This window comes from Cryobacterium sp. W22_MBD10_FK3 (assembly GCF_052113745.1).
GTDB lineage: Bacteria > Actinomycetota > Actinomycetes > Actinomycetales > Microbacteriaceae > Cryobacterium.
Genome location: NZ_JBGQOH010000025.1, coordinates 1 through 52,809, shown reverse-complemented (window position 1 = coordinate 52,809; position 52,809 = coordinate 1). Strand labels below are relative to the sequence as shown.

General features: G+C 70.1%; 39 protein-coding genes and 2 pseudogenes. 13 read left to right on the top strand and 28 right to left on the bottom strand.

Translation table 11 applies throughout. The features are described 5' to 3' along the window. A pseudogene (locus ACEN2M_RS16965) lies at nucleotides 1-567 on the top strand (hypothetical protein); the annotation flags it as partial. Between the two features lie 683 nt (nucleotides 568-1,250). Here the strand turns inward: ACEN2M_RS16965 and narI are convergent. From narI to ACEN2M_RS16940, 5 genes are all read right to left on the bottom strand, one after another. Further along, the gene (narI, locus tag ACEN2M_RS16960; protein WP_441649318.1) at nucleotides 1,251-2,060 is read right to left on the bottom strand and encodes a respiratory nitrate reductase subunit gamma; all 810 of its coding nucleotides are present in this window, start codon (nucleotides 2,058-2,060) and stop codon (nucleotides 1,251-1,253) included. Then, complete coding sequence (narJ, locus tag ACEN2M_RS16955; protein WP_441649317.1) at nucleotides 2,057-2,749, bottom strand: nitrate reductase molybdenum cofactor assembly chaperone; 693 nt, start codon at nucleotides 2,747-2,749, stop codon at nucleotides 2,057-2,059. Before narJ ends, narI begins: the two co-directional genes overlap by 4 nt. Further along, nucleotides 2,746-4,410 (bottom strand): nitrate reductase subunit beta, encoded by a 1,665-nt coding sequence (narH, locus tag ACEN2M_RS16950; protein ID WP_441649316.1) that lies wholly within the window; start codon nucleotides 4,408-4,410, stop codon nucleotides 2,746-2,748. Before narH ends, narJ begins: the two co-directional genes overlap by 4 nt. Beyond that, complete coding sequence (locus ACEN2M_RS16945) at nucleotides 4,411-8,157, bottom strand: nitrate reductase subunit alpha (RefSeq protein WP_441649319.1); 3,747 nt, start codon at nucleotides 8,155-8,157, stop codon at nucleotides 4,411-4,413. 152 nt (nucleotides 8,158-8,309) lie between these two features. After that, entirely contained in the window at nucleotides 8,310-8,981 is a 672-nt protein-coding gene (locus tag ACEN2M_RS16940; protein ID WP_441649315.1) for a helix-turn-helix transcriptional regulator, read from the bottom strand. Nucleotides 8,982-9,249: 268 nt separating this feature from the next. Here ACEN2M_RS16940 and ACEN2M_RS16935 point away from each other — a divergent pair, with 268 nt between their 5' ends. Next, on the top strand, nucleotides 9,250-11,343 hold the full coding sequence (locus ACEN2M_RS16935) for a fructose-specific PTS transporter subunit EIIC (RefSeq protein ID WP_441649314.1): 2,094 nt from the start codon (nucleotides 9,250-9,252) through the stop codon (nucleotides 11,341-11,343). 35 nt (nucleotides 11,344-11,378) lie between these two features. On the opposite strand, the gene ACEN2M_RS16930 is transcribed toward ACEN2M_RS16935, so the two are convergent. From ACEN2M_RS16930 to ACEN2M_RS16895, 8 genes and pseudogenes are all read right to left on the bottom strand, one after another. Further along, entirely contained in the window at nucleotides 11,379-12,392 is a 1,014-nt protein-coding gene (locus ACEN2M_RS16930) for a LacI family DNA-binding transcriptional regulator (protein WP_441649313.1), read from the bottom strand. 53 nt (nucleotides 12,393-12,445) lie between these two features. Next, on the bottom strand, nucleotides 12,446-16,963 hold the full coding sequence (locus ACEN2M_RS16925; RefSeq protein ID WP_441649312.1) for an alpha-galactosidase: 4,518 nt from the start codon (nucleotides 16,961-16,963) through the stop codon (nucleotides 12,446-12,448). Nucleotides 16,964-17,003: 40 nt separating this feature from the next. Then, nucleotides 17,004-17,834, bottom strand: coding sequence for a carbohydrate ABC transporter permease (locus ACEN2M_RS16920; RefSeq protein ID WP_441649311.1), 831 nt, complete (start codon nucleotides 17,832-17,834; stop codon nucleotides 17,004-17,006). Next, nucleotides 17,831-18,820, bottom strand: a complete 990-nt coding sequence (locus ACEN2M_RS16915; protein WP_441649310.1) for a carbohydrate ABC transporter permease — start codon at nucleotides 18,818-18,820, stop codon at nucleotides 17,831-17,833. The genes ACEN2M_RS16920 and ACEN2M_RS16915 overlap by 4 nt, the downstream gene beginning before the upstream one ends. Before the next feature lie 72 nt (nucleotides 18,821-18,892). Beyond that, complete coding sequence (locus ACEN2M_RS16910) at nucleotides 18,893-20,215, bottom strand: ABC transporter substrate-binding protein (RefSeq protein WP_441649309.1); 1,323 nt, start codon at nucleotides 20,213-20,215, stop codon at nucleotides 18,893-18,895. 402 nt (nucleotides 20,216-20,617) lie between these two features. Further along, a complete protein-coding gene (locus ACEN2M_RS16905) occupies nucleotides 20,618-21,514 on the bottom strand; it encodes a hypothetical protein (RefSeq protein WP_441649308.1) in 897 nt (298 codons plus the stop codon). Between the two features lie 458 nt (nucleotides 21,515-21,972). Continuing rightward, nucleotides 21,973-22,788, bottom strand: a pseudogene (locus ACEN2M_RS16900) (coenzyme F420-0:L-glutamate ligase); the annotation flags it as partial. A gap of 8 nt (nucleotides 22,789-22,796) precedes the next feature. Then, nucleotides 22,797-23,798, bottom strand: a complete 1,002-nt coding sequence (locus tag ACEN2M_RS16895) for a TIGR03557 family F420-dependent LLM class oxidoreductase (RefSeq protein WP_088457473.1) — start codon at nucleotides 23,796-23,798, stop codon at nucleotides 22,797-22,799. 68 nt (nucleotides 23,799-23,866) lie between these two features. Between ACEN2M_RS16895 and ACEN2M_RS16890 the strand changes: the two genes are divergently transcribed. Both ACEN2M_RS16890 and ACEN2M_RS16885 read left to right on the top strand, forming a co-directional pair. Continuing rightward, a complete protein-coding gene (locus ACEN2M_RS16890) occupies nucleotides 23,867-24,703 on the top strand; it encodes an exodeoxyribonuclease III (protein WP_441649307.1) in 837 nt (278 codons plus the stop codon). A gap of 50 nt (nucleotides 24,704-24,753) precedes the next feature. Continuing rightward, nucleotides 24,754-25,371 carry an antibiotic biosynthesis monooxygenase gene (locus ACEN2M_RS16885; protein WP_441649306.1) on the top strand — a complete coding sequence of 206 codons (618 nt, stop codon included), beginning with the start codon at nucleotides 24,754-24,756 and terminating at the stop codon, nucleotides 25,369-25,371. A gap of 12 nt (nucleotides 25,372-25,383) precedes the next feature. Here the strand turns inward: ACEN2M_RS16885 and ACEN2M_RS16880 are convergent, their stop codons facing one another. From ACEN2M_RS16880 to ACEN2M_RS16870, 3 genes are all read right to left on the bottom strand, one after another. Then, entirely contained in the window at nucleotides 25,384-26,304 is a 921-nt protein-coding gene (locus ACEN2M_RS16880; protein WP_441649305.1) for an AEC family transporter, read from the bottom strand. Nucleotides 26,305-26,380: 76 nt separating this feature from the next. After that, a complete protein-coding gene (locus ACEN2M_RS16875) occupies nucleotides 26,381-27,961 on the bottom strand; it encodes an MFS transporter (protein WP_441649304.1) in 1,581 nt (526 codons plus the stop codon). Between the two features lie 112 nt (nucleotides 27,962-28,073). Further along, nucleotides 28,074-28,685, bottom strand: a complete 612-nt coding sequence (locus tag ACEN2M_RS16870) for a TetR/AcrR family transcriptional regulator (RefSeq protein ID WP_441649303.1) — start codon at nucleotides 28,683-28,685, stop codon at nucleotides 28,074-28,076. A gap of 103 nt (nucleotides 28,686-28,788) precedes the next feature. Between ACEN2M_RS16870 and ACEN2M_RS16865 the strand changes: the two genes are divergently transcribed. Genes ACEN2M_RS16865 through ACEN2M_RS16855 form a run of 3 tightly spaced genes read left to right on the top strand, consistent with a single transcriptional unit; the run spans nucleotide 28,789 to nucleotide 30,429 of the window. Next, complete coding sequence (locus tag ACEN2M_RS16865) at nucleotides 28,789-29,124, top strand: ArsR/SmtB family transcription factor (protein WP_441649302.1); 336 nt, start codon at nucleotides 28,789-28,791, stop codon at nucleotides 29,122-29,124. Then, the gene (locus tag ACEN2M_RS16860) at nucleotides 29,121-29,564 is read left to right on the top strand and encodes an SRPBCC family protein (protein WP_441649301.1); all 444 of its coding nucleotides are present in this window, start codon (nucleotides 29,121-29,123) and stop codon (nucleotides 29,562-29,564) included. Before ACEN2M_RS16865 ends, ACEN2M_RS16860 begins: the two co-directional genes overlap by 4 nt. A 49-nt stretch (nucleotides 29,565-29,613) precedes the next feature. After that, nucleotides 29,614-30,429: an alpha/beta fold hydrolase gene (locus ACEN2M_RS16855; RefSeq protein WP_441649300.1), complete on the top strand. Its 816-nt coding sequence runs from the start codon at nucleotides 29,614-29,616 to the stop codon at nucleotides 30,427-30,429. A 95-nt stretch (nucleotides 30,430-30,524) separates the two neighbouring features. On the opposite strand, the gene ACEN2M_RS16850 is transcribed toward ACEN2M_RS16855, so the two are convergent. Together ACEN2M_RS16850 and ACEN2M_RS16845 are read right to left on the bottom strand one after the other, a co-directional pair. Further along, a complete protein-coding gene (locus ACEN2M_RS16850) occupies nucleotides 30,525-31,499 on the bottom strand; it encodes a DUF5692 family protein (protein ID WP_441649299.1) in 975 nt (324 codons plus the stop codon). Between the two features lie 78 nt (nucleotides 31,500-31,577). After that, nucleotides 31,578-32,189, bottom strand: a complete 612-nt coding sequence (locus ACEN2M_RS16845; RefSeq protein ID WP_441649298.1) for a TetR/AcrR family transcriptional regulator — start codon at nucleotides 32,187-32,189, stop codon at nucleotides 31,578-31,580. Nucleotides 32,190-32,335: 146 nt separating this feature from the next. Between ACEN2M_RS16845 and ACEN2M_RS16840 the strand changes: the two genes are divergently transcribed. After that, the gene (locus ACEN2M_RS16840) at nucleotides 32,336-38,722 is read left to right on the top strand and encodes an SCO7613 C-terminal domain-containing membrane protein (protein WP_441649297.1); all 6,387 of its coding nucleotides are present in this window, start codon (nucleotides 32,336-32,338) and stop codon (nucleotides 38,720-38,722) included. Between the two features lie 38 nt (nucleotides 38,723-38,760). Continuing rightward, on the top strand, nucleotides 38,761-39,402 hold the full coding sequence (locus tag ACEN2M_RS16835) for a GNAT family N-acetyltransferase (protein WP_441649296.1): 642 nt from the start codon (nucleotides 38,761-38,763) through the stop codon (nucleotides 39,400-39,402). A 12-nt stretch (nucleotides 39,403-39,414) separates the two neighbouring features. On the opposite strand, the gene ACEN2M_RS16830 is transcribed toward ACEN2M_RS16835, so the two are convergent. After that, nucleotides 39,415-39,633, bottom strand: a complete 219-nt coding sequence (locus ACEN2M_RS16830; protein ID WP_441649295.1) for an SHOCT domain-containing protein — start codon at nucleotides 39,631-39,633, stop codon at nucleotides 39,415-39,417. Nucleotides 39,634-39,755: 122 nt separating this feature from the next. Between ACEN2M_RS16830 and ACEN2M_RS16825 the strand changes: the two genes are divergently transcribed. Next, nucleotides 39,756-41,948 (top strand): heavy metal translocating P-type ATPase, encoded by a 2,193-nt coding sequence (locus tag ACEN2M_RS16825; protein WP_441649294.1) that lies wholly within the window; start codon nucleotides 39,756-39,758, stop codon nucleotides 41,946-41,948. Further along, entirely contained in the window at nucleotides 41,945-42,313 is a 369-nt protein-coding gene (locus ACEN2M_RS16820) for a DUF488 domain-containing protein (protein WP_441649293.1), read from the top strand. Before ACEN2M_RS16825 ends, ACEN2M_RS16820 begins: the two co-directional genes overlap by 4 nt. Here ACEN2M_RS16820 and ACEN2M_RS16815 read toward each other — a convergent pair. Then, nucleotides 42,302-43,189 carry a hypothetical protein gene (locus ACEN2M_RS16815; RefSeq protein WP_441649292.1) on the bottom strand — a complete coding sequence of 296 codons (888 nt, stop codon included), beginning with the start codon at nucleotides 43,187-43,189 and terminating at the stop codon, nucleotides 42,302-42,304. The two genes, ACEN2M_RS16820 and ACEN2M_RS16815, sit on opposite strands and share 12 nt — an antisense overlap. Before the next feature lie 97 nt (nucleotides 43,190-43,286). Between ACEN2M_RS16815 and ACEN2M_RS16810 the strand changes: the two genes are divergently transcribed. Beyond that, nucleotides 43,287-43,865, top strand: coding sequence for a GNAT family N-acetyltransferase (locus tag ACEN2M_RS16810; RefSeq protein WP_441649291.1), 579 nt, complete (start codon nucleotides 43,287-43,289; stop codon nucleotides 43,863-43,865). A gap of 1 nt (nucleotide 43,866) precedes the next feature. Beyond that, nucleotides 43,867-44,574, top strand: coding sequence for a M50 family metallopeptidase (locus tag ACEN2M_RS16805; RefSeq protein WP_441649290.1), 708 nt, complete (start codon nucleotides 43,867-43,869; stop codon nucleotides 44,572-44,574). 197 nt (nucleotides 44,575-44,771) lie between these two features. On the opposite strand, the gene ACEN2M_RS16800 is transcribed toward ACEN2M_RS16805, so the two are convergent. The 8 genes from ACEN2M_RS16800 to ACEN2M_RS16765 all read right to left on the bottom strand — a co-directional run bounded on the left by ACEN2M_RS16800 (nucleotide 44,772) and on the right by ACEN2M_RS16765 (nucleotide 52,560). Further along, a complete protein-coding gene (locus tag ACEN2M_RS16800; RefSeq protein ID WP_441649289.1) occupies nucleotides 44,772-45,542 on the bottom strand; it encodes a VIT1/CCC1 transporter family protein in 771 nt (256 codons plus the stop codon). A 105-nt stretch (nucleotides 45,543-45,647) separates the two neighbouring features. After that, nucleotides 45,648-46,031, bottom strand: coding sequence for a D-ribose pyranase (gene rbsD, locus ACEN2M_RS16795; RefSeq protein WP_441649288.1), 384 nt, complete (start codon nucleotides 46,029-46,031; stop codon nucleotides 45,648-45,650). After that, nucleotides 46,028-47,038, bottom strand: a complete 1,011-nt coding sequence (locus ACEN2M_RS16790; protein WP_441649287.1) for a ribokinase — start codon at nucleotides 47,036-47,038, stop codon at nucleotides 46,028-46,030. Before ACEN2M_RS16790 ends, rbsD begins: the two co-directional genes overlap by 4 nt. After that, on the bottom strand, nucleotides 47,035-47,979 hold the full coding sequence (locus ACEN2M_RS16785) for a substrate-binding domain-containing protein (protein ID WP_441649286.1): 945 nt from the start codon (nucleotides 47,977-47,979) through the stop codon (nucleotides 47,035-47,037). The genes ACEN2M_RS16790 and ACEN2M_RS16785 overlap by 4 nt, the downstream gene beginning before the upstream one ends. 46 nt (nucleotides 47,980-48,025) lie before the next feature. After that, a complete protein-coding gene (locus ACEN2M_RS16780) occupies nucleotides 48,026-49,012 on the bottom strand; it encodes an ABC transporter permease (RefSeq protein WP_441649285.1) in 987 nt (328 codons plus the stop codon). 20 nt (nucleotides 49,013-49,032) lie between these two features. Beyond that, on the bottom strand, nucleotides 49,033-50,538 hold the full coding sequence (locus ACEN2M_RS16775) for a sugar ABC transporter ATP-binding protein (RefSeq protein WP_441649284.1): 1,506 nt from the start codon (nucleotides 50,536-50,538) through the stop codon (nucleotides 49,033-49,035). After that, nucleotides 50,535-51,572 carry a LacI family DNA-binding transcriptional regulator gene (locus tag ACEN2M_RS16770; RefSeq protein WP_441649283.1) on the bottom strand — a complete coding sequence of 346 codons (1,038 nt, stop codon included), beginning with the start codon at nucleotides 51,570-51,572 and terminating at the stop codon, nucleotides 50,535-50,537. Before ACEN2M_RS16770 ends, ACEN2M_RS16775 begins: the two co-directional genes overlap by 4 nt. A gap of 151 nt (nucleotides 51,573-51,723) precedes the next feature. Next, on the bottom strand, nucleotides 51,724-52,560 hold the full coding sequence (locus tag ACEN2M_RS16765; RefSeq protein WP_441649282.1) for an SDR family NAD(P)-dependent oxidoreductase: 837 nt from the start codon (nucleotides 52,558-52,560) through the stop codon (nucleotides 51,724-51,726). Nucleotides 52,561-52,809: the final 249 nt, after the last annotated feature.

Below are 52,809 nucleotides of genomic sequence, written 5' to 3'. Positions count from 1 at the left end.
GCCGGATCAGCCGGATCAGCCGGATCAGCCGGATCAGCCGGATCAGCCGGATCAGCCGGATCAGCCGGATCAGCCGGGTCAGCCGGGTCAGCCGCAGACGACATTCTGATCTGCCCGAGCGGCCAGACCGGCCACGGCTACCTCGAGGGCAACACCGCCCCGGTCTCCCCCGAAACCATCGAACGCCTCATCTGCGACACCGGAACCGTCGAGATCCGAGTCGACGAGTTCGACCGGCCCCTCAACGTCGGCCGCGAACAACGCCTCTTCAGCCGGGCCCAACGCCGAGCCCTCGCCGCCCGCGACGGCGGCTGCCGATGGCCCGGCTGCGACCGACCACCCGCCTTCACCGAAGCCCACCACATCGAACACTGGCAACGAGATCACGGCCGAACCGACATCAACCAGGGCATCCTGCTCTGCCACGCCCACCACCTACTGCTACACAACCAGCACTGGCAGATCTTCGAAACCAACGGCCGGTACTGGCTCAGGCCACCCGCCACCATCGACCCCGGCCAGTCCCTGATCGACATGCCCAGCCACCACCAGCCGCGACGCACCTGAGCCCCATCCCTCGGCCGGGCCCGCCGCGGTCCCCCGAGTTCGCCGGTCTCGACAAGCTCGATCAACGAGGTGCGGAATCTCGCAGGCACCTCACCGGGTCTCGACAAGCTCGACCGACGAGGCGGGAACCGATCGCAGGCGCTTTTCGAGGTCTCGACAACGTTGGCCGACGCAGGGTCGCCGCCATTCGCTGATCGAGCCTGTCGAGATCCCGCGAGATGAGGCGCGTTCGCGACGCACCGCACCGGGTCTTAACGAGCTCGACCGACGAGGTGGGAACCTTCGCAGGCGCCTTTCGAGGTCTCGACGAGCTTGGCCGACGCAGGGGCGCCACCATCCGCTGATCGAGCCTGTCGAGATCCCGCGAGACGGTGCGCGTTCGCGACGCACCTCACCAGGTCTCGACAAGCTCGACCAACGAGGCGGGAACCCTCCCCAGGCGCCTTTCGAGGGTCTCGACAAGCTTGGCCGACGCAGGGGCGCCACCATTCGCTGATCAAGCCTGTCGAGATCCCGCGAGACGGGGCGCGTTCGCGACGCACCTCACCGGGTCTCGACAAGCTCGACCAACGAGGCGGGAACCGATCGCAGGCGCCTTTCGAGGGTCTCGACGAGCTTGGCCGACGGGAGGGGTCCCTTCGCGGGCGGGTTGCGTGGGCTTGGCCGGAGGGGGCTGCGGGGCGTTAGCGGCGGATGTTGGTGCGGGAGCGGGAGGGGCGGGCGGGCTCGTCCGCGCGCGGGGAGACCCGCACGTTGGGCAGCTCCGCCTTTTCCCAGCCGCGCTTGGGCTTGCGGGCGCCGGAGCCCTTGTGGGTATCGCGGGAGCGGTAGATCACGTAGGGGCGCCAGATGTAGCCGATCGGCGCGGAGAACACGTGCACCAGCCGGGTGAACGGCCAGAGCAGGAACAGCGCGGTGGCGGTGAGCACGTGCAGCTGGAAGAAGAACGGCACGTCGCTCATCAACGACGGGTCGGGCTGGAAGCCCCAGAGACTGCGGATCCACGGCGAGATCGAGCCGCGGTAGTCGTAGCCGGCGCCGAGCACCTGGTGCAGCACGGTGGCGACGGTGCCGAACAGGATGGTGCCGCCGAGGAAGATGTACATCACCTTGTCCATCACCGTGGTGGCCAGGTGCACCCGGGTGACCAGGCGGCGGCGGATGATCAGGATGACCAGCCCGGCGATGGTGAGCACGGCCGCGACACTGCCCATCCAGGTGGCCCCGAGGTGGTAGATGTGCTCGGTGACACCGAAGAATTCCAGCCACGGCTTGGGGATGAACAGGCCCACCACGTGGCCGCCGATCACCATCAGCATGCCGTAGTGGAACATCGGCGAGCCCCAGCGCAGCAGCCGGTTCTCGTAGGTCTGGCTGGAGCGACTCGTCCAGCCGAACTGGTCGAACCGGTACCGCAGGATGTGACCGACCACGAAGGTGGCGGCGGCGATGTAGGGGAACGCCACCCACAACAGGTAATCGAGGGGGGTCATCGGCGTACTTCCTCACTGGACGCGCCATGCGCGGAGAACGGTTTGAGATTGCCGAGGTAGGTCATGCCCACGGTCTCGGTGGGCGGCCCCTCGTTGACGAGGTCGAGATACCGCTGGCGGGTCTCCTCGTCGATCGGCGGCAGCGACAGGCAGACCGCCTCGACGAGATGCATGTAGGGGCTGTTGACCTTTTCCAGCGCGGCGCGGAGCACCTCGATGCCCTCGCGGTGCGAGGAGAGCAGCTCCCCGGCGATCCGGGAGTCACTCAGCGCCGAGAACTCGAGCACCATCGGCAGGTAGTCGGGCAACTCGTCGGCGTCGACCTCCCAGCCGGCGGCCCGGTAGGCCTCGACGAAGCGCACCAGCGCCATGCCACGGCGGCGGGTGTCGCCGGCGGCGTAGTAGCTCAGGTACGGGCAGCACTTGCGCTTGAGGTCGAAGGTGGCCGTGAAGTGCACCTCGAGCTGCTGCTGGCTCTGCTGGCCGGCGGCGTCGAGGAACGCGCCGAACGCCGCGCGCAACGCATCAGGCAGCGCCTGCACCGACGCGGCGACAACGGCGAACTTGGCCCGACGCTCCACGTCGGGGTAGTCCAGCAGCAGGGATGCCGCCATGTGCGCGATGCGGCGGTCACCGTCGTCGAGGGTGAGCGCGGTGACCCGCCGGGGCGGGAGCTTGGGCATTCTCATGCCGGCGCCCCCGGGCTCTTCTTGGGCGGGAACATGCCCGGCGGCACGTTTCCGCCGGTCCAGTTGAGCAGGTTGACCCGGCCAGGGGTGGTGGGCTTGGTCTTCTCGCCGCCCTTGCCGGTCATCTCGTTGTAGTTCGACACGGTGCCGGCCAGCGGCATGCCGGGCTCCTGGCCGAACGGTCCGGCGTTCTGGCCGGGCCCGCCCATGCCGGGTCCGCCGTCGGTCTCGAGCGAGCAAGCCAGCTCGTCGAGTTCGCGCGCGGTCTCGACGTGAGCCTTGGGAATCACGTAGCGGTCCTCGTACTTGGCGATGGCGAGCAGCCGGTACATGGCCTGCATCTTCTCGCCCGTCATGCCCACGGCGTTTGCGATTCGTTCGTCGGCCGGCTTGCCGAGGTTGATGTCGCGCATGTACGAACGCATGGCGGCGAGCTTCTTCAGCGACGCCTCCACGGGCCGCACGTCGCCGGCCGAGAACAGCCCGGCCAGGTACTCCACCGGGATGCGCAGCCGGTCGATCGCGGCGAACAGGGTGCGGGCATCCTCACTGTCGGCCTGCGTGGTGGAGACCACGTCGACGACCGGGGACAGCGGCGGGATGTACCAGACCATCGGCATGGTGCGGTACTCGGGGTGCAGGGGCAGCGCGATCTTGTACTCGGCGATGAGCTTGTAGATCGGGCTGTTCTGCGCGGCGAGGATCCAGTCGTCTTCCATGCCCTCGGCCTTGGCCGCGGCGATGACCTCGGGGTCGAACGGGTCGAGGAAGACCCCGCGCTGGGCATCCAGCAGCTCCTGGTCGTTCTCGATCGACGCTGCAGCGAGCACGGCGTCGGCGTCGTAGAGCATCAGGCCGAGGTAGCGCAGCCGCCCCACGCAGGTCTCCGAGCAGATGGTGGGCTTGCCCTGTTCGATCAACGGGTAGCAGAGCGTGCACTTCTCGGCCTTGCCGGTCTTGTGATTGAAGTACACCTTCTTGTACGGGCAGGCGGAGACGCACATGCGCCAGCCGCGGCAGCCGTCCTCGTCCACGAGCACGATGCCGTCTTCCTCGCGCTTGTACATGGCGCCGGAGGGGCACGCCGCGACGCAGGCGGGGTTGAGGCAGTGCTCGCAGATGCGCGGCAGGTAGAACATGAAGGTGTTCTCGAACTCCATCTTCACGTGCTCGCTCATGGTGGCGAGGATGGGGTCGTCAGCGGCGGTCTCCTGCGAGCCGCCGAGGTTGTCGTCCCAGTTGCCCGACCACTTGATGTCCATGTTCTTGCCGGTCAAGAGCGACTTCGGCCGCGCGACCGGGCTCTGAGTGCCGGCCGGAGCGGTGGTGAGCATGTCGTAGTCGTAGGTCCACGGCTCGTAGTAGTCGTCGATCACGGGCAGGTCGGGGTTGTCGAAGATGTGCAGCAGCTTGCTCAGCCGACCGCCGGCGCGCAGCTTCAGCCGGCCGCGCTTGGTGCGCACCCAGCCGCCCTTCCACTTCTCCTGGTCTTCGTACTGGCGCGGGTAGCCCACGCCGGGCTTGGTCTCCACGTTGTTGAACCAGGCGTACTCGACGCCGGTGCGGTTGGTCCAGACCTGCTTGCAGGTCACGGAACAGGTGTGACAGCCGATGCATTTGTCGAGATTCATGATCATCGACATTTGAGCCATAACGCGCATTTAGTACTCAACCTCCTGGCTGCGTCGACGGATCACGGTGACCTCGTCGCGTTGGTTCCCGGTCGGGCCGAGGTAGTTGAAAGCGAATGACAGTTGGGCATAGCCACCGATCAGGTGGCTGGGTTTGAGCAGGATACGGGTGAGCGAGTTGTTCGTGCCGCCGCGCAGTCCGCTGGTCTCCGCGACGGGCACATTGATGGTGCGGTCCTTCGCGTGGTACATGTACACGGTGCCCTCGGGCATCCGGTGCGAGACGATCGCCCGGGCCACGACCACGCCGTTGCGGTTGTAGGACTCGATCCACTCGTTGTCGCGCACACCGATCTTGTCGGCGTCCTGCGGGGACATCCAGATGGTGGGCCCGCCGCGGGAGAGCGAGAGCATCAGCAGGTTGTCCTGGTACTCGGAGTGGATCGACCACTTGGAGTGCGGGGTGAGGTAGCGCACGGCCACCTCGGCACGGCCCTTGGAGCCCTGCGCCCCGGTGGCCTTCGTCGACCCGACCACGGAGTCGTCGAAGAGTCGGTGCATGTCCAGCGGCGGCCGGTAGATCGGCAGCTGTTCGCCGAGCTCGATCATCCAGTCGTGGTCGAGGTAGAAGTGTTGCCGCCCGGTGAGGGTGTGCCACGGTTTGAGATGTTCGACGTTGATGGTGAAGGCGCTGTAGCGGCGGCCGCCGTGCTCACTGCCCGACCATTCCGGCGAGGTGAGCACCGGCACCGGGGCGCCCTGCACATCCTTGAAGGTGAACCGGCGGCCCTCGTTGTCGCTGGCCAGGTGCGCGAGCTTCTGCCCGGTGCGCTCCTCGAGCTGGCGGAAACCCTGGGTGCCGAGCCGGCCGTTGGTGGTGCCGGAGAACGCGAGCACCATCTCACAGGCGTGGATGTCGGTGGCGAGCTTCGGCCGCCCGGCCGTCGGCCCGGATTCGACCAGGCCGTTCTTGGTGCCGAGGTACTCGATCTCCTGATCGGGGTCGTACTTGACGCCCTTGATGGTCATGCCGAGCTTGGCCGTGAGCGGCCCGAGGGAGCCTAGCTGCGCGGCGAAGGCCGGGTAGTCACGTTCCACCACCACCAGCCGCGGCATGGTGATGCCGGGGATCAGGTCGGGGTCCTTGACCACGATGCCGTGCGGGGTGGCCATGGCGTCGGGGGTGTCGTGCATCAACGGGGTGGCGACCAGGTCGCGGCGCACACCGAGGTGGGTCTCGGAGAACTCGGAGACCTTCTTGGCCAGCAGGTGGAAGATGTCGAAATCGGTCTTGGACTGGAACGGCGGGTCGATCGCCGGGTTGAACGAGTGGATGAACGGGTGCATGTCGGTGGTCGACAGGTCGTGCTTCTCGTACCAGGTGGCCGGCGGCAGCACCACGTCGCTGTAGATGGTGGTGGAGGTCATGCGGAAGTCGCTCGTGACCATCAGGTCGAGCTTGCCCTCGGGGGCGGACTCGTGCCAGGTCATGGTCTGCGGGCGCTTCTCCTCCGGCGACTCCGGCGCGCGCACGGCGCTCTGGGCGCCGAGCAGGTGCTTGAGGAAGTACTCGTTGCCCTTGCCCGAGGAGCCGAGGATGTTGGCCCGCCAGACCACGAGCACCCGGGGGAAGTTCTCCGGCGCATCCGGGTCTTCGCAGGCGTAGGCCAGGCTGCCGTCCTTGAGTGAATCGACCACGTACTGCGCCGGCGCGACCCCGGCCTTGTCGGCGTCGTCGACGATGTCGAGCGAGTTGCGGTTGAAGGTGGGGTAGCTGGGCATCCAGCCGCGCTTGGCCGATTCGACCAGGCAGTCGGCCGTGGTGCGGCCGGTGAAGGTGCCGGTGGCCAGCGGGCTGGCCAGGGTGTCGGCACTGAGACCGTCGTAGCGCCACTGGTCGGTGGCGAGGTACCAGAACGCGGTGCCGATCATGGCGCGGGGCGGCCGCACCCAGTCCAGCGCGAACGCGTACTGCGCCTGCCCGGTGATCGGGCGCACCTTCTCCTGGCCCACGTAGTGCGCCCAGCCGCCGCCGTTCACGCCCTGGCAGCCGGTCATGGTGGTCAGCGCGAGGAACGCGCGGTAGATGGTGTCGGAGTGGAACCAGTGGTTGGTGCCAGCACCCATCAGGATCATCGAGCGGCCGCCGGAGTCCTCAGCGTTCTGCGCGAATTCCCGGCCGATCCGGGCCGCGGCCGAGGCGGGCACCGAGGTGATCTCCTCCTGCCAGGCGGGGGTGCCCGGCGACGAGGCGTCGTCGTAGCCGGTGGGCCAGACGCCGGGCAGGTTGAGGTCGGCCCGGCTGACCCCGTACTGGGCCAGCAGCAGGTCGAAGACGGTGGTGACCAGCTGGCCGGCCACCGTGCGCACGGGCACACCGCGACGGATGACGCCGGCGCCGCCGGTGTGTTCCTCGCCCTCTTCGCCGGTGAGGGCGGAGACGTCGAAGCGGGGCATGTCGATGGCGGCGCTCCGGCCGTCGTGGTCGGGGGCATCCGCGATGGAGAGCAGCGGGTCGACGCCCTCGAGGTCGAGGTTCCACTTGCCGGCGTCGGTTTCGCTGAACCGGTGGCCGAGTGAGCCGTTGGGCACGACGGCAACGCCGTTCTGGTCGAGCAGCACCGGCTTGAAGGTGGCGCTGGCCACCGTGGACGCGGTGTCGGGCAGGGCATCCGCGGTGAGGAACTTGCCGGGCACGTAGGCGTCGCCGCGCGGAGTGAGGGTGATCAGGTAGGCGGAGTCGCTGAACTTCTTCATGTAGTCCACGAACTGCGGGGTGCGCCGGTCGACGAGGAATTCGGTGAGCACGACGTGCCCCATCGCCAGGGCGAGGGCGCCGTCGGTGCCGGGGTGCACGGCCAGCCATTCGTCGGCGAACTTGGAGTTGTCGGCGTAGTCGGGCGAGACCGTGATGACCTTCTGACCGCGGTAGCGGGCCTCGACCATGAAGTGCGCGTCGGGGGTGCGGGTGACGGGAACGTTCGAGCCCCACATGATCAGGTAGCTGGAGTTCCACCAGTCGGCGGACTCCGGCACATCCGTCTGGTCGCCGAAGACCTGCGGGCTGGCGACGGGCAGGTCGGCGTACCAGTCGTAGAACGAGAGCATGGTGCCGCCGAGCATGGTGATGAACCGGTTGCCCACCCCGTGCGAGACGATCGACATGGCGGGAATCGGCGAGAAACCGGCGATGCGGTCCGGCCCGTATTCCTTGATGGTGTGCACCTGGGCGGCGGCCACGATCTCGGCGGCCTCGTCCCAGCTGGCGCGCACCAGGCCACCCTGACCGCGGGCGCTCTTGTACGCCTTGGCGCTCTCGGGGTTGCCGGTCACCTCGGCCCAGGCGAGCACCGGGTCATTGGTGCGGGCCTTGGCCGCGCGGTACAGCTCGAGCAGCACACCGCGCACGTAGGGGTAGCGCACCCGGTTGGGCGAGTAGGTGTACCAGCTGAACGCGGCGCCGCGGGGGCAGCCGCGGGGTTCGTACTCGGGCGAGTCCGGGCCCACGGAGGGGTAGTCGGTCTGCTGGGTCTCCCAGGTGATGATGCCGTCTTTGACGTACACCTTCCAGGAGCAGGAGCCCGTGCAGTTCACCCCGTGGGTGGAGCGAACTTCTTTGTCGTGGGTCCAGCGGTCGCGGTAGAACGAGTCGGCGTCGCGGCCGCCCTCCAGGAACAGCGAGCGCAGGTCGGGCGAGGTTTCACCACGGCGGAGGAACCGGCCGAGGTTGAGGATCGAGTCGGTGAGGGGACCGTCGCTGCCGGCCTTGGCCGGCACCCCGGTGCCCCGGGCGGCGCCCGGCCTCGCGAAGATGGAATTCTTGAGCGATTTCACATCGGACTCCTAGCGCTGCCGGCGTCGCCATGGTCAGCGATGCCCTGTGCGCAAGTCTCCCGAGTCCGGAAAATCGCTACAACCGCGAAACACCGTTAATAATCGCTGGGCGCGTAAATCACTGCGGGGGCCTCGTCGGCCGCGTCGAGCGCCGGCTCCAGAACGCGCACCAGCAGGTCGAGAGTGCAGGTGTCCGGGCCGGCCAACGGATGCATCTGCTCGGCGCGGAGCGGGCCATCCGTCTGTTCGAGCAGGGTCTTGATCAGGCCGAAGTGCACAGTGCACACCTCGGGGTGCTGCTTCACCATCTCGCTGTATGGGCAGTCGTGCAGGTGCACGTGGGTGCCGTCCGGGTCGTGGTCAGAGTCGAATCCGCTCGCGTCGAGGTGGTCGTCGAGGGCGTCGATCTGGCGTTGCCGCGGTGTCGATTCGGCAGCCACGAGGGGCAGGAGCTTGCGCACAAGGTCGCCGCGGCGCTCTGCGGCCGCGGCCTTCTCGGCCCGCACCGAGCCGGGTTCGGTGTGGCCGGCCGCCGCGCTGTAGAGCATGCGGGGGCGGCCCTTGGTCTCGCGGGTCTCCGGCTGGCAGGTGATGAACCCGTCGTCCACCAGACGCTGCAGGTGCTCCCTGGCGGTATTGGTGTGCAACCCTGCCGCCTCGGCGAGGTCGCCCACGGTCATGGTTCCGCGGCGCTGCAGGTGCAGGAGCAGAGTGATCCTGCTGATCGAGGCGAGCGTGCGGTAGCTCGTGGCGGCGCGGGGAACCATGCCGCCAAGTATGCGCTCTCATTCCGTCTGGCGGTACCCCCGCCCCGTGATCGTGCCCGGTTTCGACGTGCGTCGGTTGGTGCCCGCACGTCGCCCGCCGCAGCTTCGCTCTGCCGCCGGAGGTGCCCGGGCAGGGCCCAAAGACTCTCGAGCCGCCGGGGGCCAAAAGGTACGCTGGGCAGGCTGCTGCATCTCTCATCGGGTGAGCACGCGCTCCATGGCCGACGGGCCACCGGCCGCCGGCTCCGTCCTGGAAGGACACCGCACCATGCCCGAAACCCCGCTCGACACCACTATGGCGCCGCCCACGGTGCTGATCCTGGCGATCACGGCCTGCCCCACTGGCATCGCCCACACCTACATGGCTGCCGAGAAGCTCGACGCCGCAGCCACCGAACTCGGCTACGAGATCCGCGTCGAAACGCACGGGTCCGTCGGTGTCGAGGGCACCTTCAGCCAGGCCGACATCGACCGCGCCGACGCCGTCGTCATCGCCGCAGACACCCAGATCGACCTTTCCAGGTTCGGCGGCAAACGCATCGTCGCCACCCGCGTGGCCGACGGCATCCACCGCCCGGCCGCGCTGATCGCCGAAGCCCTGGCCGCCTCCCCCACCGGCACCACCGCCGCGCGCACGGATGCCCCGGCGAGCGCCGGCAAGCGCGACATCGGCGGGTTCATCTACCGGGCACTGATGAACGGCGTGTCCTACATGATCCCGTTCGTCGTCGTCGGCGGACTGCTCATCGCGATCTCGCTGTCGATCGGCGGCGAGGCCACCCCGCAGGGGCTGGTCATTCCCGAGGACAGCTTCTGGTTCACCATCAACCAGATCGGTGCGCTCGGCTTCACCCTGATGGTGCCGATCCTGTCCGGCTTCATCGCCTACGCGATCGCCGACCGCCCCGGGCTGGCACCGGGCATGATCTGCGGCTGGATCGCCACCACCGGCTCGTTCTACAACTCCGAATCGGGTGCCGGCTTCATCGGCGGCATCGTCACAGGCTTCATGGTGGGCTTCGTGGCGCTGGGCATCAAGAAGATTCCCGTGCACCGCTTCATCAAGCCGATCATGCCGATCCTGGTCATCCCCGTGATCACCACCCTGGTCGTCGGCGGCCTGTTCGTGCTCGCCCTCGGCCAGCCGATCGCCTGGGTCTTCTCCTCGATGACCGATTTCCTCGCCGGCCTCGACGGCGGCAGCGTCGTCGTGCTCGGCCTGATCCTCGGCGCCATGGTCGCGTTCGACATGGGCGGCCCGATCAACAAGACAGCGTTCCTGTTCGGCTCCGCCCTGATCACCTCGGGCAACCCCGGCCCGATGGGCATGGTCGCAGCGGCCATCGCCGTGCCGCCGCTGGGCATGGGCCTGGCCACGCTCATCCGTCGCCGGTTCTTCACCCCGGTGGAACGCGAGGCCGGCATCGCCGCGTTGTTCATGGGCTTCTTCGGCATCACCGAGGGCGCCATCCCGCTGGCCGCTGCCCGACCGCTGCAGGTCATCCCGGCCAACGTGCTCGGCGGTGCCGTCGCCGGCGCGATCGCCGCGATCGCCGGCGTCACCAACGCCGTGCCGCACGGTGGCCCGATCGTGGCCGTGTTCGGCGCCGTCAGCGGGGTGCCGATGTACTTCGTGGCGATCCTCTCGGGCGTCGCCGTGACCGCGCTGGTCTCCGTGCTGCTGATCGGCCTGTCGGTGCGCAAGGCTCCGGCGGCGGATGCTGCTGCCGGCGTCGCCGAGGCGGCTCCGGCCGCCGAGGGCCAGGCGGCCACCGCCGCCCTCGTGCCTGGTGCTCCGGCCGACGGTTCCCCGGTGCCTGCGCCCGCCGCGGCCCCGGCAGCCGCGCCGGTCGCGGCTGCCGCCGGTTCGGCGCCTGCGCCCAAGACGGTGCTCGACTACATCGACGAACGCACCATCGTGCTCGACATCGACGACACCGACCGGGACACCGTCATCCGTCGTCTGGCCGGGCTCATGCAGACCACCGGTCGGGTGCTCGACATCGACGCCGTGGTGCGGGCAGCGATGGACCGGGAGCTCATCAGCACCACAGGCATCGGCGAGGGCATCGCAATCCCGCACGCGAAGTCCGACGGCGCCACCTCCCCCGTGCTCGCGTTCGCGCGCAGCCGGGCCGGCGTCGACTGGAACTCACTCGACGAGGCCCCCGCGCACCTGATCTTCATGATCGCGGTGCCCGAGGCCGCCGCAGGCACCGAGCATCTCAAGGTGCTCGCCCAGCTGAGTCGCAGTCTGATGAAGCCGTCGTTCCGCGCATCGATCGAGATGGCCGCGACCCCGGCCGATGTGCTCGCCGCGCTGGCCGCCTCGGTGCGCCCGGCGGCACCCGCCGCGCGGTAGCTGCGCCGCGACGCCGCGCGGCCCCGCCTGACCGGTCAGCGGGCCGCGGGCGGGGCGGCGCTGGCGCGCACCACGAGGGTGGGACCCTCGGTGGAGAGCACCGGCTGCTCGTCACCGGTGATCTGCTGCAGCAGCAGGCTGAACGCCCGGCGGCCGAGGTCGACGAAGTCCTGCGAGACCGTGGTGATGCCTGGCCGCCAGATGTGCGAGAGCGGGTGGTCGTCGAAGCCGACCACACTCACGTCTTCAGGCACGGACCGCCCGGCCTCGGCCAGGCCGGAGATCACGCCCATCGCGATCTCGTCGTTGCCGCAGAACACGGCGGTCACGTCGTGACGGTCGGCGAGGTCGTGGCCGATCGCCACGCCAGAATCCGCGTCCCAGGTGGCTGCGATGATGGCGGGCACCGGGGCACCCGCGGCCGCCAGGGCGTTCCGCCACCCTGTGGTGCGGCCGTCTTCGGCGCGCGAGGGCGGCACCGTGACGTGGTGCACTGTGTGGTGGCCGAGCCCGAGCAAGAACCTTGTGATCTCTTCGCCGCCGGCCAGCTCGTCGAGCACGGCTTGGGAGACCTGGTCGTCGAGTTCGCCGGACACCGCCACCACCGGCACGTCGCGCGGAAGCGCCCCGACGGCCTTCACGCCGGCCGGGTCGAACTTGAGCACCACAACCCCGGCGAGGGGCTGGCTGAGCACAAGGGACACCGCCCGTTCGATCTCGTCGGGGCCGTCGCCGTCGACCAGCGAGATGATCACGAAGTACCCGGCCGCGCGCGCGGCCAGTTCGATGCCCTGGATCGTCGAGGAGTATCCGTAGATCGTGGTGTCTGAGGTCATCACCGCGATGGTGGTCTGCTTGCCGCTGACCAGGGCCCGCGCGGCGCCGTTCGGCCGGTAGCCGAGCTCCTCGATGGCGTCGAGCACGCGCTTCCGCCGCACGGCGCTCACCTTGGCGGCGCCGGTGAGCACCCGCGACACCGTGGGCACCGAAACACCGGCTGCCGTCGCCACATCGTTGATGCTGGCGGGCTTGGCGAACGTGCGGCTCATGGTGCGACGATACTGCGTTTGCTCCTCCGCCGACGAGTCGGTGGGCGGTTCGTTCATTGGTCCACCGCCCGCGCCGTGAGTGGGTCAAGACGCAGGGCCGTGACCCGGGGGCCGGGGCCGTCGGCGGCCTCGAGCCGCAGCGGCCCGGTGGAGCTGGTGACCTGGAACGGCACCGTGAGGGGTTGGTGGTTCGACCAGTGATAGTTGTGCCGCAGCGTCACCACCGTTGGCGCATCCGCACCGCGCCGCACCGAGAGCCGTCGGTTGATCACGTCGGCGTTGTACATGTGGCCGGTGGCCCTGTCCGCATTGCTGTATTCCAGCGTGAGCATATAGCTGCCGGGGGTGAGTGCGGGCAGGTCGACGACGGCGGCGCCCGTGGCCACGCCGTCGGTCTCGGCGAAGCCGTCGAGGTAGGCGACGCCCTCTGCGGTGTCGAGCAGCACGGCTCCGGTGAGCGTGAACTCTTCGGCCGAGACGCACAGCGCGGCTGCCGGGGCGCTCACCGCGGCGACGCTCAGGCTGTGCACCCGCACCGTGCCCCCGATCGGGCGCACCGTGACGGTGGAGACACCCGCGGTCAGGTAGACCCCGGCGCCGTTGCCGCCCACGTCGACGCCGTTCACCAGCACCGAGACCGGACCGCCCTCGACGGCGGCCGCAGCGGCCGACACCGTGAGCGCATAGCGCCCCGCGGCGGGCACGCCGACGAAGAAGGTGAGTTCGTCGCCGGCGGAGAGGACCACCGTGCCCGGCCCGTGCACGGCGGCGACGTGGTCGACGATGCCGCCGCTCCGCCAGGCGAACACGGCGTCGAAGCGGCGCGGTCGCTCGTCGATGCGGCTGAGGGTGAGGCGATCGATCGCCACCACCGCACCGGCGCCGCCGGTCACGGTGATGGAGTGCTCGCCGGCCGTCAGCGCGACCGGGCGGTCGTGCCGGCCGGCGTAGGTCGTCGACAACGTGGCCGACAGCCGCACAGCCATCGGGTCACCGTCGTCGACGGTGAGATCGATCGTGGCCGGTGCGGTCTCTGTGCCGTAGGTGATGCCGAGCAGGTAGTCGCCGTCGGCGGGCACGGTCACCGGGAAGGTGATGTGGTTGCCGGCATCCGCTGTGCTCGCCAGCAGCACGGCCAGACGACCCGATCCGGTGTAGTGCTGCGGGTCGTCGCCGTGGCGCACCCGGCCGAGCGCGTTGGTGGTGGCCTCGTCGGTGTCGACGTGCACGCACCACGGGCTGGGCGTGCCGGCGGCGCCACCACCGTCGGGGGTGACGACGACGAGGTAGGCGGCGTGCGGGTCTGAGCCCGGAACCGGCACGGTCAGGGTGCCGTTACGCACCGTGGCGGCTTCGTCGCTGAGCAGGGTGGGCGTGCTGACATCGCCCTCGTAACCCGACCAGGTCACCGTGCTGACCCGCACCCGCACAGGGCCGGCCAGGGTGAGGTTGGTGAGGTTCACCGCGACGTCGGCGGCGGTGCCGCCGAGCAGCACCGTCAGGGACGACGCGGACTCATCCCAGGCCGCCAGCGCACGCAGCGAGTCCCGAACGTCGGGGTGCGGCACGACCACCGGCAGGGTGTGCCCGGTGAGGCCCGCGTACCAGTGCAGCAGCCACCAGCCGCCGTTGGCCTGGCCGGTGTTCACGGCGTGATCGTCGAGGTTGCCCGCCATGGTCCAGTAAGCCAGATCGGCGTCGACCTTGCTGGTTTCGAACAGGTCGATCCACTGCACCAGCTGCGCGGGGTTCGACATGTCGCGGCGGTTGCCGTATTCGTCGATGTTGACCGGCAGCGGGCCGAAGCCGAGCTCCTTCTCCAGCTCGCGGTAGTGCCGGTAGTGGGCCGGATAGACCTCGAGTGAGGATGGCTGCAGTTCGTGCCAGCTGCAGATGTCGGGCAGCACGTCGTTGGCCACGCAGAACGTGAAGAAGTCGCGCACCCGCTCGGGGTAGTAGTGCGATTCGTTCGGCCCCACGATGCGGGCGGTCGGGTCGACGGCGCGGATGGTGCGGAACATCGTGGCCCAGTCGGCCAGGAACCGGTCGCGGCCCGCCGCGGACCAGTCGGCGTACCAGATCCAGTCGCCCTCGTTGAAGGGCACCCAGACGAACTTGTGCGCATCCGACCCTGCCGCGACCTCGGTCACCATGGTGCGGGCGAGCTCGCAGAAGGCGTCGATGCCGACCTCTTCGTACGGCCACTCCGCGAGCACGTCCTGCATGTAGACGACCATCTCCGAGCCGCCGGCGGCGAAGTAGCCGTCGGCCAGGGCGAGCGCGTCGCCGCCGGGGTGCTGCCGGCCGTGCGGCGCCTTCTGCGCCATGGTGCGCGGCCGTACGCCGGCGATCAGGGCGGCGGAGGGCACGCCCTCGTCGGCGAGGCCGTAGAGCATGCCGGTCGCTCCGCCGTGCACGGCGCCGGTGCTCACGCCGGCGTCGATGCTGACCTGCTCGACGATCGCGCGGGTGGAGATGCGCAGGGTGCGGGCGGCGGACTCGGCAGCGGCGGTGACGGTGAGCAGACCCGTCGCCGGGTTCCAGTCGTACTGCCACGGTTCCAGCCGGCGGGGGAAAACGGTGTCGATCACCAGGTCACGGCCCGCCAGGTCGGGCAAGGGCACCCGCACCGACTCGTCGGCGCCGGCACGCTTCCACAGGGTGAGGTAGCGGTCGTCCGGCGTGCCGATGGCCAGCGCCACCCAGGGCGCGGTCCACTGGTCGACGCCGAGCGGCCAGGAGGCGTGCCCGACAGCGAGATCCTGGCGCATCCGCTTGTGCGCGGCCACGGCCTCGGCCACCAGCACCTGCTGCGGCATGGTCATGGTGTCCAGGTGCCCGGACAGGTAGAACCGGCCGAGCAGGCCGGTGCACAGCGTGAAGGCAAGCTCCTCGTCGGACATCTCCGGCTGCGGGTAGGCCCAGTTGGCGGCCTGCTCCGGCAGCATCATCAGGGGTGCGGCCGCGGCGATCGGCGCGTAGGCCTGCGGGTCCTGCTGGTCGCTGGTGGACTGCAGTTGCAGCGTGGCGAGCATGGCGAAGTCCATGCGCATCGCGCCGGAGGCGCAGTTCTCCAACACCAGGCCGGGGTGCCGCTCGAGCACGCCCCGCAGCCAGGCCAGGTGCGCCCGGTTGTGCTGCAGCAGGCCGGCGCCGGGGCTGATCGCGTCAAGGTCGGTGCCCGCACCGGGGTTGATGTTGTAGTCGAGTTTGAAGTAGCCGATGCCGAACTCGGTTACCAACCTGTCGACGACGGCGTCGAGGTGGCTGATGGCGGCCGGGTGGCGCAGGTCGAGGTGAAAACGGCCGTGTTCCACGACGCGTTCACCGTGCCGGCTGAAGAACGCCTCGGCCGGTAGCCGCAGGGCGGCGGGGCTGGCCACGCCGACCACCTCGGGTTCGAGCCAGAGGCCGGGCACCATGTCTTTGTCGCGGATGCGGTCGATCACCTCGCCGAGGCCGTTCGGGAACCGCACGGTCGACGGTTCCCAGTCCCCCACGCTGTCCCACCAGTCGCCGGAGTCGTCGTACCAGCCGGCATCGATGCAGAAGTACTCGGCGCCGGCCTCTGCGGCGGCATCGATCAGCGGCAGCAGCTTGGCGGTGGTGGGGTCGCCCATCAGCGTGTTCATGTAGTCGTTGAAGACCACCGACAGCCGTTCGTTGTCGGGATGCGCGCGTCGGGCCGCCCGACGGAAGTCGGTGAGCGCGGCGAACGCACCCTCAATCCCGGCCCCGGTACCGAGCGTGGCCGGCACCGTGGTGAAGGAGTCGCCGGGGGCGAGGCGGGCGACCCACTGGCTGTCGGCATCCGTCGGGCCGGCGAGGGCGAGGTAAGTGCCGGCGGTGTTCTCGCCGACCTCCCAACGCCATCCGCCGTTGCTCTCCACCTGCCAGGCGAACGCGGCCGGGGCGTCGGCGTGGGCCTCGACCAGGGCGCCGCTGGGCAGGGCCCGGCCGGTGGACCAGGAGCCTGTGGAGGAGAAGGCGCGGGAACCCCTGGCCGGGGCGTCGCCGTGGGCGGCCAGGGCGAGGTCGACGAGTTCGCCGCGCAGCCGGCGGGTGGTCCAGCGGGACTCGCCGATCCAGTCGGAGGTGGCCGAAGCGAGATCGAGGTCGTCGGGGCTCGCGGCCGCTGCGGCGCCGAGCCCCACCTGCAGGGCCAGGCTGGTGACGGCCTGCACGATCCGCACCCGCTCGGTGGAGCGGTTGGTGACGGTGACGGTGGCACGCGCGGCACAGGCGGCCGGTGGCGTGGCGATGCTGAGCACCGCTTCGAGTCCGCCGTCGCTCTCACGCAGCAGCACCTCCAACACCGCCCAGCCGTCGACGGTGCTGGCGCTGTGGCTGACGTAGCGCAGGTTCTGGCTCACCACGCCGCCGGTCACCCGCGGCGTCGACGGGGCCCGTCCGGCATCCACGGTGAGGATTTCGACGGCACTCTGGCCGGCCGGCAGGTCGGGGGCCGCGCCACGCGGTCCCCACCGCCGAACGCTCAGCGGGTGGTCGCCGTGCTGCTCGAGCACGATCTCCAGCAGATCGTTGCCGGTCTCGATACGGATGTCAGACATAGTTCTGCTTTCTGGGTGTTTCAGGCTGTCGCGAGCGGGGTTACTTGACAGCGCCGGCGGTGACGCCGGCCACGATGCGCCGCTGGGCGATGATGAAGGTGACCACCATCGGGATGCTCATCAGAACCACGTAGGCGAAGATCAGGTTCCAGTTCTTGACGTACTCGGACTGGGACGCGACGTTGAACAGGTTCAGCGGCAGGGTGGATGCCGCGCCACCGCTCAGCACGAAGAAGGCGTAGAACACCTCGTTCCAGACCGACAGCGTCACCAGGATGGCGGCGGTGGCGATGACGGGTCGCAGCAGGGGAAGCACAATGCGCACGTACACCTTGAACGGCGAGGCGCCGTCGATGCGGGCGGCTTCCTCGAGCTCGACCGGAATGTTGCGCACGAAGCCGGTGGTGAAGAAGATCGCCGTGGCCATGAACATGCCCATGTAGACACCGATCATGCCCAGCGCCGTGCCGTCGAGGCCGAGCGACTGCAGCGTGAGCACCATGGTGACCACGGCGGGCGGCAGGATGATGCCGCTGATGCCGACCGAGTAGAGCAGCCCCATCAGCTTGGAGGTGCGGCGGGCGAGCACCCAGGAGGCCGCGGAGCCGAGAATCAGCACGCCGAAGACGCTGGGTACGGTCACGAGCAGGCTGCCGAGCAGGCCGCCGAGCACGTCGCCATCGGTGATCGCCCGGCCGTAGTTCTCCCAGATGTGCCAGGTGGTGGGCAGGCTCAGGTCGGGCACCTGCGCCTCGGCGTCGCTCTTGAACGACGTGATCACCAGGAGGTAGAGCGGAATACCGATGATCAGGACACAGGCCAGGACGGCGAGGACCGGCTGGATGCCACGGGTCAGGCGTTTGGCGTTCATAGGAGCTGCTTCTCTCTCCGTCGCAGCGCCCAGATGATGGGGAATGCGAGCAGGATGACGACCAGGAAGAGGATCAGGCTCATGGTGGTGGCCTGGGCGTAGAGCCCCTGTCCGAAGGTGCGGTAGATGAAGATATTGAGTACCTCGGTGGTCTGCGCCGGGCCGCCCTTGGTGGTGGCCTGCACGGTGTCGAAACCGTTCATCGAGCCGAGCAGGGCGGTGGCGACGTTGAACGTCACGGCCGGGGCGAGCAGGGGGAACCTGACGCTGCGCAGGGTGCGCCACCAGCCGGCCCCGTCGATCTTGGCCGCCTCGAGCACGTCGTCGGGGATCGATTTGAGACCGGCGAGGTAGATCAGCATGCTCAGCCCCATCCACTTCCAGGACTGCACGATGGAGACCACGAGGATCGTCCAGGTGGTGTCGCCCAGCCAGGCGATGGTCACGGTCTGGCCGAGCACACCGCCGAGGATGCCGTTGAGCGCGCCCTCCGGCTTCAGCAGCGCCTGGAAGATGTAACCGATCGCCAGCGGGGAGATCAGCACCGGAATGAAGAAGATCGCCCGGCTGGCGCGGTTGATGCGGGTGTCGCGTTCGAAGAACAGGGCGAGCGCAAAACCGAACACGTTCTGCAGCAGGGCCACCAGCACGGCCCAGATGAGGGTGGTGCGCAGGGCGATCAGCACGTCACCGTTGGTGAACAGCGATTCGAAGTTCTGCCAGCCGACGAAGTCGACACCGTCGTGGTACGCGGACCAGTTCGTGAACGCGTAGACGAAGTTGAGCACTGTGGGCAGCAGGAAGAAGACGGCGAGGATCGCGAACGCGGGCCAGAGGAACCAGGAGGGGTACGCGCTGCGTTCCGCGTTGATGCCGCGGCCGCCGGGGCCGGGCACCCCGATTCGCCGGTAGTCACGACGGGTGGAGCCGCCCTGGCGCTTGCCGCGAAGCGAACCTGGCCCCGGTGTGTCTTTGAGGACAGTCATGGGATTCACACTTTCGATTGGTGGGCGGAGCGGGCGGCGGAGCTGGTCGCTCCGCCGCCCGTCGTGACGCGGTTAGAACCCGTCGATTCCCTGGGCCTGGGCCAGCTGGGCGAACTGCTTCTGCGTCGCATCCGCTACCTGCTCGGGGGTCTGGGTGCCCTGGAGCATGTTCGCGAGGTTGATGTAGAGGTCGGGGTTGGCGACGGCTTGTGACTGCATCGAGCCCACGGAGGTGCCCAGCGACGAGGAGATCAGCTTGGCGACTGCCGGAACGCCGGAGGGGCTTTCGACGTCAGGCTTGATCGAGACGGCGTTGGCCGCTTCGATGTAGTCGGCGTAGCCGGTGGTCATCCAGAAGTTCAGGAATTGTGCGGCGGCGGCCTCCTGCTTGGCGTCGCCGGTGCGGAAGGCGACCACACCGTTCTTGTTGTCGGGGATCGACGTGGCGACGTTGCCGTTCTGGGAAATCGGGAACCAGCCGACGTTCGCGTCGATGGTCTCGGTGTCTGAGACCGACTGCATCTGCAGCAGGAGGGCGTTGACCTGGACGGCCATGGCGGTCTCGCCGGTGAGTACGGCGTTCGCCTGGTCAATCACGGTGCCGGTCTTGATATCGGCGTTGAAGAGTCCGGCTTCGACCAGAGACTGGTACTCGGTGATGGTGTCCAGGATCGTCGGGCTCGTGAACTGTTCCTCGTTGGTGTTCACTCGCTCCCAGAGCCCGTCCTGCGCGGCCTCGGCGAGCTGCACCTGCGGCCACCACTGGGTGGGCCACTGGTCACCGCCGGCTTCATAGAACGGCACGCCGCCCTGGTCCTTGATGGACTGGGCGTCGGCGATGAACTCGTCCCAGTTGGCCGGCTCTTCGGTGATGCCGTACTGGGCGAAGAGGGCCTTGTTGTAGTAGACGCCCATCACCGACGGTGACGTCACCAATGCTGCGTAGCGGGTGTCGCCGATGAAACCGGTGACGTCCTTCACCGCGGGGTCGAGGTCGTCGAGCCACGGAGCGTCGTCGAGGGAGAGCAGGTTCTTGGACGGCTGCAGGGTGGTGAGCTGGCTGGTCGTGGGCTGCCAGGCGGCCAGGTCGGGCATGTCACCGACGGCGACCTTGGTGAGCAGGCTCTGCTCGTACGGGTCGGGGTATGCGATCCTGTCGAACTTGGCGCCGGTGGCCTCGGTGAAGGCGTCCATCACCTGGGTGAGGCCGGGGTCGGCAACGGTGCCGCCACCGAAGGTGAGGGTCACTCCCTCCAGGGATGCGGTGGGGTCGTTCCAGACGGCCTTGCCGTCGGTGGCGCTGTTGCCTCCGCCGCCGCCGGTGGCGCAACCGGTGAAGATGAGGCTGGCGGCGGCGGCCATGGTGACGGCCTTGGCGAATGTCGATGCTTTCATGGGGTCTTCGTTGTCCTTCTGAAGGGTGCGGGATGGTGCGGGGAGGTGCGGGAGATTCGGGGCGTCTCGCTGGCGCGCCGAATGACCTCCTGGCTGCCCGGGTAGGCGACCGGAGGTGGGAAGGGGCGGGTTCGTCTCCGAGGCGGTTCCGGCAGGGACGCCGAGGCGGAGTCAGAGGCTGTGGTGGGGATTCACGCTGACCGGACGTTTCCTAGCCGGTAGCCCTGCGTGGAGGGCGATTGAGCTGTGCAGCAACCTCACTTCTTCGTGATCGATGACGGGGAACGGAGGCCATTGTGTGGCCCTCGGTGCGTGTGAAAACGTTATCAGAACCGCTCTGAAAACGCTATCAAAATGAATCGGGTCCCGGCTGCACGCATTCCCAAGCCCCCTGCACGATTGTCAGAGCCGGAGCGCGGGGCCACCACCGGTGCCCTCCGCGCCCAGCTGGGAGCGGGCGATGAGGGCGCTGGTGTGAGTCCCGACCCCTCGGCGCAGCACCTCGGCGAGATTGTCGACAGTGTCGACATCCCGGCGGATCGACGCGGTGACCGGCAGGTCGAGCGGCACGTGGCCGGCGCCCTCGTGCGCGGCCCGCGATCCGGGCCCGAACCGGGGCGTGATGCTCAGACCGGCTCGGGCGAGCAGCGCGGTGGTGCCGGTGCCCTCCTCGTCTGCGACCATGCTGCGGTCGTGGCCGGATGCGGCGGTGAGGGCCACCTCGACGGCTGCGGCGGTGAGGGCGGGCAGGTCACCGGTGAGCACCGCCAGGTCACAGCGGGGGTACTCCTCGTGTGCCACTCGGATGCCCTCGGCAATCGCCGCGTTGAGCGGGTCGCGAGGGGCCCCATCCGCCCCCGCCTGGGCGGCCCGCGCAGCCTGCGCAGATCGCTCAGGCACCCCGGGCACCTCGGCCGTCGCTGGCACCCCGGCCGTCGCTGGCACCCCGGCTGTCTCGCGCACCTCGGCCCTCGCTGGCACCCCGGCCGTCTCTGGCACCCCGGCCGTCTCGCGCACCTCGGCCCTCGCTGGCACCCCGGCCGTCTCGGGAAGCTCTGCGGTCTCGCGCACCTCTGGCACGATCCGGGCGCCGATGGCGGCGAGCGGAGCCGCAGCGGCAGGGTCGGCCGTGACCACGAGCACCTGCAACACGCCCTCCGCGGCGAGCAGCGCCGCCACGGTGTCGAGGGCGAACGCCTCGGCCAGCTGCCCGCGGGCGGGGAACGTCTCGGGCAACTCCCCCAGCCGGCTCTTGGCCGCGGCGCTGCCCTTGACCGGCACCACGCAGACCCAACTCACGCCGATGCGGTTCCGCGAGAAGTCACGTGAGGTGCCTCTGGCAACTCAGCACTGGCCCCACCTGCCCCCTCGGCAGCATCGCCAGCGAGAGCAACCCCGCGAGAAGACACTTGAGATGCCTCTGGCAACTCAGCACTGGTCCCACCTGCCCCCTCGGCAGCATCGCCAGCGGGAGCAACCCCGCGAGAAGACACTTGAGGTGCCTCTGGCCGCTCAGCACTGGTCCCACCTGCCCCCTCGGCAGCATCGCCAGCGAGAGCAACCCCGCGAGAAGACACTTGAGGTGCCTCTGGCCGCTCAGCACTGGCCCCACCTGCCCCCTCGGCAGCATCGCCAGCGAGAGCAACCCCGCGAGAAGACACTTGAGGTGCCTCTGGCGGCTCAGCACTGGCCCCAACTGCCCTCTCGGCAGCATCGGCCTCTGGGGAGGAAGCAGCAGCAGGAGAGGAAGCAGCAGCAGCAGCAGCAGCGAGCCCCGCGGCATACCCCTCGGCGTACGCCTCGGCGCTGCCGACCCGGAACATGTCGTTCGCGCTGTCGCGGAGCAGGCGACGGGCGCCTCGGGCGCCCCGGGTGTCGGCATCCGTGCCGATCGGCGCGATCAGCTGGCCGAGGCCGCGCACCACGGCAACGGGGTTGCCACTGGTCTTGCCCTTGATGAGGTCGGCGGCGCCGGCGATCTCGTCGGCGACCGCGGCGACGGTGACGTCGAGGCGGCGGCCGTGCGCATCCGCCGTGCCGCGCAGGTCGTCGAGCACGGCCACACCGGCGGCGCCGATGGCGATGTCGGTCTGGCCGTCGCGCCACGGGCGGCCCACGGTGTCGGTGATCAGCACCCCGAGGTGCAGGCCGGTGGCCGCACGGAGGGCGGTGCAGAGTGCGCGGGCGGAGGCATCCGGGTCGACGGGCAGCAGCAACACCGTGCCGTGTTCAACGTTGCTGGCGTCGACGCCGGCGGCGGCCATCACCAGGCCCTGCCGGTTCTCGACAATGCGGGTGACCCCGCCCGGATGCGTGCGGGTCGCGACGACGCGCACTGTCTCGTCGGTGATCGCCTGCTCCCGATCGGTGGCGGCCACCTGGCGCCCCTCGGCCTTCGAGACGATCTTGCTGGTCACGGCCAGGATGTCACCGTCGGCCAGCAGCGAAGCATCCGGCCCGGCGGCGGCCAGGATGATCGCGGCCAGGTCGTCCCCGGCCCGGATCTCACCGATGCCGGGCAGCACGAACACCTCGAGCCGCGAGTCGGCTCCCGGCCCGGCCGGCTCAGACACGGCCACCGCTACCGGGCGAGCTTCGGCAGCACGTCGCGGCCGAACACGTCGATCCACTGGCGCTGGTTGCGGCCCACGTTGTGCAGGTAGATCTTGTCGAAGCCGAGGTCGACGAACTTCTGGATGTAGGCGCGGTGGTCGTCGGGGTCGGCGGAGATGATCATGCGGCCCTCGAAGTCCTCCGGGCGCACGAGCTTGGCCATCTGCTCGAACTCGAAAGGCGAGCGGATGTCGCCCTTGGGGAACTTCATGCCGCCGTTGGGCCACTCGTGCAGCGCGTTGGCCATGGCCTCCTCGTCGGTCTCTGCCCAGCTCATGTGCAGCTGCAGCACCTTGGGCATGGTCGACGGGTCCTTGCCGGCCTCGCGGGCGCCGTCGTCGAACTTGCCGAACAGCATCGAGATCTTCTCCAGCGGGGCGCCGACCGTGATGAGGCCGTCGGCGTGCCGGCCGGCGCGTTTGGCGGTGACCGGACCGGCGGTGGCGACGAGGATCTCGGGCGCGACCTCGGGCATGGTCCACAGCCGGGTGGACTCGAGCTTGAAGAACTGGCCGGAGTGCTTGACGTCCTTGCCGGCGATGGATGCGGTGAACAGCTTCGAGATGATCTCGATGGCCTCGAACATGCGGTTGATGCGCTCGGGCGCCTCCGGCCAGTAGCCGCCGACGATGTGCTCGTTCAGCGCTTCACCGGAGCCCAGGCCCAGCCAGTGCCGGCCCGGGTACATCGAGGCGAGCGTGGCGGAGGCCTGCGCCACCATCGCGGGGTGCCAGCGGAAGGTGGGTGCGGTGACGCCAGGGCCCATGTCGCCCTTGGTGCGCTCACCGATCGCGGCGAGCACGCTCCACACGAACGAGGATTCGCCCTGGGCGGGCACCCACGGCTGGAAGTGGTCGGCCGCCATCACCCCGGAGAAACCGTGTTCCTCCGCGTAGGCCGAGAGCGCCACCGCCTCGGCGGGGGCGAACTGTTCCAACATGGCCGCGTAACCGATCTGCAATTCCGACATGGAGCCATCCTGCCACTGACGTGTGTCGGCGAGGTTTCTCAGGGACCTGCGGCAAATAGGCTGGAGGCATGCGCATCGCCACCTGGAACGTCAACTCCATCCGTGCCCGCGTCGACCGGGTGGTCGACTGGATGGTGCGGGAGGACATCGACGTGCTCGCCATGCAGGAGATCAAGTGCAAGCCCGAGCAGTTCCCGGCCCAGGCCTTCGAGGACGCCGGCTACGAGCTCGCCATCCACGGCCTCAGCCAGTGGAACGGTGTGGCGTTCGCGAGCCGCCACGAGATGACGGATGTGGCCACCGCGTTCCCCGAGATGCCCGGCTTCCTCAAGGGCGAAGAGGGCCCCGGCCTGCCGCTGGAGGCGCGCGCGCTCGGTGTGACCGTGAACGAGATGCGGCTGTGGAGCCTGTACGTGCCCAACGGCCGCACCCTCGACGACCCGCACTACGTCTACAAGCTGGACTGGCTGACCCGCCTCAAGACCCACGCCGCCGACGAGCTGGCCAAAAACCCTCGGCTGGCGATGGCGCTGATGGGCGACTGGAACGTGGCGCCGTTGGACTCCGACGTGGGCGACCCCAGCCTGGTGCCCGGCGTCTCCACCCACATCTCACCGGCAGAGCGCAGCGCGTTCGAGGCGTTCGCGGCGGCAGGTTTCACCGACGTGGTGCGCCCGATCGTGCCGGACGGCTTCACCTACTGGGACTACAAGGCGCTCAAGTTTCCGCGCAACGAGGGCCTGCGGATCGACTTCATCCTCGGTTCGCCCGCATTCGGTGAGCTCGTGACGGATGCGAGCATCCACCGCAACGAGCGCAAGGGCGACGCGCCCAGCGACCACGTGCCGGTGCTGGTGGACATCGAGACCGAGGACGAGGATGACGACCGCCCGATGATCTTCTAGCGGCCCGCTGGTTGAGCCTGTCCCAACCCGGCGTCGCCCATACTTGACGAATGTCTCCTGCTGAATCCGGAAACGAAAGCACGCCACAAGCGCCCGCCGACGTGCCCGTCACCGTATCCATCCGCCGCCGCGTCGACCCGGACCGCTTCGACGAGGCCACCCATTGGGTGCAGACCGGGATGGACCTGGCCAACGAGTATCCCGGCTTCCTCGGCTCCGGCTGGGTGCGCGCGCACGCCGGTTCGGCGCACTGGCACATGCTCTACAAGTTCAAGGATGCGGCCTCACTGGATGCCTGGGAGCACTCGATCGCCCGTACCAGCTGGCTGCACGAGGGCGAGGGCCTCGTGCTCGAGTCGCACGTGGTGCGCCGCACCGGCATCGAGGGCTGGTTCGATGAGTCCCAGGAGAACGCGGGGCCGTCCGCGCTGATCCAGCCGCCGCGCTGGAAGCAGGCCGTGGCCATCGGGCTGGGCTTCTTTCCGCTGAACGTGATCTTCACCTACCTGATCACCGGGGTGGATCCGCACTGGAACGACATCCCGACGGTGCTGCGGATTCTGCTGACCACCTTCGTGATGGCACCCACCATGACCTACCTGGTGATGCCGTTCATCACCAGACGGCTGCGGCCCTGGCTGCAGAAGGCGCCCCGCAAAACGGCCTGACCCGCCCGCAGCTCAGGCGAGCAGTGCGGCCACGATCACCAGTGCCGGCACCGCCGCGATCGTGGTGACCAGCACGGTGTCACGCGCCACCACCACGCCACGGTCGTAGCGGGAGGCGAAGTTGAAGATGTTCTGCGCGGTCGGCAGGGCACTCACCGTCACCACGGCGAACAGCTCGGCGCCGACGAGGCCGAAGACGAACCGGCCGAACAGGTACGCGATCACCGGCATCAGCACCACCTTGATCGCCGAGGCCGTGAACACCTGCTTGCGCCCGGTGCCGGCCTGCAGCAGCCGCTGGCCGTGCAGCGACATGCCGAACGACATCAGCACCAGCGGGATGGCGGCGCCGCCGATGATGTCCAGGGGCGCGATCACGGCGTCGGGCACCGGGATGCCGAACGCGGCCACGAGCACGCCGAGCACCGAGGCGATGATCATGGGGTTTCGCAGCGGTTGGGTGAGGATGCTCTGCACCGACACCCGGCCGCGGGTGGAGGCGTCGAGGATGCTCAGGGTGATCGGCGCGAGCACCAGCAGCTGCAGCAGCAGCACCGGCGCCACGTACTGGGCGCTGCCCAGCACGTAGATGGCCACCGGAAGGCCGATGTTGTTGGCGTTCACGTAGGTGGCGCTGGTGGCGCCGAGCACGGTCTCCGGCAGCGGGTTGCGAAAGAAAATCCTGGCCAGAATGAAATACAGCATCATGCCGACGAGCACACTGCACAGCACGGTGGCGAGAAAGGCCGAGAACAGCACGCGCACATCCGCCTGGGCGAGCACGGTGAACAGCAGTGCCGGGGTGGCCACGAAGAACGCGATGCGGTTGAGCACCCGGCCGGCGCTCTCGCCGGCCACGCCGGAGCGCTCGACGACATAGCCCACCAGGATCACAAACCCGATGATCGAGAATCCGACCAGTACACCGCCCACTCTTCGAGCCTAAGGCCACCGTCGATACCGGGCTCGCACCCGGCTGCGGCGGTGGCCCGCCCCTCGTGAGGCCGGGTTAGTGCACGAACTCCTCGGCCGACGAGCCCGAGATGCCGGACTCGGTCTCGAGCAGGACTTCGTCGACGCTGTGATGCGGCCGGGGGTTGCGCACGAAGACCGCGGCCGCGATGGCGATCACGATGGCCACACATCCGGCCACGACGAACGCGCTCGCCAGGCCACCGGTGAAGGCGTTCTGGGCCAGCGTTGTGGTCGCGGCGTCGAGCCCGGTGGGGATGATGCCCTGGGCCACGGCGTCGGAACCGGCGAAGGTGGTGGAGCCGAGCCCTGCGGCGGTTGCGGCGGAGACGACGGCGGCGAGCACCGCGGTGCCCAGCGCGCCACCGAGCTGCAGGGAGGTGGCCTGCAGGCCACCGGCGACCCCGGCGAGCTGCACGGGTGCGCTGCCGACGATGGCCTCGGCGCCCGAGGTCATCACCAGTCCGACACCGAGTGCGAGCACCACGAACGGCACGGCCATCGCGATGTACGGCGAGTCGATGCTGATCGGGGTGAGGCCGAACAGGGCGCCGCCGACCAGCACGAGGCCGAGCGACATGGTGACGCGGATGCCGAACTTGCTCACCATGGCCGCGCCGATGGGCGACGCGATGATCGAGACGGCGCTCAGCGGAAGCAGCATCACACCGGTTGCGATGCCGGCCTCGCCGCGGAAGTTGAGCAGGAACAGGGAGAGGAAGAAGGTCACCCCGAACAGAGCGAAGAAGTTGGCCGCAACGGCCATGGCGCCCACGGTGATGGTGGGGTTACGGAAGAGCGACATGGGCAGCAGCGGAGCCGCGACCCGGTTCTCGACGAGCACGAAGACCACGATCACGAGGATCCCGCCGGCCAGGATGCCCAGGGTGAGCGGGCTGGTCCAGCCCCACGCCTCCGACTGCACCACGGCCAGGACCACGGCGAACAGGCCGAGGGCCAGCAGCACCACTCCGACAACATCGAAACGGGCCCGGTCGGTGGCGGCGTTTTCGTTGAGCACCACGCCACCGAGGATCAGGCCGATCACGGCGATGGGGGCGTTGATGTAGAACACCCATTCCCAGCCGACAGTGCCCACGAGGGCCCCGCCCACGATCGGGCCGGCGGCGATGGCGACGGATGACGCGCCACCCCAGATGCCGATGGCCATGCCGAACTTCTCCCGCGGGAAGGTGGCCCGCAACAGGGCCAGGGTTTGCGGCATCAGCAGCGCCGCACTCAGGCCCTGCAGCGCCCGGAAGGCGATGACGCCCTCGGTGGTGCCGACCAGGCCGATGGCCACCGAGGTGACGGCGAAGGCCGCGACGCCGATGAGGTACATCTTCTTGCGGCCGAACCTGTCGCCGAGCTTGCCGCCGAGGATGAGGAAGACCGCCAGGGCGAGCAGGTAGGAGTTGGTGATCCACTGCAGTTCGGTGAACGAGGTGCCCAGGTGCAGGGAGATCGCGGGGTTGGCGACCGAGACGACGGTGCCGTCCAGGCCGACCATGAACAGGCCGAAGCAGACGGCGGCCAGGGACAGGCCGGGATTGCCGCGCACGGGTCGCCGGCCGGCAGCCGGCCTGGCGGCCTGGCGGGTGGGAGTGGAGGTGGACATGGTGGTGCTCCAAACGGTGTTGCTGGTGGGAAGGGTCGCGCGTCGGCGCACAGGAGAGACGCTCCGGTGGTGTGGAACGAAGCGTGGGGTTATGGAAGCGTGGGCGGCGGTGTTAGCCGGGGCCGGCCGTGGGCCCGGGGGTGCGGGTGCCGAGGTGTTTCGGTGTCAGCACGGGCACCAGCCAGTCGCGCACGAAGCGGTTCAGGTCGTCGTCGGAGACGACATCGCCGCGGGCGAGGCCACGATCGACCAGCACCGACAGGATCACCCGGCTGGCGAGAGTGGTGTCCGCCTGCGCGTCGATCCGGCCATCGGCCTGGAGTTCGTCGAGCGCGGCGCTGACCGCCCGGTCCAGCGGTGCGGCGAGGTGTTCTTGCACGGCCGCCATGATGACAGGGTCGGACCGGCCGGCGGCGTCCAGCGCCAACACGAGCCGGCCGAGTCGTCCCACGGTGATGCTGTGGGCGGCGGCGGCGATCGCGCGCACCGATTCGGTGAGGCAATGCGATTTGTCGAGCACCGGAATGGCGACGGGGCCCAGCTGCGCCGCGACGGCCACGACCAGGGCGGTCTTGGTGGGCCAGCTCTTGTAAATGGTGGCCTTGGAGGAATGCGCCCGCGCGGCCACGGCATCGATGGTCAAGACCGAATAGCCCACCTCGGCGAGGAGGTCGACGGTCGCCTGCAGAACGGCATCCGCTCGCTCGACACTGCGTCGACTCATTTCCCTGACCACATCTGTACTCTAACGTACACTTATGGCCCGGCGTAAGCCAGGTTGCTATTTAACCCTGTCGTTAATTAGCCGACCGGTTTATTATCGGTACATGGCAACGGATCAACTCAGCAGAACCTTCGCGGCACTCTCCGACCCCACCCGGCGGGCTATTCTCGAAATGCTCTCGCAGGGTGAGGCGACGGTGAACGATATCGCGGCACCGTTCGAGATGAGCCTGCCGGCCGTGTCGAAGCACCTGCAGGTGCTCGAGCGGGCGGCACTGATCTCCCGCGGACGCGACGCCCAGTGGCGGCCCGCGCGGCTGAACGCCGTGACGCTCGCCCCCGCGGCCGACTGGATCGACGGCTACCGCCGGTTCTGGGACAGAAGCTTCGATGCCCTGGATGACCAGCTCACCTTGCGAAGAGAAAGGCACGACCAATGACTGAGACACACGGCTCCCACATCACCCGTACGTTCGCGGCACCACCAGAAGCCGTCTTCGATGCCTGGGTGACCCCGGCAACCTTTGCGGCCTGGTGGGGCGGCAGCGCGGCAGAGGTGCCCCTCGACTCCGTCTCGCTGGATGCGCGCCCAGGCGGCAGCTGGAAGGCCACCATGATTCTCGCTCCGGATATGCGGTTCCACTGGCGGGGCGAGTACCTCGAGGTCGACCGGCCGAACAAGCTGGTGCTCACCACGACATTCCAGCCCGGGGATGCCCGCGAACTGCTCACCGTGCGGCTCACCGCCGTGGACGGCGGCACCGAAATGCGCTTCAGCCAGACCGGCGGCAACCTCTCTGCCGAGGAATACGAGGGCACGACTGTGGGCTGGCGGGCGGTCTTCGACGCGATGGACAGCACCCTCGCCGCCAAGGTCTAAGAGCCCCGCCGCTCTTTCGCCGCGGACGCCGCTCCCCTACGCTCGACACATGCCTCACCTCGATGTTCCGGGCGCGAGCCTGTATTACGAAGCCCATGGCCACGCCTCCAAGCCGGCACTGCTGCTGATCCACGCGGGGATCGCGAACCTTCGCATGTGGGATCCCCAGATTCCCGCGCTGACGGACGAGCACTACGTCATCAGGTTCGACACCCGCGGGTTCGGCCAGACCAGCACCGAGGATGTCGAGTTCTCGAACCGGGCGGATGCCCTGGCCGTGCTCGACCATCTCGGCGTGACCCGGGCGACCGTGATCGGCTGCTCGCGCGGCGGCACCATCGCCATCGACCTCGCGGTGGAGCACCCCGACCGGGTGGCCGGCCTGGTCACCATCGGGTCGGGGCCGGGCGGGTTTCCCGACACCGAGCTCACCGAGCTGGAGGACGCCAGGTTCGACGAGATCGACCAGGCGTTCGAGGCCCAGGACTGGCACAAGCTGGCCCGGCTCGAGGCCGCCATCTGGGATTTCGGGCCCCTGCGCCGCGAGGAAGACCTGGACCCCGAGTTCGTCAGCGCGGCCTACGCGCTCAACCGGGTCAACGTGGTGCACGCCGAGGAGAACCCGGTCTCGATCCCGCTCGAACCGCCCGCCTACGACCGGGTCGTCGACATCGAGGTGCCCACCCTGGTGACCGTGGGCGAGTACGACATGTCCGAGGTGCTGGCGGCATACGAGTACCTGGTCACCACGGTGCCCCAGGCCAGCGGATGCGTGTTCCGCGACACCGCGCACCTGCCCAACGTTGAGCGCCCCGCCGATGTGCAGCGCGTGCTGCTCGGCTGGCTGGCTGAACACAACCTGTAACGCTTGGGTCAACTGCCGCGAGAGCGGTCATGTGGTTGCTTCGAGTGACTCGAGGCAACCACACGACCGCTCTCGCGGGATGGTGCGGTGCGGGACTAGACGCGGGAGGCGGCCAGCGGCGGGGTCGCGCTCGTGCCGGGGGCGGCATCCAGCGGCCGGTTGTCGGCGAGCACCTTCTGGTAGGCGGGCAGCTCCACGAACAGCTCGTCCTTCAGCGGGTTGCGCTTGGTGCGCACGATGACACGCACCTGGTAGACGACCACGGCGATGTTGGCGGCCAGCGAGATCGCGCTGACGATGAACAAAGCGGTGGGGTTGTGCGAGGACTCGACCGCGAACTTCGAACTGGTGACGAAGGTGGGCACGGCCATGGTGAACATCATCCAGAACGCGAGGGTCTGCGCCCGGTGCTGCAGCCAGGCGCCCTTCTTGATGAAGAACGCGGGGATGGTGCAGGAGATCAGCAGGGCGGCGCCTGCGTAGAAGGAGTGGTCACCGACGGCGTTGTAGACATAGGCGAAGTTCCACAGGTCGTACGCGATGATCCAGAACCAGAGCATGTCCGGCCAGATCATGTCCTTCTTCTTGCCACGGCTGATGATGATGCCCGCCCAGCCGCAGATGGTGAGGAGGTTGAGCAGACCGGCGATGCCGTTCATGATGTTCCACGGGCCGCCGACCATGAAGACACCGTCGACCATGCCCTGCATGCCGTAAACCTGGAAGTCACGGATGACGGCCTCGAAGATGTTCAGCGCGAGGATCGCCGCCGGGAACATCAGCCAGTACTTGTTTTTCTGCAGCTTCGGGATGAAGCGGATGGCCATGAAGCCCAGGCAGCCGGCCAGCGCGGAGTAGACCTTGACCCAGTGGAACCAGGTGCCGGTGCTCGAGTCGGCGCCCGCGGTGTGCGGCCAGACGAAGATGGTGAGCAGCACCGGCAGTCCGATGAACAGCACGAGGGCGGCCCACTTGCTGGCGCGGGCGATCTCGTTGGCGAGCATGAGGCCCGCCACAACCGCGACCCACATCAGCGTGGAGTACCAGGGGATTGACTCGTACAGGAACATCTTCGTTTCTCCTTATTCATTTTTCTTTGTGGGGTTTGGTGCGGTGGTGCGGTAAAGCCGTGTTGCGTGCTGGCCTGGTCAGGCGCCGGGCCGGGCGCCCACGTCCAGGTGCAGGGTCTGCCGCACGATGGCGACGAGAACCTGGTCCTCGATGTCCGGCGTCGAGCGCACGAGGCCGATCAGGCCGTAGACCAGCACGTAGAAGACCTCGCCGACGTGCTCGATCTCGATGTGGTGCGCCCGGGCATAGGCCTCCACCGTCGTCACCCGCAGGCGGTCGACGATAGCCCGAACGGCCCGGTCCACGAACCGGTTGTAGAGCCCGGCGTTCTCGGGGTGGCCGAGGTCCTGGCGGAACATGTCCTTGGCACGCAGGTGGTGCCGGAACATCACCACACAATCCAGCAGCGCCTTCTGCACGTTGCCGGTCTCCCGGTCCGCGTCCCAGCGGGAAACCGCGTCGACGAATTCGGTGATGTGGTCCTCGAAGATCAGGTCGATCAACGCGTCCCGGTCGGGAAAGTAGTGGTAGATCAGGCCCCTGGTGACGCCGACGCGCTTGGCGATCTCGGTGACGGAGACCTTGGCGACACCCCGCTCGGCGAACAGCGCCCTGGTGGCGTCGACGATCTCGTCGCGGCGCTCATCGGGCTGCTTGCTCAGTCGCGGTGGCGACGTTGTGGTGCTCATATCGAGCACGGTACTCGCGTGATTGACTCCGCGTCAATGACACACCGTCAACCGCCCCGAACTGGGGGCCGGCCTGTGCACAACCTCCGTAGGTTCGGCAGTGAACCAGTAGCCTGTGGAGGCCGCACCATTCATCAGGGGGATTGATGTCACAGAGCAGGTCTATTCGCGACTTCGCGCAGTTTGCGGGACGGTTTCTCTGGCCACGCAGTTCGGCCGACCTCACCGACACCACGCTGTGCCCGGCCTGCCGCAGCACGCTGCCCGGGCCGGTTTGTGCGTCGTGCGGGCTCGACCTGCGCCACCCGGCCGCCCGCGAACTGCTCGCGGCGTCCACGGATGCCGCCGCCGCCCTGAACAAGCGGGTGGAGCTGATCGGGCAGATTCGCTTCGAGGTGGCCGAGGCCACTGCGGCCCAGGCGGCCGAGGCCGAAAGGCGATTGGTGCAGCAGGTCGCGGCGCGGGCGGCGGAATCCGAGCGACTCGCCACGGCGGAACGGACGGCGCAGGCCCAGGTTCAGGCCCGGCGCATCGCCGAGGCGGATGCGGCACGGGCCGCTCAGGCCGCCGCTCAGGCATCCGCCCAGGCCGCGGCGCAAGCCGCAGCGCAGGCCGCCGCGCAGCCCACTGTCAGCATCGCCGCCGCGTCCCCGGCCGCCTCCACAGTGGCCGCCCCCGCCGAACCGGCACCGTTCACTCCGCCGGTCCTGGCTCCGTTCGCCAACACACCGCCGACACTGCCGACGCCGCCGGTCAGGCCGGTTCCGGCAGAGCCGGCGGCACCGGCCCCGCACAAGCGCTCGAGCGTGCAGGTGGTGCTGCTGCTGGTGGGCGTCACCCTGGTCTCGGTCGCGGCGATCGTCTTCCTCACCGTGGCCTTCGTCGTCGCCGGCCTCGCCGTGCGCTCGGCGATCGTGGGCCTGTTCACCCTGGCCATGCTGGCCACGGCGGGGCTGCTGCGGCGCAAGAACCTCGTCAGCACGGCCGAGGGCATCGGCGCCCTGGCCGTGGTGCTCGTGCTCCTGGACGCCTGGGCGTTGCGGCAGAACAACCTCTTCGGTTTCGGCGACGCCGACGGTCTGCTCTTCTGGGGCATCACGCTGGCCGTGTGCACCGGAATGTTCCTGCTCTGGCACGCGCTGTCCTCGCTTCGGGTGGCCAGCGTGGCCGGATTCGCCGCGGCCGCGCCGGCCGTTGGACTCATTGCCGCCGGGCTGGCGGCAGACGCCGAACCAGTCACCCGGCTGTTCCTGGCCGCTTCGGGCGCCGCCGCCGGCGCCCTCCTGCACAGGTTCACCCTGCCCGGTACGAGCGCCTTCTGGCCCTCCGTCGACCGCCTGGCCGAGCGGATCGCCCTGGTCGCGCTGGCCGGTCTCGCCCTGGCGACGGCCGCGCTGACCGCCGGTCTCGTGGCTCCCGACAGCACGGCCGCTCCCCTGCTCGGCTTCGGCGCCGTCGCCGCTCTAGCGCTCGTGCACACGCTCGCGGTCCTCACCGGTCGCTGGTCGGATGCTGCCTACCGGACCTTCGCTCACGCATCCGCCGGCCTGGCCACGCTGGCCGTGATACTCGGCGTCAGCGGTTACGCCTGGCGCACCGAAGACACCAACCTGCTCGTGATCCTGCCGCTCCTGGTCGCGGCCACGCTCACCCTGGCCCTGGAACTGGCCTGGCGACGGCGGTCCGCCGGCCCGGCGCGCACCGCCCTGCTCACCGCTGCACTCACCGGGGCGGGGCTGTCGGCCGCCATCGGCCTGCTCGTGCTGACCATCGCCGCCGCACCGCTGGCCAGCACCCTGGTGTCCGCCCTGGCCAGGTCGGGCGATCCCGTTGCCCTGGTCAGCGACGTCAGCACCTGGGCCCTGGTGGCCCTGGCCGGCGTCGCCGTGCTGGTGGCCGGGTTCTGGCGGGCCGGCGCGGTCCTCACGGCGCGCCTGCGCGTGCTCGCCTGGTTCGGCCTCGTCGTTGTGCTGCTCGCCGTGCCCTTCACACAGTGGCTCTGGCTGGTGCTGCCGCTCTACCTGCTGCTGGGCGCGGTCGCCCTCACGGTTCTTCTGCTCGCCCGCACCGGGGGCCTGCCGATCCAGGGCTACCGGCCGGCGCTGGTCACGTTCTTCGTCGCCGCCGAAGCGCTCGGCTATTCGATCAGCTGGGCCAGCAGCACCAGTTGGTGGCTCGGCACGCTGTCCGCCGTGCTCACGGTGTTCGTCGCCCGGCTGCTGCTGCACCGAGAGTCCCAGGCCGGCGGTCGCGGAATCCTGCTCGCCGGGGCCATCGTGCTCACCCTCATCGGCGCCGTCGCCGCGCCGGAGGCGCTCACCCTCGCCGCGCCACCCGGTGCCGCCGTGCTCTGGCTCCAGGTGGCCCTCGCCGTCGCCATGGTCACCGGCCTGCTTCAGGTACTCGTGGCTCAGGGCCGGATCGGCCGCTTCACCGACCCCGAACGGCGCTGGGCGTTCTGGACCCTGCTCGCGCCCACCCTGCTCGGCATCGTTCTGCCCACCGGGCGCCTCATCGACGGCGTCACCGCGGTGGACAGGGCGACGATCCCCGCGGCACTCCCCGTCGCCGGCATCCTGGCCGCCGCGCTGATCGTGGCCGCGACGCTGCTGTGGACGCTGACTCCGAGCAGCGGCCTCCGCTGGGAACGGTTCGTCGGCGCCCTGCTGGTGGCCCCGGCCGCGCTGGCCCTGACCGTGGACCTGATCTCCCTCACCCGGGCATCCGCCACCGTCGCGGTGCTCGCCGCCCCGATCGCGGCCCTGGTCACCGTCGCCCTCGCCCTCGTGCTCCGCACCGTCGTGCGCACGACCGACGACACCGCCGACGGCACGGCCGGAGGCACCGGTACTCGGGTGCGCTCCTCGGCCGGCCTGGAAATCGGTGCCGCCGTGGTGCTCGCCTCCGTCTTCCTGCTCCCGGGCCTCACCGGGCTCGGCTGGCTGGTGCTGCTGCTCACCGCGGTGGCCCTGCTGCTCACCGCGATCGATTCCGACGGCCTGTTCGCCTCCCGCTCCTGGCGCCGCCATCTGGGCTGGCTCGCGCTGGTCGCGGGCACCGCAGGACTCTGGTGGGGCCTGGCCCGCGCCGGCACGACCCCCGTGGAGGCCTACGTTCTGCCGCTGGCCGGCCTGCTGTTGCTGCTGGCCGCGCTGCTCTGGCGGTACGGCCGCATCGACCGCGCCGTCACGGCCAGCCCCGGCGCCGCCCTGCTCACTCTCGCCGGCCTCTCGGTGGCCCTGCTGCCCCTGGCCCTGAGCGGCCAGACCGGCTCACCGGTGCGCCCGGTCATCGTCGGCGCGGCATCCGCAGTGCTGCTCCTCGGCGCCACCCTGCTGCGCTGGACGCCGCCCCGGTCGGCCTACCTGGCGGCGGCCGGGCTCGCCGGTGTTCTCGGCCTGCTCAGCACGGCCATCGCCAGGGCGCTGCGCCTGGTGAACGCCGCGGGCACCCCCGGCCCGCTGCTCGAGGCGTGGCTGCTGCCTGCCGTGCTCCTCACGATGATGGCCGCGTTCCTGCTTGTGCGTCAGACGGATGCCGGCACCCGCCTGGCCAGGGACCGGGCCGGTGTTGCGCTGGTGATCGTGGCCCTGGTCACTCTCACAGTTCTGCAGATCGCCGCGCTCGACACCTCGACGCCGGCGGCCACGCGCGCCATCACCCTCGTCGCCGTGCTGGCGGCCGGGCACGTGCTGGCGCTTGGGCTGCCCCGAGTGCCGCTGGGTGCCGTGGTGGCCTGGACCAGCATCGTGCTGGCCGGCTTCGCCGCCTGGGCCGCCATCGCCGCGGGCGCGGTTGACCCGTTCGAGGTCGTGACGGTTCCCGTCGGGCTCGCCCTGGTCGCCGGGCAGCTCGTCACAGCCCGGCCCGGAAGCCCCCGAACGGCGCCGGCCACGAGCCCCGCGTGGGCGTGGCTTGGCGCCGGGCTCGCGCTCGCGCTGCTGCCCAGCGCCGTCGTGGCGGCCGGGCCGGGCGCCACGACGCTCACCGCTGCCGGCCTCACCGACGATGCCGTACGCCAACTGCTCACGCTCTCCGTGGGCGGCCTGCTCGCGATCTATGGCGCCGTGCTGGTTCGCCGTCCCCGGTGGAGCCTGCTCGCCTGGCCCAGCGTGCTCGTGGGCGCCGCCGCCGTCGTCATCACGGCGAGCGGGCGCATCCTCGCGCTCACGTCAGGCGCTGCCGTACCCGACTGGCGCCTCGAGGCCTGGCTGGTGCCGGCGGCGCTGCTGCTGGTGGTCGCCGGCGGCATCATCATCCGGCAGACGCCGGTCACGCCCAGGACAACCGCCGGCACGGCCGCTGGGGCGGGGGCTCGGCGCCGGGGCGTCGGGTACGGGCTCGTCGGCCTGGCCCTGCTGGGCATTCTCGGCGCTGAAACCGCTGCCCTGCCGTTCACGCCCTACGCCGAGGGGCGCGTGATCGCCCTGGTGGGCCTGTTCGCCGTGCTGCACGTTGCCGTGCGCTGGTTCGACCGCAGCGTGGCGGGCAGCCTGCTCGCCTGGGGCAGCTGGGCCGCGGGCCTGGACGCCCTGGTGGCCGGCCAGGGCTACGGCCTGCCGACCCCGATCGAACTCACGACGGTGCCGCTGGGGATCTCGCTGGTTCTGGGCCAGCTGCTGGCCGCCGGGCTCATCGGGGCGCCCCGAGACCCGGCGGCGAGCGCGCGGCCCGAAGCCGGCATCGCGCTGCAGGCCCGGCTGGCCGTTGGCCTGGCCCTCGCCCTGCTGCCCAGCGCCCTCGAGGGCGCCCAGGGAACACTGCTGCGGCCGGTGCTCGTGCTCGCCGTCGGCGGCATCCTCGCCCTCGGCGGCGCCCTGCTCCTCGCCCGGCCGCGCTGGCAGGTTGTGGCCTGGCCCGGCGTGCTGATGGGCGCGGTGGCCGTGGTCGTCGCCGCGGCCGGCCGCATCCGGCTGGTGCTGCAGAGCCCGACGGGCGCGGACTGGCGCCTCGAGGCGTGGCTGCTGCCGGCCGCCCTGCTGCTCATCACCGCGGGCTACCTGATCATCGCCGGGGCACCGGCGCGGGCACAGTCGGTAGCGGTCGGCGCGGGCGTCAATGCGGATGCTGCCGCCTCGCCTGCGGCGCCAGCCGCGTCAGACGTCCTCACCGCAGCGGTCGGGCCGCGACGCCTGCTCGGCTACGGCCTCGTCATCGCCGCCCTTGCCGGCATCCTCGGTGCCGAAACGGCCGCGTTGCCGGTCAACGCATATGCCGAGGGTCGGGCGATCGTCCTGATCGTGCTGTTCGCCGTGCTGCACGTGGCCGTGCGCTGGGTCGATCGCAGCCGCGCCGGTGCTCTGCTGGCCTGGCTCATCATCGCCGCCGGGTTCCTCGTGCTGCTCGCTGCCCTCGGCCGCGACCTGCTCGACCCCGTTGAGCTCGGCACCGTGCCGCTGGGCCTCGCCCTGGTCGTGGGGCAGCTGATCGCCCTGCGGGTCATCGGCCGGGCTCCCGACACCGCGGCCCCCGTCGTCGCACGACCGGTGGCGCAGGCCGGTCTCGCGGCGGGCCTGGCCGTGGCGCTGTTGCCCAGCGCCGTGCTAGGCGCAGAGGGAACCGTGCTGCGGGCGGTGCTGAGCCTGACGATCGGCGGGGCCCTGGGCATCCTGGGTGCCCTTCTTCTGCCGCGGGCGCGCTCGGGTGTTCTGGCCTGGCCGGCCGGCCTGGTCGGCACCGTCATCGTTCTGCTCACCGCGGGCCTCCGCATAGTGGCAATGCCCGGAGTGCCCGCCGGGCCCGCCGGCGAGCTGGAGGCCTGGCTGCTGCCTGCCGCGGCCCTGCTGGTCATGATCGGAGCCTGCGTCATTCGGGTTGCCCGCAGCACGGATTCCGCCGATGCCACCAGCCTGCCGCTCCGCGGCGGTTATGGCCTGGTCGTCGTCGCGATGCTCGGCACTGCCCTCACCGAGGCGGTGGCCCTGGGCTACCCGCCGCTGGCCACGGTGCGAGTGATGCTGGGCGTCTGGGTGTTCTCCGCGGTGTTCCTGGCCGCGTTCTGGGGCGACCGCAGCGTCCTCGGCCGGATGATCGCCTGGGTGGCCCTCGCGAGCGCCGCCGGGATGCTCGGCGCCGGGCTGCTGCGCGACGTGCCGGATCCCGTGGAGGCCGGCACGGTGCCGCTGGCGTTGGCTCTCGTGGCGGCCGGGATGGTGCACCTGAAACGGGTTCCCGCCGCCGGCAGCTGGCCGGCACTCGCGCCCGGCCTCCTGCTGCTGCTCGTGCCCTCGCTCCTGCTCGACCTGAGTTTCAGCCCGCTCTGGCGGGTGGTGGGTCTCGGCGTCGTCGCCATCGCCGTGCTGCTGCTCGGCACCGCCAGGCGGTTGCAGGCTCCGTTCGTGCTCGGCGCCACGGTGCTGCTCGTGCACGCGCTGGCCCAGCTCTGGCCGTGGATCTCCCTGCTCTACGTCTCGGTGCAGTGGTGGCTGTGGCTCGGCATCGGCGGCGTGCTGCTGATCGTGCTCGCCGCACGCTACGAGCAGCGCATCCAGAACCTCAAGTCGGTGGCGCTCAAGATCTCCGCGCTGCGGTGACCGGCACCGGTCGCCGACGCGCCGTGACAGCATGGGCCATGCCCGAATTCAGTGCCGCCGAGTCGCTCGTCACCGCGCGCCTGCGGCTGGATCCCCTCGCCGCGGCAGACCTGGCCGGCGTGCACGCCATCTACGCCGATCCTGACACCTGGCGGCACCTGCCCTCCGGCCGGCACACGACCCTCGCTCAGACCGACCGGATGGTCGACGAGAGCGAGCGCAGTTGGGCCGCCTCCGGCCTGGGCCGCTGGACGATCCGGCTGCGCAGCGACCTGCCGGGCACGAACCTCCCGGCGGGGTCGATCATCGGGGTGGCCTCGGCCACGCTGATGGAGTGCGGCGCGCGCAACTTCGGCTACAGGCTGACCCCGGCCAGCTGGGGAGTCGGTCTGGCCACCGAGGCGGCCACGGCGGCCCTCGCCGTGGCCCGGGCCTCGACGTTCCCGGTGACCGCCAGGGCCCTGGCCGCCAACCTGGCCTCGGTGCGGGTGCTCGAGCGCATCGGGCTCACCCGGGTGTGGAGCGGGCGCGGGCTGCCGGGTGCGGAACCAGACGGCACGCCGCTGGCCGGCGCCGACACAGCGCCCCCGCATCCGCACAGCATCGCGCTCGAACGGGTCATTTTCGCCGACCGTCCCCTCCCGGGCGAGTTGTTGGCGGCCATCATCCGTCTGGGCTGACGGCCCACCCGCTCAGGGCGTGTCGCCGAGCTCGGTCACCTGTTCGCGGTACTGCTCGGTCGTGAGCTCGCCGCGGGCGTAGCGCTCGTCGAGGATGCGCCGCGCGTCGCTTCGGCTTGGACCCACCGGGCTCGACGCGTCGTCGCGGAAAACCCGCACGGTCCACACGATGAGTATCACCACGGCGATCAGCGACAGGAGCCCATAGAGCCACAGCCAGGCCGAGTTCATTCCGTATCCCCACATCATCCTGGCCCCTTTCCGTGCACGTGCACGTGCACCGGTGGTTTTGCTCCACGGTAGCCCCGTTCCGGCCCTTGCCTGGTACCCCTAGGGGGTATAGGTTGGGGGTTATGGCTTCCCACTCAGATTCCCGCCACGAGCGCCACGGCGCCTCGACCCAGGCACCCGGCGACCGGCTCGCTCCGGGCCCGGTGGACCACAGCGCGATGGACCACAGCGGGATGGAGCACGGCGCCATGGACCATGGCGGGATGGACCACAGCACCATGGACCACGGCGCCATGGGCCACGCCGGGCACGGCGACCACGTCGGTGCGTTCCGGCGGCTGTTCTGGGCGATGCTGGTGCTGGCCGTGCCCGTCGTGGGCTTCAGCGGCATGTTCGCGGCGCTGCTCGGCTACGACCTGCCGAACACCGCCTGGACCCCGTGGATCTCCCCGGTGCTGGGCACGGTGATGTACGTCTGGGGCGGTCGGCCGTTCCTCACCGGCGCCGTGGGCGAGCTCAGGCAGCGTTCCCCCGGCATGATGTTGCTGATCGCGCTGGCGATCACGGTGGCATTCCTCGCCTCCTGGGGTGCCAGCCTGGGGCTTCTGGCCATGGAGCTCGACTTCTGGTGGGAGCTCGCCCTGCTGATCGTGATCATGCTGCTCGGCCACTGGATCGAGATGCGCTCACTGGCGCAGTCCTCCTCGGCCCTCGAGTCCCTGGCGGCGCTGCTGCCCGACGCGGCCGAGCGGGTGGATGGCGACGAGGTCACCGTCGTCGCTCCCGCAGACCTTCGCGTGGGCGACCTGGTGATCGTGCGGCCGGGCGGCCGGATCCCGGCCGACGGCCGGGTCGCAGAGGGCACCGCCGAGGTGGACGAGTCCATGATCACCGGCGAGTCCCGGCCGGTCAGCCGCGGCCCCGGCGCTCCGGTCGTAGCCGGCACCGTTGCCACCGACACGGCCCTGCGGGTGCGGGTGGGCGCGGTCGGCGACGACACCGCGCTGGCCGGCATCCGCCGTCTCGTGGCCGAGGCGCAGGCTTCGTCGTCACGGGCGCAGCGCCTCGCCGACCGGGCGGCCGGTTGGCTGTTCTGGTTCGCGCTCGGCGTCGGCGTGCTCACCGCGATCGCCTGGACCCTGTTCGGCAGCCCCGAGGATGCCGTGACCCGCACCATCACCGTGCTCGTGATCGCCTGCCCGCACGCGCTGGGCCTGGCGATACCGCTGGTGGTGGCGATCAGCACGGAGCGGGCCGCGCGCGGCGGGGTGCTGGTGACCGACCGGCTGGCCCTGGAGAGCATGCGCACCGTGGACACCGTGCTCTTCGACAAGACCGGCACCCTCACCAGGGGCGAGCCGGTGGTCAGCCAGCTGCAGCCGGCGCCCGGGTTCGACGACGCGACGGTGCTCGCGCTGGCCGCCGCGGTCGAGGGCGACAGCGAACATCCGCTGGCGAAGGCCATCGTCGCCGCGGCACGCACCCGCGCCCTCACGGTTCCCCCGGCCACCGGGTTCAGGGCAGTCACCGCCGTGGGCGTGACCGCCACGGTCGCCGGCCACGAGGTGTCGGTGGGCGGGCCCAGCCTGCTCAGCCGGCACGACGCCGAGCCGCTGAACGCCACCGGCGCCTGGGCGGCCGACGGCGCCATCGTGCTGCACGTGCTGCGGGACGGCCGGGTGGTCGGCGCCATCGGCCTGGCCGACGAGGTGCGCCAGGAGTCGCGGGAGGCCGTGGACGCCCTGCACGCCTTGGGCGTGGCCGTTGTGATGATCACCGGTGACGCCGAGGCCGTGGCGAGGTCGGTGGCCGTCGAACTCGGCATCGACAGGGTCTTCGCCGGCGTGCACCCCGACCGAAAGGCCGCCGCCGTGTCGGCGCTGCAGCGGGAGGGCCACCGGGTGGCCATGGTGGGCGACGGGGTCAATGACGCCCCGGCCCTGGCGCAGGCCGACGTGGGCATCGCGATCGGCGCCGGCACGGATGTGGCGATCGCTTCGGCCGGGGTGATCCTGGCCAGCGACGACCCCCGGTCGGTGCTTTCGGTGATCGAGCTCTCCAGGGCCGGCTACCGCAAGATGACGCAGAACCTGTGGTGGGCGGCCGGCTACAACCTGCTCGCGGTGCCGCTCGCGGCTGGGGTGCTCGCCCCGATCGGCTTCGTGCTGCCCATGGAGGTGGGCGCGCTGCTGATGTCGGGCTCGACGGTGGTGGTGGCCGTGAACGCGCAGCTGCTGCGCCGGCTCGACCTGCGGCCGGAGGTGAGCGCCGCCAGGGCACTCGGCGAGCGCCGCCGCGAGGAGGCCGGCTCATGACCATCCGGATCAAGCGCATCTACGACGCCGTGGCCGATGACGACGGCCGCCGGGTGCTCGTGGACAGGCTCTGGCCGCGAGGCGTCACGAAGGACCACGCCCGGTTGGATGCCCGGCTCAAGGACGTGGCCCCGTCGCCGGCGCTCCGCAGCTGGTGGAGCCACGATGCGGAGCGCCTCGACGAATTCGCCGTGCGCTACCGGGCCGAACTCGATGGGGAGCCGGCCACGGTGCGGGCTGTCGCGGAGCTGCGCGAGCTCGCGGCGGCCGGACCGACCACCCTGCTCTATGGCGCCAGGGATCCGCATGTCAACCACGCCCGCATCCTGGCCGAGTATCTCGAGCGGCCGGCCTCACCCGCCTGAGGGAGTTCCCCGGGCTCGCAGCCGCTCGATGAACTGCGCCATCTCGACCGACGGCCTCGACCGGGCCGCATCGGCCTCCGGGAACAGCACCGGCAGCCGCGGACCCAGCTCGCGCTGAACGTCCGCGGCCAGCAGGTGGCCCTCCACGAGATAGTCCAGCGGCCACGGCGCACCGGGCCCGGCAGGGTGCCGATGCGCGGCAGTTCGCCATCGGTCGTTCCAGTCGTGGAGCCTGTCGACGAGGTCGCCGCTGAGACCCAGAACCGCCGGATCCAACCGGTCGCTGGGGCGCCCGGCCAGCGCGGACCGGTCCAGAAGCGGCAGCGCCTCCTCCTGCGGCCGCAGCAGGATGCGGGTCGGCATCCGGCCCGGTTGCCACAGCAGCGCCGCCAGGTCGACGGTGCGGGTGAGAGCGGCGAACGCGGCCTCGGGCATGTCCCACATCTGCTGCACGATGGTGCGAGCCCGGGGTCCGGCGGGCGAGAAGGCGGCTCCGGTCTGGGAGACCGCCGCCCACCCGCCGGCATTCTCTGGCTCGGCCCGGACGGCGCGGGAGAGCTCACTGTCGGCCTCGAGATAGAGCACCAGCACGGCCGCGCCGAACGCACGCTGCACGTCGGCGGCCAGCAGGTGGCCGTCGGTCACGAACGCGAGGTGTTCCTCGGCGCTGGGCCATTCCTGCGTCGGGCCCAGAAGATTCTCAAATCTCTCGTTCCACCGCACGAGCCGCGTTTCCAGCTCCGCCGGGAGCCCGAGCACACCGCGGTCGAACGGGCCGATCCACAGGTCCGGCGACGGCGACCTATCCCACAGGGGGAGCATGCCGCCGTACTCGGCCATGAGCATGACCCGGGTGGGGAACGCGACGAGGTCCATCCCCCGACACTATCGCCGGGCGTGCGGCCGGCACGGATCGCACCGAGCACCCCCGGAAAGGGTCCCGCTGGTCACGCAACACGACTAGCCTCCATGAATGGCCGAAATACGAACGCCCGCCGCGCCCCGCGAAGTGGGGCTCTATCGACCGTTGGCCGACGACTGGGCGGGCCTCCGCGATATTCGCCTCCGCTCGATCGCGAACTTCCCGTTGGGTTTCTTCGAATCCTTCGCCGCCGCGCTCGCGCTCACCGAGACCGACTGGCGGGCGCGCGGTGCCAGGAACGCCGAACCCGGCAGCTTCCAGGTCGTCGCCCGCACCACCGACGAGCAGTGGGTGGGCACCATGGCCGCCTTCGTGTCCTCCGGCCCGCCCAGCTACGAGCCGGGCGAGCTGCCCGTCGGCGGCCCGGTCCGCGCCAATCTCGTGGGGGTCTGGGTCGACCCCAGCTACCGCGGTCGCACGGGTGTGGCCGCGCAGCTCCTGCGCGCGGTGCGCACCTGGGTCATCGACGAGCATCACCTCGACCAGGTGTATCTGCACGTGCACGAGAGCAATCACCGTGCCATCCGCTTCTATGAGAAGAACGGCGCCAGGCCCAGCGGCGAGTACATCGCCGACCCTCGTCGCTCCTCGGAGCGGCATGTGGAAATGGTGATGGCCGCGGCCTGCTGAGATGGATCTGCTCGTCGAATTCTGGGCCCGCGTCTCGGCCAGCAACGCTCCACTGCCTGCCCTGACGGTGTGGCTGACCATCGCCGCCGCCGCCCTGCTGGTGCTGGTTCCCCCAGCCTGGAAGCTGACCCGGCACGGCATCACGATCGTGCACGAGGGCGGCCACGGGCTCGTCGCGGCGCTCGGCGGCCGCCGGCTGCAGGGCATCCGGCTGCACTCGGACACCTCAGGCCTCACCGTGAGTCGCGGCAAGCCACGTGGACTTGGCATGGTGTTCACCCTGCTCGCCGGCTACACAGCACCGGCCCTGCTCGGGCTCGGGGCGGCCTGGATGCTCGGCCGCGGCCACGACATCGGCCTGCTCTGGGCACTGCTCGCGGCCCTGGCGCTGCTGTTGGTGCAGATCCGCAACTGGTTCGGGCTCTGGTCGGTGGCCGTGACCGGTGCGCTGGTGTTCGCCGTCACCTGGTTCGGCTCGCCCGCCGTGCAGAGCATCTTCGCCCTGCTGGTCACCGCGTTCCTGCTGATCGGGGCGCTGCGCACGGTCGTGGAGCTGCAGGTCACCCGGTCGCGCCGCGGCGGGCAGGCCTCGGACGCCGACCAGCTGGCCCGGCTCAGCCGTCTGCCCGGACTGTTCTGGGTGCTGGTGTTCTTCGCCGTCGCCGGGGCCTGCCTGGTGGGCGCCGCGCGGCTGCTCGCCCTGGTCTAGCTGTACGTCCAGCCGCGCGTGCCGCGGGGTCGTACGTTGAGAAACGTTGTCGGATGGCGCCGACTCGCGGCAAAATGCCCCATGGGCCCCCGCGAAGGGGCACTTTTCCGCAACTCGCGGGCGGGCCGTCTCACGAGTTGCCGCAATGTCCCCCTTCGGAGCGCGGGAAGGGGGACTCTCGAGCAACTCGCGGGCGGCTAGAAGACCGACACACCCAGCAGGGTGCCGACCAGCCAGGTCACGAAGAGGGCCGCGGCGCCGCCGGTGACCACGCGCACGGTGGCGCGGGCGAGCCGGCTGCCGCCCAGCCGGGCGCCGAGCGCTCCGGTGAGGGCGAGGGCCACCAGCACGGCGACAAAGGTCACCGGAACGCGGATGCCCTCCGGCGGCAGCAGGATCGCCAGCAGGGGCAGGATCGCACCGAGGGTGAAGGCCAGGGCGGAGGCGCCGGCCGCGTGCCAGGCGCTGGCCACATCCTCCTCGACGATGTTCAGTTCGAGGGAGAGGTGCGCCTTGAGGGCATCCTTCGCGGTGAGTTCGACGGCCACCTGGCGGGCGGTGGCCGGGGCCAGGCCGCGCTCCTCATAGAGCGACGTGAGCACGTCGAGTTCGCCGGCCGGGTCGTCGAGGAGTTCGCGCTTCTGTTTCTCGATCATGGCGCGCTGGCTGTCGCTCTGGCTGCTCACCGAGACGTATTCGCCGAGCGCCATCGAAATCGCCCCGCCGACGAGTCCTGCCGCGCCGGCGGCGACGATCGCGGGGGTGCTGCCGCCGGCCCCGGCGACGCCGACCACGATGGCCGCGACTGAGACGATGCCGTCGTTGGCGCCGAGCACGCCGGCCCGCAGCCAGTTGAGCCGGCTCGCCAGGCTGGATGCGGCCGGGGCAGGCGCGGCGCCGGCGCGGGTTGCTGCATCCGCCGACCGGGTGCCGGCCGGGGCGAAGAAGGGGGGCGAGAGGGTGGCCATAGAGTCACCATAGGCACCTCTCGCCGACCCCGCCAGCGTGGAAAGCCTTGCCTAATCTGCCTGATCAGGGCATGGAAAGGCTTGCCTAAGTCGGCTCGAAACGGCCTAGAACGGCACCCCGCACACGAGGGCGGCGTTGGCGAAGGCCGTGGCCTCCCCGGTGCGCACGAACACGCGGGCCGACCCGGAGAGCCGTTTGAGCTCGCCGTGCCCGATGTACTCGATGTCGGTGAAGCGCTCGCTGAGCCACTCCTGGGCCACCGTGCCCTTGGCCTCCTCGGCCGCCACGCAGCGTTCCACGACGAGTTCGCCCAGCAGCGCGTCGAGAACCTGCTCGAAGCGCGGAACACCGTGCACCAGGGCAAGGTCGATCACCGGCACGCCCGCGGGCGCGGGCATGCCGCAGTCTCCCACGAGAACGATGTCGCCGTGGCCCAGGCGGCTGAGTGCCGCGTTCAGGTCGGCGTTCAGGATGCCGGTGCGTTTCACGGGTGTGCCTCGTTGTGGTCGGTGGCGGTGGGGGTGGCGGATGCGGCGAGAACCTCGGGGAGCACGTCGCCGGCGTGCGGATAGGACGGCTGCGTTCCCCGGGACTGCACGGCGAACGCCCCGACGCGCACGGCCAGCCTGGCCGCCTCGCGGAGCGTGTCGCCGGCGGCGAGCCGGGCGCTGAGCGCACCCACGAAGGCGTCGCCGGCGCCGGAACTGTCGACCGCGACCACGACGGGTGACGGCACGGCATCCGTGCCGTCGGCATCGGAGACGATTGCGCCGAGGGCGCCGCGGGTGAGCACGACCGAGGTCACCCCCCACGCGCGCAGCCGGGCCACCGCATCGGCGTCCGACGCGGGCGCCGGTGTGCCGGGCGTGAGCTGGGCCAGGAGCAGCGTGGCTTCGTGCTCGTTCACGATCAGGGGGTCGGCGGCCGCGACGGTCTCCGGGTCCAGTTCGATCACGGGCGCGAGGTTGAGCACCACCCGTCCGCCGGCCAGCCGGGCGGCGGCGGCGCTGGCCGCCGCCGGAATCTCGCCCTGCAGGACCAGCACGGCCGCGCCGGCGATCAGGCCGGCGCTCTGGCCCACGACGTCGGCATCCACCGCGGCGTTGGCCCCCGGGATGACGATGATGGTGTTCTCGCCATCGTCGGCCACGGTGATCACGGCCAGCCCGGTGGGGCCGTCCACGGCCCGCACGTGGGTGAGGTCGACGTTAGCGGATTCGAGCAGCACGGTGGCCGCGGCGGCCTGGCCGTCGAGGCCGATCGCGCCGACCATGCTCACCCGGGCGCCGAGCAGCGCCGCGGCGACGGCCTGGTTGGCGCCCTTGCCGCCGGGCAGAACTGCGATCGACGTGCCGATCAGGGTCTCGCCGGGCAGCGGATGCCGCTGGACGGTGGTGACCTGGTCGGCGTTGATCGAGCCGACCACCACGACACCGGTCAGGCCCGCTCCGGTCACGGCCGCCCCGGCGACCGGGGCTGTGGTTGTCGGGGTCACTTGGAGAAGTCGCCCACGTTCGTCTTCGTGACGGCGACGACGTCGACGGGAACGGTGGCTTCGACCTTGTCGCCGGCGATGGCCTTGACGGCCAGTTCGATCGCGAGACGGCCGAGTTCGGCGGGCTGCTGCGCGACGGTGGCGTAGAGCGAGCCGTCCGAGATGGCGGTCAGGCCATCCGCGGTGCCGTCGAAGCCGACGACGGAGACCTCGGAACCGGCGCGGGCGCCGAGGGCCTGGATCGCGCCGAGGGCCATCTCGTCGTTCTCGGCGAAGATGCCGGTGACGCCGGGGTTGGCCTGCAGCAGGTTGGTGGTGACGTCGAGGGCGGAGGCGCGGTCGAAGTTCGCGGTCTGCTCGGCGACGACGGTGATGTCGGGGTAGGCGGCGATGCCCTCGTCGAAGCCGGCGCCGCGGTCGCGGCTGGCGGAGGTGCCGGACACGCCCTGCAGGGAGATGACCGTGCCCTTCTCGCCCATGGCCGCGGCGAGCTCGTCGGCCGCCTGCTTGCCGCCGGCCACGTTGTCGCTGGCCACCAGGGAGGTGAGCTCGGCATCGTTGACCGTGCGGTCCACGCCGATGACCGGGATGTTCGCGGCGGTCAGCGCGTTCACCGAGGCGCTGGCGGCATCGGAGTCGACCGGGTTGACGATGACGGCCTTGGTGCTGCCGGCCGTGGCCGTGGCCAGCTGGTTGGCCTGGGTGGCCGAGTCGTTCTGGGCGTCGACGATGTAGAGGTCGACGCCGGCTTCGTCGGCGGCGGCCTGGGCGCCGTCGCGGAGTTCGACGAAGAACGGGTTGTTCAGGGTCGAGATCGCGAGCACGACCTTCGGTCCGCTCGCCTCGTCACCGCTTCCGCGGCCGCAGGCGGTGGTGCCGGCGAGGATCAGTGCGGCCGTGGCAGTGACGGCGGCGATACGACGAAAGGAGGATGACTTCATTGTGGTTCCTTTATTGGGTGGGGCGGGGAGAGGGGAAAAGAGGGGGTCAGCTGTTGCGGGTCTTGCGGCGCAGCACGTCTGCGCCCACCGCAAGGGCGATGACCAGGCCGATGACGACCTGCTGCCAGAACGACGAGACGTTGAGCAGGTTGAGACCGTTGCGGATGACGACGAGAACCAGGGCGCCGATGAAGGTGCCGGAGATCTTGCCGAGCCCGCCGGAGAGCGAGGCCCCGCCGATGACCACGGCGGCGATGGCATCCAGCTCGTAGCCGGCGGCGGCCTGGGGCTGGGCGGAGTCGAGCCGGCCGGCCAGGAGCAGCCCGGCCAGGGCCGCGAAGACACCGGCGAGGGCGAAGACCGTGACGATGATGCGCTTGACCGGCAGTCCGGACAGCCGGGCGGCCTCGGCGTTGCCGCCGACCGCGTACATGGAGCGGCCGAGCACGGTGCGGTTGAGGATGAAGGAGGCGACCAGCGCCGCCAGCACCAGGATCACGATGGGCATCGGCACCGGGCCGATGTTGCTGCCGAGGAACGACACGTCGGGTGCCGTCTTGATCGGCCGGCCGTCCGAGATCACCAGGGTGAGGCCGCGGGCCACGCTGAGCATGGCCAGGGTGGCGATGAAGGAGGGCAGCTTGCCGTAGGCGTTGGCGGCGCCGTTGATCACGCCGGCGAGCAGGCCCACGACGAGCCCGCCGATCAGCGCCATCCAGCCGGGCAGGCCGGCGCTGACGAAGAACCAGCCCGACGCCATGGCCGACAGCGCCGCGACGGCGCCGACCGAGAGGTCGATGCCGCCGGCGACGATGACGAAGGTCATGCCGAAGGCGAGCACCGCCACGGTCGACACCTGGATGCCGATGTTGAGCAGGTTCTGCCCGGTGAGGAAGTCCGGGGTGGCGATGACCAGGGCGATGCAAAGCACCACGAGACCCACGAGGGCGCCGTTGTTGGCCAGAAAGGTCTTGTAGTCGAAGGAGCGCCGGGTGGGCGCCTCGGGGGAACGGGTGGTGGTCGTCGTTGACATGGTTTTCAATTCCTTCTGGGTCAGCGCTGCGCTGCGCGGGAGCGGGCGGCGAGGGTCATGACTGCGTCTTGGGTGGCATCCGCTGCGCTGAGTTCGCCGGACAGCCGGCCGTCGCGCATGACGAGGATGCGGTCGCTCATGCCCAGGATCTCGGGCAGTTCGCTGGAGACCATGACAATGGCCCCGCCGGCTGCGGTGATCGAGTTCATCAGTTCGTAGATCTCGACCTTGGCGCCCACGTCCACACCGCGCGTCGGTTCGTCCAGCAGCAGCACGGTGGAGGCGGCGATGATCCACCGGCCGAACACCGCCTTCTGCTGGTTGCCGCCGGAGAGCGACCGGATCGGCTGCTCGATGGTGTGCATGCGGATGCGGAGCTTCTCGGCGACGGCCTCGGCGCGCTTGCGTTGGCCGGTGAAGTCGGCCAGGCCGAGCTTGGCGCTGGAGGCGAGGGTGGCGTAGCCGAGGTTGTCGTTGACCGAGGCATCCAGCACCAGCCCCTGGCCCTTGCGGTCTTCGGGTACGTGGCCGATGCCGGCCCGGATGGCCGCCTTGATGTCGCCCTTGGGCAGCTGCGTGCCGCGCACCGACACGGTGCCGGTGTCGTACTTGTCGGCGCCGGCGATGGCGCGGATCAGTTCGGTGCGGCCGGCCCCGACGAGCCCGGCGATGCCGAGCACCTCGCCGGCCCGCACAGTGAAGCTGATGTCGTCGAACTGGCCGGCACTGCTGAGGTTGGTCACGGCGAGAACCTCGGTGACCGCCGGGGTCTCGTCGGCGCGGCGCGGGAACTGGTCCTCGATGCTGCGGCCGACCATCAGCTTGACCAGGTCGTCTTCGGGGGTGGAGGCCGGCACCTCGGCGATGAAGTGGCCATCGCGGATGACGGTGACGGTGTCGCCGACTTCGGCGATCTCGTCGAGGTGGTGGCTGATGAAGAGCATGCCCACGCCGCGTTGGCGGAGGTCGGCCATCACGGCGAAGAGGGCCTGGGTTTCGTGACGGGTGAGCGCGGCAGTGGGTTCGTCGAGGATGAGCACGCGGGCGTTGATGCTCAGCGCCTTGGCGATCTCGACCAGTTGCTGCTTGGCGATGCCGAGGTCACCGACCGGCATGTTGACGTCGACGTCGAGGCCGATCAGGGCCAGCGCGGCGCGGGCCTGCCGGCGGAGTTCGGGGCGGTCGACCATGCCGAACCTGGTGGGCATCCGGCCGAGCATCACGTTTTCGGCCACGCTCATGGTGGCCACGAGGTTGAGTTCCTGGTGGATGGTGGCGATGCCGTGCTCTTCGGCGGCCCGGGTGCTGGGCAGGCTGGTGACGACGCCGTCGACCAGGATCTGGCCGCCGTCGGGCTGGTAGACGCCGGCGACCATCTTGATCAGGGTGGACTTGCCGGCGCCGTTCTCGCCCAGCAGTACCTGCACCTGGCCGGGGTAGACACTCACGGTGACGTCTTGGATCACCGTGACCGGACCGAAGGTCTTGGTCACGTTCTGCAGCGTGATCAGGGGGTGCGTGTTCATGACTGGCTCCTTTGCCGGGTCTGGGTCGAGGGGCGGATGGGTGTGGCCGACGACGCCCGCACGATCAGTTCGCTGGGAAGCACCACCGAGTCCGGTGCGTAACCGTCGATGACCTGCAGCAGCAGGTCGACGGCGATCCGGCCCATGTCTTCCACGCTGTGCGCGATCACGCTCAGCGCCGGGTTGAGCAGCGCGAACCACTCGATGTCGTCGAAGGCGACCAGAGCGATGTCGGTGCCGATCCGCATCCCGAGCTTGTGCAGGATGCTGATGGCGCCGACGGCCATCAGGCTGTCGGCGGCGAGCAACGCGGTGGGCGGGTCGGCGAGGTCGAGCAGGGCGTGCACACCGGCCGATCCGCTGGCGGCCTGGTAGTCACCGAAGTAGACCAGCTCGGGGTCCTGGCTGAGGCCGGCCTGGGCGACGGCGCGGGTGAAGGCGGCGAAACGGTCCCGGCCGGTGGAGGTGGCCTGCGGGCCGGAGATGTAGCCGATGCGGGTGTGGCCCTGGTCGGCGAGGTGCTGCACGGCCTGGCGGATGCCCGATTCGCTGTCGGTGGTGACGCTGGGGAGGTCGAGGCCCGGCACGGTGCGGTCGACGAGCACTGTGGGCACCTTGCGCTCGATCAGGGCGCTCAGCCGGCCGAGGTCGTCGCCGACCGGGGCCACGATCACACCGTCGACGCGACGGGAGATGAGGGTGTCGAGGTAGCGGTCCTGCTGGTCGTTACGCTCGTTGGCGTTGCCGAGCAGGGTGACGTAACCGGCGGAGAGGGCGGCCTGTTCGGCGGCGTGGGCGAGGTCGGCGAAGAACGGGTTGCGCACGTCGGGCACCAGCAGGCCGAGCGAGGTGGACCGGGTGGAGCGCAGGGCCTGGGCCTGGGCGTTGGGCTGGTAGTCCAGCTCCGCGGCGGCCGCGGCGACGCGTTCGCGGGTGTCGGCCGAGGTGGCCGGATTGCCCGACAGGACGCGGGAGGCGGTGCCCACCGACACGCCGGCGCGGGCGGCGACGTCCTTGATCGTTACGGCTTCCACGGCCACTCCCTTGTGTGTGCGTGCGATGGTGCAGGTGCTCGGTGTGACTCGTGGAATCGTTTCCATGGAATCGTTTCCATGGTACGTCGCACGACAGCACGATGTCAACCGAGCGGGCGCGCGGGAGCGGCTCGGGGCCCTGCGGCTCGGGTCAGCGGCGGCCGACGAAGGTGTCCATCGACCTGTACACGCCGAACACCTTGCCGGCCACGGCGTCCCAGGCCGCCAGTGGCAGCACGCCGCGCAGCTTCTTGGAGAACCCGACGGTCCACGGCATCAGCAGCTGCGGCGACCCGGCGAGCATGGCGCGCCAGACCCGGTTGACCACGTACTCCGGGGTCATCACGGGCGTGAACAGCGGGCCGCGGGCGCCGTCGAACATGCCGGTGGAGATGTAGCTGGGTGCGATGGTGCTCACCCGCACGTTGTCGAAGCCCTGCTGCGCAAGCTCGAGCCGCAACGAATCGCTCCAGGTGATCACGGCGGCCTTCGAGGCCGCGTAGACGCTCATCCGCGGGTTGGAGAGCATGCCGGCGGCGGAGGCGATGTTCACGATGCGGGCCTCACGGTAGGGGTTGCGCATCATCGCGGGCAGGAACTCACGGGTGATGTACATCGGCGCGAGGGCGTTCACCTGCATGGTGGAGCGGGTGTCGTCGCCGTTGTCGTGCTCCCAGAAGAACGACCCGCGCACGATGCCGGCGTTGTTGATCACGATGTCGGGGTTGCCCACCTCGGTGCGCACCCGTTGGGCGGTCTGCGCGATGGCGCCGAGGTCGGCGATGTCCACGACATACGGGGCGATCTGGGTGGTGCCGCCCGCGCGCTCGGTGAGGATGGCGGCGGTGGCCGAGAGGGCGGCGGCGTCCCGGTCCCAGAGGATCACGGCGCGTGCGCCCTCGGCGACGGCACGCTCGGCATAGAGGCGGCCCATGCCCATGGCGGCGCCGGTGATCAGCACGCGGGCTCCGGAAACGGTTCGAGTCATGGGTCAATCATCCCAACTCCTGGCGACGAACCGGTGCGGCACCGCCCGCGTGCCCGGTGCCCAATTGCTACGTTGCGTTTCACCGGGGAGTGCGCGGGGCCGGTCGGCTGGGTAGCGTCGAGGAAACTTCGACCTCCGACGATCGGCCGCCATGTCTGCCAGCACCGCCACGAGCACCACCGCCCGCCTCGCCGCGGCCGCCGGTGGCGCGCCGGGCCGCGGCCGGGCCGCATCCGCCCCCGCCGGCAC

Coding starts and splice junctions, on each gene's coding strand:
- ACEN2M_RS16845 (WP_441649298.1), bottom strand. CDS start 32,189: ATGAGCACCACAACGTCGCCACCGCGACTGAGCAAGCAGCCCGATGAG.
- ACEN2M_RS16870 (WP_441649303.1), bottom strand. CDS start 28,685: ATGAGTCGACGCAGTGTCGAGCGAGCGGATGCCGTTCTGCAGGCGACC.
- ACEN2M_RS16815 (WP_441649292.1), bottom strand. CDS start 43,189: ATGGACCTCGTCGCGTTCCCCACCCGGGTCATGCTCATGGCCGAGTAC.
- ACEN2M_RS16925 (WP_441649312.1), bottom strand. CDS start 16,963: ATGTCTGACATCCGTATCGAGACCGGCAACGATCTGCTGGAGATCGTG.
- ACEN2M_RS16935 (WP_441649314.1), top strand. CDS start 9,250: ATGCCCGAAACCCCGCTCGACACCACTATGGCGCCGCCCACGGTGCTG.
- ACEN2M_RS16835 (WP_441649296.1), top strand. CDS start 38,761: ATGCCCGAATTCAGTGCCGCCGAGTCGCTCGTCACCGCGCGCCTGCGG.
- ACEN2M_RS16825 (WP_441649294.1), top strand. CDS start 39,756: ATGGCTTCCCACTCAGATTCCCGCCACGAGCGCCACGGCGCCTCGACC.
- ACEN2M_RS16830 (WP_441649295.1), bottom strand. CDS start 39,633: ATGAACTCGGCCTGGCTGTGGCTCTATGGGCTCCTGTCGCTGATCGCC.
- ACEN2M_RS16800 (WP_441649289.1), bottom strand. CDS start 45,542: ATGGCCACCCTCTCGCCCCCCTTCTTCGCCCCGGCCGGCACCCGGTCG.
- ACEN2M_RS16840 (WP_441649297.1), top strand. CDS start 32,336: ATGTCACAGAGCAGGTCTATTCGCGACTTCGCGCAGTTTGCGGGACGG.
- ACEN2M_RS16865 (WP_441649302.1), top strand. CDS start 28,789: ATGGCAACGGATCAACTCAGCAGAACCTTCGCGGCACTCTCCGACCCC.
- ACEN2M_RS16885 (WP_441649306.1), top strand. CDS start 24,754: ATGTCTCCTGCTGAATCCGGAAACGAAAGCACGCCACAAGCGCCCGCC.
- ACEN2M_RS16875 (WP_441649304.1), bottom strand. CDS start 27,961: ATGTCCACCTCCACTCCCACCCGCCAGGCCGCCAGGCCGGCTGCCGGC.
- ACEN2M_RS16780 (WP_441649285.1), bottom strand. CDS start 49,012: ATGTCAACGACGACCACCACCCGTTCCCCCGAGGCGCCCACCCGGCGC.
- ACEN2M_RS16895 (WP_088457473.1), bottom strand. CDS start 23,798: ATGTCGGAATTGCAGATCGGTTACGCGGCCATGTTGGAACAGTTCGCC.
- ACEN2M_RS16890 (WP_441649307.1), top strand. CDS start 23,867: ATGCGCATCGCCACCTGGAACGTCAACTCCATCCGTGCCCGCGTCGAC.
- ACEN2M_RS16855 (WP_441649300.1), top strand. CDS start 29,614: ATGCCTCACCTCGATGTTCCGGGCGCGAGCCTGTATTACGAAGCCCAT.
- ACEN2M_RS16930 (WP_441649313.1), bottom strand. CDS start 12,392: ATGAGCCGCACGTTCGCCAAGCCCGCCAGCATCAACGATGTGGCGACG.
- ACEN2M_RS16940 (WP_441649315.1), bottom strand. CDS start 8,981: ATGGTTCCCCGCGCCGCCACGAGCTACCGCACGCTCGCCTCGATCAGC.
- ACEN2M_RS16915 (WP_441649310.1), bottom strand. CDS start 18,820: ATGACTGTCCTCAAAGACACACCGGGGCCAGGTTCGCTTCGCGGCAAG.
- ACEN2M_RS16775 (WP_441649284.1), bottom strand. CDS start 50,538: ATGAACACGCACCCCCTGATCACGCTGCAGAACGTGACCAAGACCTTC.
- ACEN2M_RS16810 (WP_441649291.1), top strand. CDS start 43,287: ATGGCCGAAATACGAACGCCCGCCGCGCCCCGCGAAGTGGGGCTCTAT.
- ACEN2M_RS16860 (WP_441649301.1), top strand. CDS start 29,121: ATGACTGAGACACACGGCTCCCACATCACCCGTACGTTCGCGGCACCA.
- narI (WP_441649318.1), bottom strand. CDS start 2,060: ATGACCCCCCTCGATTACCTGTTGTGGGTGGCGTTCCCCTACATCGCC.
- ACEN2M_RS16910 (WP_441649309.1), bottom strand. CDS start 20,215: ATGAAAGCATCGACATTCGCCAAGGCCGTCACCATGGCCGCCGCCGCC.
- ACEN2M_RS16785 (WP_441649286.1), bottom strand. CDS start 47,979: ATGAAGTCATCCTCCTTTCGTCGTATCGCCGCCGTCACTGCCACGGCC.
- ACEN2M_RS16820 (WP_441649293.1), top strand. CDS start 41,945: ATGACCATCCGGATCAAGCGCATCTACGACGCCGTGGCCGATGACGAC.
- ACEN2M_RS16765 (WP_441649282.1), bottom strand. CDS start 52,560: ATGACTCGAACCGTTTCCGGAGCCCGCGTGCTGATCACCGGCGCCGCC.
- ACEN2M_RS16805 (WP_441649290.1), top strand. CDS start 43,867: ATGGATCTGCTCGTCGAATTCTGGGCCCGCGTCTCGGCCAGCAACGCT.
- ACEN2M_RS16850 (WP_441649299.1), bottom strand. CDS start 31,499: ATGTTCCTGTACGAGTCAATCCCCTGGTACTCCACGCTGATGTGGGTC.
- narJ (WP_441649317.1), bottom strand. CDS start 2,749: ATGAGAATGCCCAAGCTCCCGCCCCGGCGGGTCACCGCGCTCACCCTC.
- narH (WP_441649316.1), bottom strand. CDS start 4,410: ATGCGCGTTATGGCTCAAATGTCGATGATCATGAATCTCGACAAATGC.
- ACEN2M_RS16920 (WP_441649311.1), bottom strand. CDS start 17,834: ATGAACGCCAAACGCCTGACCCGTGGCATCCAGCCGGTCCTCGCCGTC.